At 67.9% G+C, this 57,671-nt stretch carries 37 protein-coding genes (2 of these 37 cut by a window edge); 15 read left to right on the plus strand and 22 right to left on the minus strand.

Annotated features, from left to right (window positions below):
- Window positions 1-1,822, plus strand: partial view of a hypothetical protein gene (locus EWM63_RS32505; RefSeq protein ID WP_229487456.1) — the 3' portion only. Its footprint begins 284 nt before the window's first position; 1,822 of the gene's 2,106 nt are visible here — the last part of the coding sequence; its start codon lies off the left edge, out of view; its stop codon occupies window positions 1,820-1,822.
- A gap of 178 nt (window positions 1,823-2,000) precedes the next feature.
- Here EWM63_RS32505 and EWM63_RS23005 read toward each other — a convergent pair whose 3' ends face one another.
- The 4 genes from EWM63_RS23005 to EWM63_RS23020 all read right to left on the minus strand — a co-directional run bounded on the left by EWM63_RS23005 (window position 2,001) and on the right by EWM63_RS23020 (window position 6,775).
- On the minus strand, window positions 2,001-3,452 hold the full coding sequence (locus EWM63_RS23005) for a pyridoxal phosphate-dependent decarboxylase family protein (RefSeq protein WP_229487457.1): 1,452 nt from the start codon (window positions 3,450-3,452) through the stop codon (window positions 2,001-2,003).
- 87 nt (window positions 3,453-3,539) lie between these two features.
- The gene (locus EWM63_RS23010) at window positions 3,540-4,166 is read right to left on the minus strand and encodes a LysE family translocator (protein WP_130188615.1); all 627 of its coding nucleotides are present in this window, start codon (window positions 4,164-4,166) and stop codon (window positions 3,540-3,542) included.
- 278 nt (window positions 4,167-4,444) lie between these two features.
- Window positions 4,445-5,245, minus strand: a complete 801-nt coding sequence (locus EWM63_RS23015; RefSeq protein WP_130188616.1) for an HDOD domain-containing protein — start codon at window positions 5,243-5,245, stop codon at window positions 4,445-4,447.
- Between the two features lie 180 nt (window positions 5,246-5,425).
- The gene (locus EWM63_RS23020) at window positions 5,426-6,775 is read right to left on the minus strand and encodes a GGDEF domain-containing protein (RefSeq protein ID WP_130188617.1); all 1,350 of its coding nucleotides are present in this window, start codon (window positions 6,773-6,775) and stop codon (window positions 5,426-5,428) included.
- Window positions 6,776-6,990: 215 nt separating this feature from the next.
- Here EWM63_RS23020 and EWM63_RS23025 point away from each other — a divergent pair, with 215 nt between their 5' ends.
- Window positions 6,991-8,439 (plus strand): M28 family peptidase, encoded by a 1,449-nt coding sequence (locus EWM63_RS23025; protein ID WP_130188618.1) that lies wholly within the window; start codon window positions 6,991-6,993, stop codon window positions 8,437-8,439.
- 180 nt (window positions 8,440-8,619) lie between these two features.
- Here EWM63_RS23025 and EWM63_RS23030 read toward each other — a convergent pair whose 3' ends face one another.
- The 4 genes from EWM63_RS23030 to EWM63_RS23045 are packed head-to-tail and all read right to left on the minus strand — an operon-like array spanning window position 8,620 to window position 17,765.
- Complete coding sequence (locus EWM63_RS23030) at window positions 8,620-10,980, minus strand: DNA polymerase II (protein ID WP_207221136.1); 2,361 nt, start codon at window positions 10,978-10,980, stop codon at window positions 8,620-8,622.
- A 5-nt stretch (window positions 10,981-10,985) separates the two neighbouring features.
- Entirely contained in the window at window positions 10,986-11,888 is a 903-nt protein-coding gene (locus tag EWM63_RS23035; RefSeq protein WP_130188619.1) for a diguanylate cyclase domain-containing protein, read from the minus strand.
- Window positions 11,885-15,508 (minus strand): hybrid sensor histidine kinase/response regulator family protein, encoded by a 3,624-nt coding sequence (locus EWM63_RS23040; protein WP_165390896.1) that lies wholly within the window; start codon window positions 15,506-15,508, stop codon window positions 11,885-11,887. Before EWM63_RS23040 ends, EWM63_RS23035 begins: the two co-directional genes overlap by 4 nt.
- A 19-nt stretch (window positions 15,509-15,527) precedes the next feature.
- On the minus strand, window positions 15,528-17,765 hold the full coding sequence (locus tag EWM63_RS23045; RefSeq protein ID WP_130188621.1) for a TonB-dependent receptor: 2,238 nt from the start codon (window positions 17,763-17,765) through the stop codon (window positions 15,528-15,530).
- A 279-nt stretch (window positions 17,766-18,044) separates the two neighbouring features.
- Here EWM63_RS23045 and EWM63_RS23050 point away from each other — a divergent pair, with 279 nt between their 5' ends.
- Window positions 18,045-20,288: a TonB-dependent receptor gene (locus tag EWM63_RS23050; protein ID WP_130188622.1), complete on the plus strand. Its 2,244-nt coding sequence runs from the start codon at window positions 18,045-18,047 to the stop codon at window positions 20,286-20,288.
- A gap of 36 nt (window positions 20,289-20,324) precedes the next feature.
- Here the strand turns inward: EWM63_RS23050 and EWM63_RS23055 are convergent, their stop codons facing one another.
- Entirely contained in the window at window positions 20,325-20,663 is a 339-nt protein-coding gene (locus EWM63_RS23055; protein ID WP_130188623.1) for a hypothetical protein, read from the minus strand.
- Window positions 20,624-20,803, minus strand: a complete 180-nt coding sequence (locus EWM63_RS23060; protein WP_130188624.1) for a hypothetical protein — start codon at window positions 20,801-20,803, stop codon at window positions 20,624-20,626. Before EWM63_RS23060 ends, EWM63_RS23055 begins: the two co-directional genes overlap by 40 nt.
- Before the next feature lie 197 nt (window positions 20,804-21,000).
- On the opposite strand from EWM63_RS23060, the gene EWM63_RS23065 reads away from it, so the two are divergent.
- From EWM63_RS23065 to EWM63_RS23075, 3 genes are all read left to right on the plus strand, one after another.
- The gene (locus tag EWM63_RS23065; protein ID WP_130188625.1) at window positions 21,001-22,440 is read left to right on the plus strand and encodes a DUF6861 domain-containing protein; all 1,440 of its coding nucleotides are present in this window, start codon (window positions 21,001-21,003) and stop codon (window positions 22,438-22,440) included.
- On the plus strand, window positions 22,437-22,889 hold the full coding sequence (locus tag EWM63_RS23070) for a hypothetical protein (RefSeq protein WP_130188626.1): 453 nt from the start codon (window positions 22,437-22,439) through the stop codon (window positions 22,887-22,889). Before EWM63_RS23065 ends, EWM63_RS23070 begins: the two co-directional genes overlap by 4 nt.
- 877 nt (window positions 22,890-23,766) lie before the next feature.
- Window positions 23,767-24,606: an alpha/beta hydrolase family protein gene (locus tag EWM63_RS23075; RefSeq protein ID WP_165390897.1), complete on the plus strand. Its 840-nt coding sequence runs from the start codon at window positions 23,767-23,769 to the stop codon at window positions 24,604-24,606.
- 13 nt (window positions 24,607-24,619) lie between these two features.
- Here the strand turns inward: EWM63_RS23075 and EWM63_RS23080 are convergent, their stop codons facing one another.
- The 6 genes from EWM63_RS23080 to EWM63_RS23105 form a co-directional block, all read right to left on the minus strand.
- The gene (locus EWM63_RS23080) at window positions 24,620-26,731 is read right to left on the minus strand and encodes a YehQ C-terminal OB-fold domain-containing protein (protein ID WP_130188628.1); all 2,112 of its coding nucleotides are present in this window, start codon (window positions 26,729-26,731) and stop codon (window positions 24,620-24,622) included.
- The gene (locus EWM63_RS23085) at window positions 26,728-27,858 is read right to left on the minus strand and encodes a VWA domain-containing protein (RefSeq protein ID WP_130188629.1); all 1,131 of its coding nucleotides are present in this window, start codon (window positions 27,856-27,858) and stop codon (window positions 26,728-26,730) included. Before EWM63_RS23085 ends, EWM63_RS23080 begins: the two co-directional genes overlap by 4 nt.
- 10 nt (window positions 27,859-27,868) lie before the next feature.
- A complete protein-coding gene (locus EWM63_RS23090) occupies window positions 27,869-30,331 on the minus strand; it encodes a DUF5682 family protein (protein ID WP_130188630.1) in 2,463 nt (820 codons plus the stop codon).
- The gene (locus EWM63_RS23095; RefSeq protein WP_130190559.1) at window positions 30,328-31,443 is read right to left on the minus strand and encodes an ATP-binding protein; all 1,116 of its coding nucleotides are present in this window, start codon (window positions 31,441-31,443) and stop codon (window positions 30,328-30,330) included. The genes EWM63_RS23090 and EWM63_RS23095 overlap by 4 nt, the downstream gene beginning before the upstream one ends.
- Before the next feature lie 2 nt (window positions 31,444-31,445).
- A complete protein-coding gene (locus EWM63_RS23100; RefSeq protein WP_130188631.1) occupies window positions 31,446-35,159 on the minus strand; it encodes a DUF4132 domain-containing protein in 3,714 nt (1,237 codons plus the stop codon).
- Window positions 35,160-35,255: 96 nt separating this feature from the next.
- Window positions 35,256-38,942, minus strand: a complete 3,687-nt coding sequence (locus EWM63_RS23105) for a DUF4132 domain-containing protein (RefSeq protein WP_130188632.1) — start codon at window positions 38,940-38,942, stop codon at window positions 35,256-35,258.
- Window positions 38,943-39,144: 202 nt separating this feature from the next.
- On the opposite strand from EWM63_RS23105, the gene udk reads away from it, so the two are divergent.
- Entirely contained in the window at window positions 39,145-39,786 is a 642-nt protein-coding gene (gene udk / locus EWM63_RS23110; RefSeq protein ID WP_130188633.1) for a uridine kinase, read from the plus strand.
- Between the two features lie 34 nt (window positions 39,787-39,820).
- Here the strand turns inward: udk and EWM63_RS23115 are convergent, their stop codons facing one another.
- Together EWM63_RS23115 and EWM63_RS23120 are read right to left on the minus strand one after the other, a co-directional pair.
- A complete protein-coding gene (locus tag EWM63_RS23115; protein ID WP_130188634.1) occupies window positions 39,821-40,642 on the minus strand; it encodes a hypothetical protein in 822 nt (273 codons plus the stop codon).
- A gap of 79 nt (window positions 40,643-40,721) precedes the next feature.
- Window positions 40,722-41,150: a group III truncated hemoglobin gene (locus tag EWM63_RS23120; protein WP_229487459.1), complete on the minus strand. Its 429-nt coding sequence runs from the start codon at window positions 41,148-41,150 to the stop codon at window positions 40,722-40,724.
- A gap of 50 nt (window positions 41,151-41,200) precedes the next feature.
- On the opposite strand from EWM63_RS23120, the gene EWM63_RS23125 reads away from it, so the two are divergent.
- Window positions 41,201-42,595, plus strand: coding sequence for an MATE family efflux transporter (locus EWM63_RS23125; RefSeq protein WP_130188635.1), 1,395 nt, complete (start codon window positions 41,201-41,203; stop codon window positions 42,593-42,595).
- Here EWM63_RS23125 and EWM63_RS23130 read toward each other — a convergent pair.
- Entirely contained in the window at window positions 42,585-45,680 is a 3,096-nt protein-coding gene (locus EWM63_RS23130) for a TonB-dependent receptor (RefSeq protein WP_229487460.1), read from the minus strand. The two genes, EWM63_RS23125 and EWM63_RS23130, sit on opposite strands and share 11 nt — an antisense overlap.
- A gap of 244 nt (window positions 45,681-45,924) precedes the next feature.
- Between EWM63_RS23130 and EWM63_RS23135 the strand changes: the two genes are divergently transcribed.
- Together EWM63_RS23135 and EWM63_RS23140 are read left to right on the plus strand one after the other, a co-directional pair.
- A complete protein-coding gene (locus EWM63_RS23135) occupies window positions 45,925-46,893 on the plus strand; it encodes a ribose-phosphate diphosphokinase (protein WP_130188636.1) in 969 nt (322 codons plus the stop codon).
- Window positions 46,894-47,059: 166 nt separating this feature from the next.
- Window positions 47,060-48,607, plus strand: coding sequence for an AMP nucleosidase (locus EWM63_RS23140; protein WP_130188637.1), 1,548 nt, complete (start codon window positions 47,060-47,062; stop codon window positions 48,605-48,607).
- A 178-nt stretch (window positions 48,608-48,785) separates the two neighbouring features.
- Here EWM63_RS23140 and EWM63_RS23145 read toward each other — a convergent pair whose 3' ends face one another.
- The 3 genes from EWM63_RS23145 to EWM63_RS23155 form a co-directional block, all read right to left on the minus strand.
- On the minus strand, window positions 48,786-49,124 hold the full coding sequence (locus EWM63_RS23145) for a hypothetical protein (protein WP_130188638.1): 339 nt from the start codon (window positions 49,122-49,124) through the stop codon (window positions 48,786-48,788).
- A gap of 14 nt (window positions 49,125-49,138) precedes the next feature.
- Window positions 49,139-52,132 (minus strand): CHASE domain-containing protein, encoded by a 2,994-nt coding sequence (locus tag EWM63_RS23150; RefSeq protein ID WP_130188639.1) that lies wholly within the window; start codon window positions 52,130-52,132, stop codon window positions 49,139-49,141.
- Between the two features lie 133 nt (window positions 52,133-52,265).
- A complete protein-coding gene (locus tag EWM63_RS23155) occupies window positions 52,266-52,847 on the minus strand; it encodes a response regulator (protein ID WP_307720795.1) in 582 nt (193 codons plus the stop codon).
- A 236-nt stretch (window positions 52,848-53,083) separates the two neighbouring features.
- Between EWM63_RS23155 and EWM63_RS23160 the strand changes: the two genes are divergently transcribed.
- The 5 genes from EWM63_RS23160 to EWM63_RS23175 form a co-directional block, all read left to right on the plus strand.
- Window positions 53,084-54,448, plus strand: a complete 1,365-nt coding sequence (locus tag EWM63_RS23160) for an ATP-binding protein (protein WP_165390898.1) — start codon at window positions 53,084-53,086, stop codon at window positions 54,446-54,448.
- A 264-nt stretch (window positions 54,449-54,712) separates the two neighbouring features.
- A complete protein-coding gene (locus EWM63_RS32860) occupies window positions 54,713-54,838 on the plus strand; it encodes a hypothetical protein (protein ID WP_259772489.1) in 126 nt (41 codons plus the stop codon).
- A 13-nt stretch (window positions 54,839-54,851) separates the two neighbouring features.
- Window positions 54,852-56,204, plus strand: a complete 1,353-nt coding sequence (locus EWM63_RS23165; RefSeq protein WP_130188641.1) for an MFS transporter — start codon at window positions 54,852-54,854, stop codon at window positions 56,202-56,204.
- Window positions 56,205-56,225: 21 nt separating this feature from the next.
- Window positions 56,226-57,197 (plus strand): glycoside hydrolase family 43 protein, encoded by a 972-nt coding sequence (locus tag EWM63_RS23170; RefSeq protein WP_130188642.1) that lies wholly within the window; start codon window positions 56,226-56,228, stop codon window positions 57,195-57,197.
- Window positions 57,198-57,323: 126 nt separating this feature from the next.
- A protein-coding gene (locus EWM63_RS23175) for a glycoside hydrolase family 43 protein (RefSeq protein WP_259772490.1) crosses the window boundary here: on the plus strand, window positions 57,324-57,671 show its beginning. The gene runs 600 nt beyond the window's last position; 348 of the gene's 948 nt are visible here — the first part of the coding sequence; it begins with the start codon at window positions 57,324-57,326; the stop codon falls past the right edge of the window.

Genomic DNA, 57,671 nt, shown 5'->3' on the forward strand with positions numbered 1-57,671 from the left:
GTTCCTTGGCATCGCCACGCTGCTCGATGCGGGCGAGCTGGCGAACGTCACCGCGAACGGCTGGGCCAGCACGCGCGCCAGCGCGGCGTTTCCCGCCTCGCCTTCGCTGATCGAAGTGCGGGTGGAGGACGAGGCGGCCGACACGCGCGCCAATGCGCTGCGCCTGCTGTTGCTGCACGAGGCTGGCAAGGCGCTGGCTGCCGGACGCCGCTTCATTCCCGACTGGTGGGCCGGGGCCGTGCACGGAGAATACACGTTCCTGCCGTTGTCATGGCGGGTGGACGACTCAGGCGCGGTTTTGCCAATCGCGCCCCTCGTACCGGTTGACGATGCGACGCGTGCCAGCCCCGATGCGGCTGCGGCCTACCGCGCGCTGGAAGATACGGCCTGGCTCACGCCGTTCGGCGCGCAGGGGCCGCTCGATGACTTTGCCGAAGCATTCGCGCTGTATGCGCACATCATGCTGTCGGACCGCCCCTATGCGGTGCGCGTCTTCGAGGGCGCCACGCCATACGACTACGCGCCGCGCTGGGACGCACCCCGACTGGCCGGCAAGCTGGCATTGTTGAAGCGCTTCGTGCCGGACGTGGCGCATGAAGCCGACCCGCAGGTGGCCGCGGCCGCGCTGCCGTTTGCGCCGCTGGTGGGCACGGCGCCGCTGATGCGCCGGGCCTTCAACAAGCAGGACATGGCGCCGGTGGCGCAGGCGCTGCTGGCCCGTGCGGAGGCCGACCAGATGGACGCGAACGCCTATCTCGACTTCGCCATCACGCTGCAGCTGACGGGCGATCGCGACGTGGCGATGGACGTGCAGGCCGAGGCGGTGCGCATCCGCCCGCACTACACGCTGCCGGCGCGGCAGGGCGAGATGCTGCGCCTGCTGGTCATCATGGGCCTGGGCGACCTGATGGCGAACACGCCGATCGAGTTCCTGCTGGAAGACTCGGACGTGACCCTCGAATTCCTCTACGTGACCGCCGACGCGCCATGGCCGGACGTGGTGCCCGAGCACGACGTGATGATGGTCTGCATGGGCGAGAACGACGTCAACCAGCCGCTGCTGGCGCGCCTGTCCGAATGGATCGCCGGGTGGCCGCGGCCGGTGATCAACGGGCCGGACCGGATCGCCGTGCTGTCGCGCGATGGCGTGTGCAATGCGCTGTGCGGCATCGATGGCGTGGAAATGCCGCAAACGGTGCGGCTGTCGCGCGAGCAGCTGGCCGCGCTGGCGGCCGCGCCCGACTTGCTGCGCGACCTGCTGCCCGATGGCGCGTTCCCGCTGATCGTGCGGCCACTGGGATCGCACGCCGGCCACGACCTGGACAAGATCGACACGCCGGCCGTCCTGGCGGCCTACCTGGAGCGGGTGCCGGCCGAACGCTTCTACCTGTCGCGCTTCGTCGATTACCGGGGTGCGAACGGCCTGTTCGGCAAGTACCGCGTGGTGCTGGTCGAAGGCGTGCCTTACCTGGCGCACTTCGCCAGTTCCGAACACTGGATGGTGCATTACCTGAACGCCGGCATGGGCGAGAGCGAGGCCAAGCGCGCGCTGGAAGCGGAAGCGATGGCGCAGTTCGATGCCACGTTCGCGGCCCGCCACCGCGCCGCGCTGGCCGAGATCGACCGGCGCATCGGCCTGTCCTACGTGGGCATGGATTGCGCCGAAACCCCGGACGGCAAGCTGCTCGTTTTCGAGGTCGACAACGCGATGATCGTGCACGCGATGGACGACGAAGCCATGTACCCGTACAAGAAGCCGGCCATGCGCAAGATTTTCACGGCGTTCCGGCAATTGCTGGAGAATGCCCGTACTCGCCGCTGACGCATCTGCCACTGGTGTCTGACACTATTTCCGGATGAATCTCCCGGAAACAGTGTCAGACACCGGTTTTTGCGTGCGCTGGCACATGGCTGGCGAACACCGGTGTCCGACACATTTTCCGGATGAAGCGCCCGGAAAAAATGTCCGACACCAGGCAACCGATCCTGGCACGTCCCGTCTACCGCGCCACCGCCAGCCGCCGCGCCGCCAGCTCCTCGAGCCCCTTCAGCATCGCATCGATATCGCGCCGCTCGCTGCGATGGTTGACGATCGCCACCCGGATGGCCACCTTGCCCCGCAACGTGGTCAGTGACGGCGCCGCGATGCCTGCCTCCTGCAGGTCCGCCACCAGCGCGGCATTGAAGTCGTCGGCATCCTCGCCGGCGACCTTGTAGCGGAAGCACACGATGTTCAGCGCGACCGGCGCCAGCAGCTCGAAGGCGGGGCGCCTGCGCACCTCGTCGGCCAGGTAGCGCGCGAGCGCGCAGGTGCCGGCGATCGCCGCGCCCATGCGGTCGGCACCATAGGCTTGCAGCGTGAACCACGTCTTCAGCGCGCGGAACGAGCGGGACAGGTCGGGCCCGAAATCGCAGGGCCACGGCGAGCCGCCGGCCATGCCGCGCGGTTCGCGCTTCAGGTAGCGCGGCGCGGCGGCGAAGGTGTCGCGGTGCAGTTCGCCGTCGCGCACCAGCACGAAGCCGGCGTCGTATGGCACCTGCGCCCACTTGTGGAAATCGAAGGCGATCGAGTCGGCCGCATCGATCCCGTCCAGCAGCGGCGCCAGTTCCGGCGACAGCATCGCCATCGCGCCGAAGGCGCCATCGACGTGGAACCACAGGCCGTTGGCATGGGCGATGGCCGCCACGCGCCGCAACGGGTCGATGGCGGCCGTGTCCACGGTGCCCGCGGTGGCGGCCACGAAGAAGGGCTTCAGGCCGGCCTGCACGTCGGCGGCGATGGCCGCTTCCAGCGCCGCGGTATCCATGCGGAAGTCGTCGTCGAGCGGTACCAGGCGCAGCGCGGCACGGCCGATGCCGGTCAGATCCATCGCCTGGGCAATGCAGTCGTGCGCCGCGGCGGACGTGTAGGCAACGAGGCCCTGACCCATGCTGGCCAGGCCGGCATCGCGCACCTCGAGCCCGAGCGCGCGCCGGCGCGCCACCAGCACGGCGATCATGTTGGCCATCGACGTGCCGGTGACGAAGATGCCGCTGGCACCCTGCGGGAAGCGGAACAGTTCGGCCATCCAGCGCGCCACCTGGCGCTCCACTTCGACGGGCACCTGGTCGCGGCCGCCCACGTTGGCGTTCAGGCCCGCCGCCAGCATCTCCGCCAGCATGCCGACGGGCGTGCCGCCGCCATGCACCCAACCGAAAAAGCCGGGGTGCGCATTGCCGACCGCATAGGGCAGCACGTCGTCCATGAAGGTGCGGTGCAGGGTGGCGAGGTCGGCGCCCTCGCGCGGCAGCGGCGAGCGCAGTCGTGCGCGCACTTGCGCCGGCGCCGGTTGCCACACGGGGCGCTCGCGCAGGTGTTCGAGGTAGTCGAACATATCATCGAGCATGCGGTGGCCCTGCTCGCGCAGCGCCGCCCAGTCGTCGGGATCGAGGGAAGTCTTGTGCTCGGCCATGGCAGCTCCTTGTTGGCATGGCGGCACTATACTGCACGGATGCGCCCGGCAGGCGCCGGGTTCAGCGGGAGGCTTCAGCGCGAGGCTTCAGCGTGAAACAATCAGCTTGAGACCGAGTGCGATGAACACGGTGCCGGCCACGCGGTCAAGCACCACGCCGGCACGGGGCTTGCGGCCCAGCCACTGGCCGATGGCGCCCGCGAAATAACCGAGAAGGCCGAACATCACGGCCGCCTGCAGCGTGAACGTGACACCCAGCGCGGCCAGCTGCCACGGCGCGTCGCCGCGCGAGGCCACCACGAACTGCGGCAGGAACGACAGGAAGAACAGTGTGACTTTCGGATTGATTGCGCTGGCCAGGCAGCCTTTCCAGAACAGCCGCGCAGGGGAATCGGCCAGGGTGTCCACGGCGGCGACATTGACAGCCCCCGCATGGCGCCACGCCCCCCAGCCCAGCTTGATGAGGTACAGGCCGCCGGCCACCTTCAGTACCGTGAACGCCGCGGGCGACGCCGCGATCAGCGCGCTCACACCCACCGCCGCCAGCAACGTGTGCCCCAGGCACCCGGACGCAGCGCCGAGGCCGAACGCGATGCCCTGCTTCCTTCCCTTCGCCATACCCATGCCCAGCACCATCAGGTTGTCGGGGCCGGGCGTTGCTGTCAGGACGATGGCGGCCAGCAGGAAGGGGAAGAATTGGTCGGGGGTCAGCATCGGGGACTCGCGGGGGAAAAGGGCGAGTATAAGGGATGCTGGATGGTGCCGATGGCGGTTGCCTCACAGGGGTCTGTCCCCGCCAGTCGTTGGCGCCGCCCTAAGTCGACAGCGCAAATCAAGGGGACTGACCCCGGTTTTTGCATGCGGTACTTTGGCGCCTGCAAAAAACCGGGGTCAGTCCCCTTGGTCAATGCCTGAGTCCAGGCTCGAAGTCAACGACTGGCGGGGACAGACCCCAGTACGCCAGCGCTATTCGAGACTTCTGGCTTCAGTGCTTAAGGCGCGGCGGAGAACGACTCGTGGGACGGGAACTTCGCCATCATCCACTCGCGGCGCAGCTGCAGCGCGTCGACCACGTCGGCCGGCAGCGTGCCGATGATTTCCGGGTCGTCGCTCGGCGTGTCGGCCAGCAGGCTGGCCAGGTGGATCACGCCGGCCAGCTGGCAGAACGGCTTCGCGGCCATCGGCTCGGACGAGCATTCCAGCGCGCGCACGATCTTGGCGGGGAAGTTCCAGCGGCGGCCCAGTTCCGCGGTGATCTGGCCTTCGGAAAAGCCCAGCAGGCGCTGTTCGCGTTCCCAGCGGCCGCCCGGCAGGTGGGGCTGCTGCTCGATTTCCGCGAACTGGGCAGGGGAGACCTGGTAGATCAGCAGTTCGCCGAGGCGGAGCATCATGCCGGCCAGCCACGCTTCGCCGCCGTCGATACCCAGGCCCGTGGCCAGCCATTTCCCATAGCCGGCGCAGGCCATGCTGCTTTTCCAGAATTCGCCGGAGTCGAGGCCCGGCAGTTCCGGGAACGATTCGGCGAAGCAGGTGGCCAGCGCCAGCGTGCGGATGTGCGACATGCCGGCCAGCGCCACCGCATCGTCCAGCGAGCTGACGCCGCGCGAAAAGCCGAAGCGCGCGCTGTTTGCCAGGCGCATCAGCTTGGCGGTGAGGGCGGGATCGCGGGCGATGATGGCGGCCACGCTTTTCGTCGACGCGTCCTCGTCGTCGAGGGTGGCGATGAGGGCGTGGGCCACTTCGGGGATGGTGGGCAGTTTAACGTCGGCAAAGAACTGGGTCAGCGTGGGCATGGGTGTCTCTCGGGATTGTTCGGTGCGGTTGACTGATTCAGTGACCGCTGGCGAGCCAAGTGTAAGCCGGCTTTTGGCCCAAAACGCCGAAAAATTGCTTAAGATCAATAGATACTGTTGCGGAAACGCAAGTCGAGGTCAGTCTTACTGCGTCGGTCATACTGCGCTGGTCGCACTGCGTCAGTCGTACTGTGGGCCGGTCGACAGCATCGGCCACCCGGCGCCCGGCGGCACCGGCGCGTCCGCCACCACGACGCGGTCGCGGCCGGCCGCCTTGGCCGCATACAGCGCGCCGTCGGCACGCTTGATCAGGGCGCCGATATCCTCGTCCTGCGCGCGGGCGGCGATCCCGAACGAGGCCGTCACGCACAAACCTGCCGGCCAGGTCCCCGTGTGCAATGCGGCGCGCAGCTTCTCGGCCAGCTGGCGCGCCTGCTCCGCGCCCGTCGCCGGGCAGACGATCAGGAATTCCTCGCCGCCCCAGCGCACCAGCTTGTCGTTGGCCCGGATTTCGCCATGGATCAGCGCCGCGAAGTCGCGCAGCACCGCATCGCCCACGTCGTGGCCATGCCCGTCGTTGATGCGCTTGAAATGGTCGATGTCGGCGAACAGCACGGCCATCGGCGGCGCCAGCAGCGATGAGGTGCTCATCAGCGCGGCGCGCAGGCCCTGCCGGTTCAGTGCCCCCGTCAGCGGGTCCGTGTTGGCCTGTTCCACCAGTTCGCGCGCTTCCAGCTGCAGCGCGGCGTTGATCTCTGCGAGCAGCGCCAGGCGCCGGCCGGTGTCGCCGAGCTCGCGGCGCAGCTGCACCGCCGTGAGGATCGGCCAGCTCACCGCGCACAGGATCCATGCCGCCATCAGGCCCATGTACAGCTCGCGGCTGGTGATCCATTTGCCATGCAGGCGCAGCGAGCGCAGCTCGATCACATGTTCGCCCGCCGTGCTGGAGGCGCCGGTCAGCAGTTCCACGCGCGTCACGTTATCGAGCCGCATGTCGGTGTGTTCGAGCGGCACCTTCATGTAGTCGATCCACCATGTGGCCGTATGCAGCACGTTCAGCGGCACGCGGATCGTGCCGCTGGCGGGCACCGGGAACTCGAGTTCGTTGACCTTCTGCGACATCGGGTTCTCGACCTTCGAGATGCCGGGTTCGTAGTTCAGCACCATCATGCGCAGCGCGTGGCGCCCGGGTCCGCGGTAGGACACGTCGAACGTTACCGCATCGAACTCGGACAGGTCGATGCCGGTCTCCGTGTCGGAGATGACGAACTGGTACTTGCAGGCGGGCCAGTCGATCGTGCGCGCCAGCTGGCAACGCATCGTCAACGTTCCGCCACGCCGCTCCAGCGCCACGCGGCTCGAGCCGCCCATCCAGCGGTCATCCATCACGTCGCGCCGCACGTCGGGCCGCGTGGTCAGGTCGATCACACGCTCCATGCCGAAACGGTGCCACACCAGGAGACCGATGGTCGCCAGCGCCAGGACGGCGATCACGCGGTGCATCAGGCGGTGGGTGGGAGAAGGGGACACGTTGAAAGGTCGGGTTGAAAACGGTTTCAGGGGAGGTCGGACAACGATACGTGTGAAATTTCCATAAGGCAACAATAATTTATAGAAGTGTTACTCGGAACAGCCCGGTAACGGCACATTTTGCCGCACGGAGGCGGCACGCCGCGCAGCATTGACTGCCCGACAACTCCCATGCGATATTTCAATTTTTCTTGTACACATAAGAAAGCGATAGCATGCGCCACCACATTTCCGCACTGACCCTGGCCGTGAGCCTGGCCTTTGCCGCCACCGGCGCCAGTGCTCAGGCACCCGCAGACACCCTGGCGGACCGCATCTCGGCCGACTCGCTGCGCGGCCACCTGTCGTTCCTCGCTTCCGACCTGCTCGAAGGGCGTGGCACGCCATCGCGCGGGCTGGACCTGGCGGCCGAATATATTGCCGCGCAATTCCGCCGTGCCGGCCTGGAAGCGGTGGGCGACGACGGCTATTTCCAGACCGCGAACTGGCAGCAGGCGCATCGCGACGCAAAGGACTTCACATTGACCGTGCAGGCGGGCGGCAAGCCGGTCGCCGTGCCGCTGTCCGCCGCCACCGCCAACTTCGTGCAACCGGTGACGCTGGGCGCGACGGGCGTCGTGCGCCTGGGTTGGAAGGAAGCGATGGAGGCGGGCGCCGAGATCGATGGCAAGGTGCTGGTGGTGCCCGCCGCCCCGGTGCCCGGCGCCGCCGACGTGCTGCGCAGCGGCCTGAAGGCGCGGCCGGCGCTGGTGGTGATGGTCGACACGAAGGGCCAGCACCGCAACCGTAGCGAGGGCTGGCTGATCGATCCCGAGCAGGTGGCGCCCGCGGGCGCGCCGCCGGTCGTCGTGCTGCACGATGCCGCCGCGGCCACCGCGCTGGAAACGGCAGGCGCCACGGTGGCGGCCACGGTCGGCGTGCCGGCGCTGCGTGCCGTGAAGCTGCGCAACGTCATCGGCGTGCTGCGCGGCAGCGACCCGCAGTTGAAGAACACCTACGTGATGCTGACGGCGCACTACGATCACCTGGGAATCCGCAACGGCGAGATCCACAATGGCGCCAACGACGACGCCAGCGGCACGGTGGCGGTGATCGACGTCGCCGCGGCGCTCGCCGCCGAAAAGACCCGCCCGCGCCGCAGCATCGCGTTCGTGGCGCTGTTCGGCGAGGAACTGGGCCTGCTCGGATCGCGCTACTACGGCCGCCACCCGGTGCTGCCGCTGCAGGACACGGTGGCGCACCTGAACCTGGAACAGATCGGCCGCACGGACGACAGCGAAGGCGCCCAGGTGGGCACCGCCACGCTGACGGGCTTCGATTATTCGACCGTCACGGATTACCTGAAAAAGGCGGGCGAGCGCACCGGCGTGCGTCTGTGGAAGCACGCCGTCAACAGCGACCGCTACTTCGCCCGCAGCGACAACCAGGCGCTCGCCGACGTGGGCGTGCCGGCCCACACGCTCGCCGTGGCCTTCGGCTTCCCCGACTACCATGGCAAGGACGACGACTGGGCCAGGCTCGATTACGACAACATGGCGCGCATCGGCCGGATGGTGGCGCTGGCCGTGCGGGACATGGCCAACGATCCGCAGCGGCCGCGGTGGACGGAGGTGCCGAAGGCGGCGCCGTATGCGGAGGCGGGAAGGAAGTTGTTGGGGAGGTAGGGCGGCTGGTGCATTGGAGGCGCTGGTGTCTGACACTATTTTGCTTGCAAAATAGTGTCAGACACCGGTTTTCGGATGCTGTTCCAGTTGGCTGCTGAACACCGGTGTCAGACACCTTTTCCGGATAATGCGCCCGGAAAAGGTGTCTGACACCAGGCCCGACGGTGCCGCGTCAGCAATTCAGAACAACACCCGCTGCCGGCTCGTCAGCCCGGCAAAACTGTCGCCGACGAACGGCAAGATGGCATCGGCGATCGGCCGCAGTTGCCGGTCGAGGTAGTGCTCGTAGTCGATCGCCGCCCGCCGCGTTTCCAGCGGCTCGGGCCCGGCGGTCGTCATCAGGTAGCGGATCCAGCCGCGGTTCTGGTATTGCAGCGGGCGGCCCTGGGCGGCGTTGAAGTCGTCGGCGATGCGGGCGGCGCGCACGTGCGGGGGCACGTTGCGCTCGTAGTCGCCCAGCGCGCGGCGCAGCCGTTTGCGGTACACGAGCAGCTCATCGAGTTCGCCGCGCAGCATGCGCTCCGTGTAGTCGCGCACGTAGTCGCGGTAGGGCTCGCCGCGGAACACGAGGCCGTACAGCGTCTGCTGGAACTGCTGGGCCAGCGGGGTATAGTCGGTGCGCACCGTTTCCAGGCCCTTGAACACCATGTCCTCGCTGCCGTCGGCACGCCGCACCAGGCCGGCGTAGCGCTTCTTGCTGCCCTCGTCGGAATCGCGCACGGTCGGCATCAGGAAGCGGCAGTAGTGCGTTTCGTATTGCAGTTCCAGCGCGCTCTCCAGGTCGAATTCCGCGCGCAGGTGGGTGCGCCACCAGTCGTTGACGCGCGCGACGAGCGCGCGGCCGATGGCGTCCGCTTCTTCCGCTTCGTGCGCGCGGCCCAGCCACACGAACGTGGAATCCGTGTCGCCATAGATCACCTGGTAGCCCTGTTCCTCGATCAGGGCGCGCGTGCGGTGCATGATCTCGTGCCCGCGCATCGTGATCGACGACGCGAGGCGCGGATCGAAGAAGCGGCAGCCATAAGCGCCGAGCACGCCGTAGAACGCATTCATGATGATCTTGAGCGCGAACGACAGCGGCGCGTTGCCATCGCGCTTGGCCGCCTCGCGGCCTTGCCATACGCGCGTGACGATCGACGGCAGGCAGTGCGACTTGCGGGAAAAACGCGCGCCCTTGAAGCCCGGCACGGTATCGGCCTCCGGTTCGCGCAGCCCCTCGATCAGCCCGACCGGGTCGATCAGGAACGTGCGGATGATCGAGGGATACAGGCTTTTATAGTCCAGCACCAGAACGGAGTCATACAGCCCGGAGCGCGAATCCATCACGAAGCCGCCGGGGCTGTCGGCGTTCGCCACGTCGCCCAGGTTCGGCGCCACGAAGCCGGCGCGGTGCATCAACGGCATGTACGAATGTTCGAACGCGGCCACGGAACCGCCGCTGCGGTCGGCGGGAAGGCCGGTGACGCTGGCGCGCTCGAGCAGGAACGCCAGGATGCCCGTGTGGGCGAAGATGCGGGTGACGAGTTCGCAGTCCTTCAGGTTGTAGCGGGCCAGCGCCGGCTTGTCCTCGGCGAACAGGCGGTTGATCTCGTCCATGCGGTCGTAGGGATTGTCGATCGCCTTGCCTTCGCCCAGCAGGGTTCGCGACACGTTCTCCAGGCTGAACGACGGGAAGCTCCACGTGGCCGAGCGCAGGGCCTCGATGCCGTCGATGAGCAGGCGACCCGCCGCCGACGCGAAGAAGTGCTGGCCGTTGCCGTGCTCGCGCCATTCCATCGGCGTGCCGCCGCGTCCCAGCAGCAGCGGCACGCCAAAGCGGTCCGCGTGCTTCTGCAGCACGCGCAGGTCGAACTGGATCACGCTCCAGCCGATGATCGCGTCCGGATCGTGGCGCGCCATCCAGTCGTTCAACCGGGTCAGCAGCGCCGGGCGGTCGGCGCAATACGTGAGCGCGAAGTCGATACCGCCCGGATCGCCGTTCGGCGGCCCCAGCATGTAGACGTCGCGCGCGCCGCAGCCTTCGATCGCGATCGAGTACAGCTCGCCGTGCGCGGTGGTTTCGATGTCGAGCGACGCCAGGCGCAACGTGGGCCGGTAGCCTTCATGCGGTTTCAGGCGCGCGTTGCGGAGGACGCCATCGCCGCCTTCGCCCGGTTCATCGCCCTCGAACGTGACCGACGCCGTGATGAAGCGTTCCATCAGGTAGCGCTCGTGCGGCCGCACGTCGGCCTCGTAGACGTCGATACCGTGTTCGCGCAGCCTTTTTTCCAGTTTCAGCAACTGCCGGTAGTGGCGGCAGTACAGGCCCACGACGGGGCGGTGGCGGAAGTCGCGCAGCGAAAGAGGGCGCAGTTCGCAACCTGTCTCGGCGCGCAGCACGGTCCTTGCCGCCTCCTGCCATTCGGCCGGGATGAAGGCGACGGATGGCTGCGGCGGCAGCCGCACGCGGCGCGCGCCGGCATCGGTGGCGATCCAGAACTCGACCTCGGTACCGGTGTCGGTATCGCGCCAGTGGCGGGTCAGCAGGAAACCCGGCTGCATGGACACTATGGCGTGGCGCGCCACACCACCCGGTTGCGGCCGGCCTGCTTGGCGCGGTACAGGTGCGCATCGGCGGCGGCGAACAGCGCCGCCGTATCCTCGCCCGGCAGCAGCGTGGCGCCGCCGACGCTGACGGTCAGCACGGGCGCCACCGGCGAGGCCACATGGGCGATCGCCAGCCGGTTCAGCGCATCGCGCAGCCGGTCGGCCAGGCCGCGGGCATGGGCCGCATCCGTTTCCGGCATCAGCAGCACGAGCTCCTCGCCGCCGTAGCGCGCCGCCAGGTCGCCGGGGCGGCGCACGAAGGCATCGGCCGTGCGCGCCACCGCGCGCAACGCGCGGTCGCCGGCCGGGTGGCCATAGTGGTCGTTGTACTGCTTGAAGGAATCGATGTCGAGCAGCGCCAGCGACAGCGGCGTGTCGCGCCGCCGTGCGCGCTGGTATTCGGCCTCGAACACCTCGTCGAAACGGCGGCGGTTGGCCAGTTCGGTGAGGCCATCCACGTGCGCCAGGTGCTCCAGCATGCGGCGCTGGCGCACCATCTGCAGGTGCAGCGCCACGCGCGCCATCACCACGGTGGCGTTGAACGGCTTGGCGATGTAGTCGGAAGCGCCCAGCTTCAGGCCCTGCGCCTCGTCCTCGGGGCGGCCGAGGCCGGAAACGAAGATCACGGCGATATCGGCCGTGCGCGGGTCCGCGCGCAGCCGGCGCAGCACCTCGAAGCCATCCATGTCGGGCATCATCACGTCGAGCAGTACCAGGTCGGGCACGTGGCGCGTGGCGCGGTCGAGCGCCTGCGTGCCATCCTTGGCGAGCAGTACGGTGTATTCCGGTTTCAGCAGCTCGGCGAGGACTTCGCGATTGATCGCGTCGTCGTCGGCCACCAGGACTTTTTGCAGGGCGTTCATGCAGGGTCTTCGAGAGTCAGGTCCAGCGCAAGCGCCAGGCGGCTCAGCGGTTGCAGTGCAGCATGATACTCGATATCGGCCACGGCCCGTCCGATCGCGGCCAGCGGCTCGCGATGGGCCGCCACGGCGGGCAGGGTGCGCAGTTCGCGCAGCAGGTCTTCGGCACGGGCATCGTCGGCGCGCAGGCAGGCGGCCAGGTCGCGCAGCAGCGCCCGCACGTTGGTGACCACGGGCGCCATGGCCGGCGGTGCCGCCAGTGGCGCCAGTCCCGCCAGCAAGGTATCGAGCATGCCGACCAGTGCCGGCACCAGGGCAGCGAGATCGCCATGCCCGCCATGCCCATCGACTTCGCCACGCCCGCCAGCACCGGCATCCGGGCCGGCACGCAGTGTCTGTTCGACCCTGCCGGCCAGCTGCGACAGGGCCGTGGCGCCAATGTACACGGCGCTCGACTTCAGGTTGTGCGCCAGGGTCGCCATCGTGCCCGTGTCGCCGGCCGCGAGCGCATCGCGCAATGCGCCCGGCGCAGGCGTATATTCGCGCACGAAGCCTTCCACCCGCTTGTGCAGCCTGGCGCGCCGGCCTTCCACGCCGGCCAGCGCGGCCTGCCAGTCAACGCCCGGCAGCGGTGGCAGCGGTGCTTCCAGCGCGGGCCCGACCGGCTGGGGTGGCGGGTCGTCGCGCTGCGGCAGCGGCGCACGGCCCGCCAGGCGCTTCGGGTCGATCCACCGCAGCAGCGCAGCAAACAGCTGGTCCGGGTCGATCGGCTTGGTGAGGTGGCCGTTCATGCCGGCCGCCAGGCTCTTCTCGCGATCGCCGGCCAGCGCGTGCGCGGTCATCGCCACGATGGGCAAGCCGGCCCGGTAGGGCAGGGCGCGGATGCGGCGGGTCGCCGTGAGGCCATCCATTCCGTGCATCTGGATATCCATCAGCACCAGGTCGTAGTCATGCGCCGTCACCATGCGCACTGCGTCCAGGCCGTTGACGGCCACGTCCACGTGCATCCGCGCGGCCGCCATGAAGTCGATCGCCACCTCGCGGTTGTTGGCATTGTCGTCGACGAGCAGCACGCGGGCGCCGTCCAGGCGGGAAAGGTCGGGGTCGGGTTCGTGGTCGCGCACCGGGCGGCCGGCCGCTGCTTCCTGCCCTTCCGGCGCATCCGCCATCATCGGCTGCAGCACCTGCAGCAGGCTGTGATACAGCAGCGCGGGGCCGATCGGCTTGGTCAGGAAGCCCGACAGCGGCAACTGGCCGGCCTGCTGCAGCACCGCATCGCGCGTGCACACGGTCAGCATCAGGATCGCCGGCGGCACCGTGAGGCGGTCGTCGTCGCGGATGCGGTGGATCGTCTGCACGCCGTCCAGGTCCGGCATCAGGTAGTCCAGCAGCACCACCTGGTAGGGCAGGCCGTCGCGCTGGGCCGCGTGCAGCTTCAGCAGACACTGCTCGCCCGAGTCGGCGGTGTCAGCGACGATGCCGAAGCCGCCCAGCATTTCCACGATGGCTTCGCGCGAGGTAGCGCTGTCATCGACGACCAGCACGCGCGCCTGCTGCAGCTGCGTGGCCGACACGGGCAAGGCAGCTGCACCAGGCACGGCGCTGTCGCCAACGCCGTCGCCAACGCCGTCGCCAACGCCCACCTCGACGGTGAACGAGAACGTGCTGCCCGCGCCGGGGCGGCTTTGCACGGTGATGTTCCCGCCCATCAGCTGCACCAGCTGCTGCGAGATCGTCAGGCCCAGTCCCGTGCCGCCGTAGCGGCGCGTGACCGATGCGTCGCCCTGGCTGAAGGCCCGGAACAGCCTGGCCTGCTCTTCCTCGCTCATGCCGATGCCGGTATCGCTGACGGAGAAGCGCAGCCTGGTACTGTCCTGGTTGCGCCCGGCGGCTTCGTCGACGTCGACCGCCACCACCACTTCGCCCCGCTCGGTGAACTTGACGGCGTTGCCGGCAAGGTTCAGCAGCACCTGGCCAAGCCGCAGCGGATCGCCCACGAGTGCCGCCGGCACGGCCCGGCCGACACGGAACACCAGTTCCACGTTGCGCCCGTCGGACTTCAGCGTCGTCAGGCTGGACAGGTGATCGAGCAGCGCATTGACGTCGAACGGCACCTTCTCGAGCGTCATCTTGCCCGCCTCGATCTTGGAAAAATCGAGGATGTCGTTGATGATGCCCAGCAGGTGCTCGCCGGCGCCGAGGATCTTCGTGAGGTAGTTGCGCAGCCGCGCGTCCGGCCCGGCCATCAGTGCCAGCCGGCTCATGCCGAGGATGGCATTCATCGGCGTGCGGATCTCGTGGCTCATGTTGGCCATGAACTCGGACTTCATGCGCGCCGCGGCCTCGGCGCGCACCATCGCCGTCTGCAGGCCCTTCGTGCGAAGGCCGAGAATGCGCATGTACACCAGCATGTCGATCGCGCTGGCCAGCTGCAGCGCATGCATCGTCCAGAACGTGGCTTCCAGCTTGCCGGCGAAGACTTGCGCGAACACCATGGCGCCGGCGAACGAGATCACCCAGCTGGTCGTGAAATACCAGCCCACCGGGTCGCCGCGGCGCATCAGCCGCCATGCTCCCGGCAAACCGAACAGCTTGGCGGTGGCGCCCAGCGTGGAGACGACCAGCAGCAGGCCGTTCATCGGCAGGATGTCGAGTGCATAGGTGAGGGCGGTGAGCGCCATCAGCGCCGCGCAGCCTTTCATCAGCAGGCTGAAACGGCGGTCCATGCCGCGCCGCGCCAGCACCTGCTCGACGAACAGGTAGGAACCGCACGAGGCCAGCATCGCCGTGATGCCGCCGGCATGCTCGATCATCCACGGACTGCCCGGCCACAGGTATTGCTGGCCGACGCCGAAGAAGTCGATCCCGTACACGGCGAGGCCGAAGGTGGCCAGCGCGAACTTGCCGAACGTGATGTCGCGCAGCGACACCCAGTGCGACACGCTGTACACGAGCAGGCAGAACGCCAGGCCGGCCAGCAGGCCCTGCACCATCTGCTCGAGCAGTTCGGTGCGGTGGAAGTGCGCGGCCTTTTCCAGCCGCACAGGCAGGATGATCGGGCCGCGCGCCTCGACCCGCAGCAGCAGCGTGTGTTCCCCCTGCGGCAGCGTCAGCACGAACGCCGGCACCCGGGCGCCCATGCGGGGTTCGGGCGGCGGCAGCCGGTTGCCGGCCACCTGGTGGCCGGCGATGCGGCCGTTCGTGACGAGCCACTTGTCCACGCGGCCCAGCAGCGCATAGTCCAGCGCCAGCACCCATTGCCCGTTGGCGCCCTCGGGCACGCGCACCGGGATGCGCAGCCACAGCACGCGCTCGTACTTGCCGGTGGTGCCCCGCGCCAGCGTGGGCGGCCTGAAACGGTCGTGCGCCGCCAGCGCGGCGGGCATGTCGAGCTGGCGGTCGGGGTCGGACAGCATCGTCATCGCCGACCAGGCGTCGGCTTCGTGCAGCGCGTCGTCCAGCACGACCGGCGCGGCCCAGGCGAGGGCGCTCCAGCCGAAGGCAATGGCGGCGAGCACGAGGCGCAGTGCAGGGAGCACGAGGCGCTGCATGGAAATCACAGCGCGCCGTGTGCCAGGAAATCCGGTCGGCAACGCGCCGCTGTGGTGGCGATGGGGCTGCATGCGGATTCCTGTCGTGTGCTTACTGGTAGCGGTAGTCGAAGCGCACGCCATAGGTGCGCGGCGCGCCAGGCACCGTCATGCCGAAGCTGTCGATCGTGGCGGGGGCGATCCGGTTGCCGAGGTTGCGGGCATGGGCGGACAGCGTCCACGGCGCGTCGTCCGGGTGCCAGGCCAGCGTTGCATCCACGGTGGTCATCGCCGGCACCCGGTACTGCACCAGCTTCGACGGCACACCGATCAGGTAAGCCGCGCTGCGGCGCGCATCGACGCCTGCGCGCACTTCGTGGCCGGCGAGCCGCACGCGGCGCTCGTAGCCGGCCGAGAGCACGTGCGATGGCGCGCGGTCGAGCTTGCGGCCATTCCAGGACTGGATGCCATCCGGCGTGTACGACACGTAATGCGCGTCGAGCAGCGCCACGCCATAGGTGAAGCGGTCGTCCGCGCTGGCCTGCACCTTGCCGTCCAGCTCCAGGCCGCGCACGCTGGCGATGCCGGCATTGGTGGTGATGAAGCGGGGCGCGCCGGCGATGATCGCGTTGCCGGACAGTTGCAGGTTCGTGTAATCGTAGTGGAACGCGGCCACGTCCAGGCTGGCCCGGTTGTTCCAGAAGCGTGTCTTCGCGCCCAGTTCAAGCGACTTCACCGCTTCCGGCTGGTAGTACAGGTAGCCGGGGGCAACGGCGGCCGCGGCGGGGCAGGTGACGCCCGGGGTGGCGGCTGCCACGCAGCCGTCGTTGAAGCCGCCCGCCTTGTAGCCGGTGGACAGCGTGCCGTAGACGAATGTGGAGGGCGCCAGGTCGTAGTCCAGGCCCAGGCGCCACGTGCGCTTGTCCGTTTCGATCCGCGCGATATTCGGCAGCTGGAAATCGGTGGCCGGGTTGAACACGGGGCCCTGCTGGAAGCTGGTGGCGCCCACGCGCGACTTGTCGTCTTCCGTATGGCGCAGGCCCGCGGTGGCACGAAGGCGCTCGGTGACGCGGTACGTAACCTGGCCGAAGGCGGCGCGGCTCTTCGCCAGCGTGGGGTCCGTGGGGAAGGCGTAATAGGGTGTCAGGCCGATCGGCGCCAGGTCGCGGAACACGTAGTTCGAATGCGCGCGCTCGTCGAACCAGTACAGGCCCGCCTGCGCGGACAGCGGGCCCTGGCCGTTCGTGGCCACGCGCAGCTCGTGCGAATCCTGGCGCTGCCCGCCACTGAAATTCTGGCGCACGCCCAGCGTGACAGGAGGCGCGACGCGGTAGATGTAGTTCGTCAGGTAATCGAGGTCGAACTTGCGGTGCGCGCCCAGGTAGTACAGCGTGGCCGGGCCCAGGTTCCACGTCAGTTCGGCGCTGATGCCGGATGTGCGGTTGCGGCCATGGCCCTGTTCCGGCACCACGTTGCGCGGCACGAAGCGGTTCGTCAGCCGGTCGCCGGCGGAAGCGCCATACCACACGGGATTGCCGCTGTCGGCGTTGCGGAAGAAGTTGTTGTCCGAGACGAAGCCGTCCGGGTTGTAGTGGTTCGTGGCATGGTCGGCGCGCAGCAGCAGCGAAGCCGTGGGGCCAAGTGCCACGCTGGCAGACAGGCGGGCGGCGCGCAGGTCGGCATCCTGGCCCAACGTGCGCCCCGTGCCCTGGCCATTGCGAAGGTAGGAATCGTGGCGGCTGGTGGCGACGGCGGCGCGCAGCGCCAGCCAGTGCGCCACGGGCACGTTCAGCATGCCGTTCGCCTTGCGGCTGCCGTAATTGCCGGCTTCCACGCCGATGGCCGCTTCCAGCTGACGCGTGGGGGCGTTCGAAATCACGTTCACGACGCCGGCGGTGGTGTTGCGGCCATACAGGGTGCCCTGCGGCCCGCGCAGCACTTCGATGCGGTCCACGTCCAGCAGCAGTCCATTCTGGTTATGCGGGCGGGCGATGTAGATCCCGTCCAGCATGAAGGCGGCGGAGGGGTCGCCCTTGTCGGTGGCATCGGAGTTCGACACGCCGCGGATCGTGATCTTCAGGCCGTCGGCCGCGCCGTCCAGGTGCACGCCGGGCAGCCGCTTGGCCAGGTCCGCCGGGGTGCCGAAGCCGGCCGCCCGCAGGTCGTCGCCGGACAGCACGGTCATGGCGACGGGCGTCTTCGACTCCAGCGACGCGGTGCGCTGCGCGGTGACGACGACTTCCTGCAGTTGCCCGTGGGCTTGCGCGCGGGCGTGGGTGGCAACGAGGGTGGCGCAGGCGGCGGCCACGAGGCCGGCCAGCAGGGCAAGGGGGCCCCGGCGATCTTGCATTGCTATTCTTTCAGGTAAGGAGGCACCGCGCGGAACGATCGATCCGCGTCCTGCAGGCGCGATGTCGAGGCGCGATGCGTGAATTTCAGCCCGCAAGTCTAACAGTTCAGCTTGCTCAATGACAGAAAATTACTGTGAGGCAAATCGTTTTGCGGGCCCCTTTGTCGCGGTGCCGCCACTGTCGACATGGCCACGCGCAGGCTGTCATGGCAGCGTCACATCGGCTCATTACCATTCGGCACAGTTTGTATTTCGCTAACTTTGTCCCGAAAGACTCCGATGCGCCAGCCTTCGTTCCGCCTCCGCCTGACCCCACTTTGCCTGTCGCTGCTGGCCGCGCTGCCTGCGCTCGGCCTTGCCGCCGAGCCGGCCGATCCCGTTGCTGCCGATCCGGCCGGCGCGCCGCCGATGGCGATCGTGGAAGTGACGGGCACGGGCCAGTCACGCCAGGTGCAGAACATCACCCGCGCCGATCTGCAGCAGGCCACTCCAGGCACGAGCGCGCTGAAGACGCTGGAAAAACTGCCCGGCGTGAGCTTCCAGTCGGCCGACCCGTTCGGCAGCTACGAATGGTCGACGCGTTTCTCGATCCGCGGCTTCAACCAGAACCAGCTCGGCTTCACGCTGGACGACATCCCGCTCGGCGACATGAGCTACGGGAACAACAACGGCCTGCACATCTCGCGCGCGATCTCGTCGGAGAACATCGGCCGTGTCGCCGTGTCGCAAGGGGCCGGCGCGATCGGTACCGCGTCGACCACCAATTTGGGCGGCACCGTGCAGTTCGTCACGCTGGGGCCGGCGAGCGAGCAGGGCGTGACCGCCGCGCAGACGCTCGGCAGCGACGACACCGCGCGCACCTTCGTGCGGTTCGACAGCGGCGAATTCGCCGGCGGCACGAAGTTCTACATCAGCGGCACGCGCATGCGCAGCGAAAAATGGAAAGGCGCCGGCCCGCAGGACCAGGACCAGTTCAACAGCCGCGTCGAGCGCCGCATCGGCGAGCACACGCTGTCGGCGTTCTTCAACTATTCGGACCGCCGCGAAGTCGATTACCAGGACCTGTCGCATGAAATGGCGCGGCGCTTGGGCATGGACTGGGACAACTACTATCCGGACTGGCAGCGCGCCGTCGATGCGGCAAAGGGCGTCTACAGCGGCGCCGTCAACAGCCTGGACGACGCCTACTACCTGGGCCAGGGCCTGCGCAAGGACAAGCTGGGCGGCGCCTCGGCCGAGCTGCAGCTGACGCCCGTGCTGGCCGCCAAGCTGACGGCCTACCACCATGGCAACGAAGGGCAGGGGCACTGGTATACGCCGTACACCCCCACGTCGGCCGAGGTGCCGATCTCGATCCGCACCACCGAATACACGATCAGCCGCAACGGCGTGCTGGGCGACGTGACGTGGGAACTGGGCATGCACACGCTGAACGCGGGTTTCTGGGCGGAGCGCAACAAGCACATGCTGACACGTAATTTCTACGCGGTGACCGATGGCCGCTACATCGACGACTTCCTGCGCGGCCCGATGAGCACGGGCTTCCTGCAGTCGTTCGTCACCGACACCCGCCAGTTCTACGTGCAGGATACGATCGCGCTGCTCGATGGCAGGCTGAAGGTCAACGTGGGCTTCAAGAGCCCGAAAGTGGAGATCGATGCGCACACCTTCGTCGGCGACCGCGCCGATGGCGCGATCACGGCGAAGAAGACATTCCTGCCGCAGGCCGGCATCACGTACCAGCTGTCGCGCAACGACGAGCTGTTCGCCTCGGGCGCGAAGAACATGCGCTCGTACCAGCCGGGCGTGAACGGCCCGTTCTCGCAGACGCGCGCCGGCTATGCGCTGTCCATCGCCAGCCTGAAGCCGGAAACGTCGACCACGTTCGACCTGGGCATGCGCTTCAAACGTGACGCCGTGCAGGGCTCGGTGGCCGTCTACTACGCGAAGTTCGACGACCGCCAGCTCGGCATCGCCACCTGCGCCGGCATCGTCGGCTGCGCGGGCACCGTCGTCAACGTGGGCAAGGTGGAAACGCGCGGGCTGGAGGCACTGGCCGTGTGGAAGATCGCTCCCGCCATCTCGTGGTTTAACACGTTCACCTACAACGACTCCACCTACGAATCGAACTACACGGACAATGGCCAGCTGGTGGCCGTGAAGGGCAAGCAGGTCGTGGACGCGCCGAGGAAAATGTTCAACACGGAGCTGGCCTACGACGCGAACGGCTTCTTCGCGCGCCTGGGCGCCAAGTACACGGACAAGCGCTACTACACGTACACGAACGACAATTCGGTACCGTCGTACGTGGTAGCCAACCTGTCCGGCGGCTACCGCCTGGGTTCGGCCGGCATGGTGAAGGACCTGACCTTGCAGGTCAACGTGACGAACCTGTTCGACCGGAACTATTTCGGCACGATCGGCTCGAACGGCTTTGCCGCGGCCGATCCGCGCGGTACGTCGATGACGCTGATGTCGGGCGCGCCGCGCCAGGTGTTCTTCACGCTGGCGGGCAAGCTGTAAGCCGGGGAGGCGGACCCGGTCCTGCGGGCCGGCTCCTTAGCCGCGCCGGCCGACCCGGATCAGGAAGCCGCTTTTCGGGATCGCCGGCAGCCGGCGCATGTCCAGCGCCAGGTCCTGCGGCGGCACCTCGTAATCCATCCCGCCCGCAAGCCAGCGGGCGGAGCGCTTCATCAGTTCCACCGTGATCCACTCGCCCGGGCAGCGGTGCCCGGTGCCCGGTGACCGCGTGGCCACCATCCTGCGGCACCAGCGTGTACGGGTTGTCGCGCCGGCGCGGATGCGTTCGATCAGGCCGGTCAGGTCGAACATCGCCGACAGTTGCTTCGTCCTCAGCGTCACCTCGTCGTCCCCCAGCGGCTTGCTGCTGCCCGCCATGCTTCCTTGAACAGCTCGCCCAGCCGCTCGATGCGCGCCGGTGCCATCAGGTCTATGAACATGGCCTTACGCACGGCATGGGCCTTGTCGTCCAGCCCGTGCATGCCGCCTCGACCGAACAGCGTGGCTTGCAGCCGCATCGGAGCCGCCCCTTGCGCATGAATCGTTCGTGGTCATAGAAAAGTTCCGCCGCCTGCGGGCCGGTCGAACACATCCAGGCTCTGCCTTTATTGCAACGATGGTGATATTATTTTTATGATAAGTATCTTGGCTCAGCGTTGATGGGCCACTATCGCACTCTCATGGTCAGCTGACGCGAATAATCGAGGAGCAGGGCTTGGCACTGAACAATAGAGAAGAAGTACATTTTTGGCGGGAACTGGAAAGGGTCGAACAATGGCTGAGTACAGGCGCGGGCGCGGCTGCCGGCCGCATATACGACACCATGGGCCGGCCCGGCGAACAAACCTTTGCCAACTATGGCAACGAACTGGTGGCCAGCGTCGCCCGGGTCGAGCGGGTACGGCAGGCCCTTGACCAATCCGGACCCATGGCGAAACGGCTGGCGATGCAACAGTTGTCCGGTATCGGTCTTGACGATGTCTGGGACATCCTGCTTGCCGCTTGCAAGGAAATCGCGCTGTATTATGGCGGCGCTGTCGTTACCGGCGCGGTTGTCGGCGGTGCGATCGGTAGCCTGGCTTTTGGCGCCGGCGCCATACCGGGTGCCGTGGTTGGTGGCGCAGCCGGTTCGCAGGTCGGTATCTGGGTGCTGACACTGCTGGGACTGAAAGAATTGGTCGTAGGCCTCGGTACCATGTTTCCAGTCGCGATGGAGCATTACGTGCGTGGCTTTCGCGAAGCGTGGGGCGCCGTGCCGGACAACCGACGTGACTTCGGAAATAGTGCCGCTCTGTCTTCCGGCAGCATCTCCGCCGGTGCGTGGCACATGGGACAGGGTCACTTCATTCTTGTCACGGCAATCCTGACTGCGGTGGTGGCTTATCTCACGCGGGGCGGGGGAACTACCGCGTCGCTGGCGCAGATGGCCAGGCAGAGCAGGAGGCTGGGGGCGAAGTTTGCCAATTGGGCGGTGAAGAATGAGAGAAAACTGCTGGCTCATCCGCAATTGCAGAGCCGGCCGAATAATTCGGTTGCCATGGCGATGGGGGAGTCGCTGCCAACGAGTGGTCGTGGTGCGTCTGGCCCGAGTGGTAGCCGTAGCGCGTCTGGTACGAGTGGTAACACAAAGGTCGATGCTGTAGGGGCAAATACGGCGCTAGTAGACTCTGAGGTGTCTGCGCTCCAACGGATGGCGGCGAACAATCGAGCAGGCTCGCCTGCGGCTGATCTACGAAGTGCGTACCAGCAAGCGAAAGGCCAAGTGGATTTCGCTCATATTGAAGCCGATGTTCGCCTGAATTCTGCTGGCGTGTTGCAAAAGGCACAGGGCGGACATTTCTCAACATCACCATTAGTAGATATCATCCCCGGCACCGAATCGGTTGGTGCGAATGGTTCGATGTGGGCCAAAATAAACTTGAAGGGACCAGATGGCAATTGGTATCAAAAAACTAATAACAATGGTTTCTCCAGCCTTACCCCTGATACTTGGTCGCTCGCGCAAGCTAAAGGCGAAATGAGTCAAGCATTCTTAGGACGGACACAACTCCCCAATGGGAACTGGATGGGCAGTTCCAGCGGGGTAGACTTCCGTTTCTATCCGCCAACCAAAAATGTGCCGTTATGGCGCGGCTTTCCAGAGTACACACCATGATGAGAATTATTACTGAAGTTTTTAAAATGCCTGGCGGCTCTATGATTCCATTACTCTACGCGGTAATGGAAGATGGCCAAGTTGATCGCGCGGCAACCGATACTCTTTGCGAATTCGTGAGTCATCTGTTTCCTCCAGCGGACAAGGAATTTGAGAATTTGCTTGCCCAAGTGAGTGCGGGCAAATACTTTCCTGCTAACCCATTATTGGCAGATTTTGGCGTAAATGACGTCAATGCATGGTTGGTTGCTCCGCATGCGAAAGGCGGCGGCCTTTCCATCTCAAATGAAAATATTTCGGACTATTCGATTGATGACGGACAGCCACAAGAATTTTCAATTTCGGAATTTCGTGCTGTAGCGGAGTGTTGGAAGAATTTTCAGAAAATTATTCGAGAAAAAGGCGCGGAAAATATTCTCGGGGAGAGATTTGAAACACTAATTCCATAGCCGCTCTCCCGTCTGGCAGCATTTCCGCCGGTGCGTGCCGCATGGGGCAGGGTCACGTCATTCTTGTTACGGGAATCTTGACGCGGTGATGGCTTATCTCGCGCGGCGGGACTACTGCGGTCGCTGGCGCAGATGGCCCGGCAGAGCCCGCAGTTGGAGCGAAGTGTGCGAATTGGGCGGTAGTACCAAACGTACACGAATGCAGCAGTAAGGCAAGAATCAACCTCGCCCTGGCACGCTTCACGAACGGATGAATGATGAAATCTCGAGTCGTAAATGTTTATCCTCATGACGTCGCGCGTTTGATTTCACCGATTGTCCTGGCGAGCGATATGGATCAGTACAAGGACATATTCGAATTGCTGGATGCAACGTCGATCGTTCATGTCGACCTTCTGGTAACTGAAGTGATTCAACCCGAGTATCTTCGATTGGCGGAGAACTCACGCGCTAGGACAAAGGAATCGTTGAGATATTTTTTGAACGTAGAGCCCGGCGGTGCGGTATCGCAAATATGCTCGATGCTTGGACTGTCCGATGACGAGATTCCGGTATTTCTAAAGCAAATATAGAAAAAAATGTTCCCATCGGAAAGCGAAATGTTATTGAGTAATTGTAAATACGTGAAGATTTCTGCTCCCCTGCAATTCAATGAGGTGCAATTTGGGGCCTCGGAAAATCGCACGCTGAACCAATCGTTTGAGGCCCTTCGGACCCGTTTAAATTCTTGATGAAGTGGGGGAACATGACATTGAAATTTATTCGAGCCGCTGCACGGAACAGCTTCCTGGCCTTCGCAACAGCCGTTGTCCTGACTTCGCCAGCCCATGCCGAACGTGTGCTTGAGGAGCATGCGATATCGATCGGCGGCGAACCCATGCGGTACTTCCGGCTTTACGACACCGGAGCGAAAGCCGGCAAGGCAAAAGGTGCCTCGCCTGTCATCGTGGTCGTCAGCGGATCGGGGTGCGCGGAATTCGGTTCCCGCCTGCCGTACTTCTTTGAAAAATTTCCGGCACCGCTCGATGTCTACCACCTCGAGAAGCCCCATGTCGGGAAGGCGGCGACTGGCCAGCCCGGCACTTGTTCGCGTGAATATGAACGCGCCGACAACCTGCAGCGCCGGGTGCGCGATACGCGGGAATTCCTCGAGGCGCACCCTGCGCTGGCCGGTCTCGCGCCGCGAACGCTGGCGCTGGTCGGCTTTTCCGAAGGCGGGCACGTGGCGCCGATCGTCGCTGCCGACAGTCCGAAGGTGGGATGGCTTGCGCTGGGAGGCATCGGCGGCATGCGCCAGGCCGACGGCTTCCTCGTGTTTGCGGACCGTGGCGTTGCGCCCTATGCGAATCCCTCTTCGCGGGCGTTGCTGGAAAAGCAGTTTGCCGAGATCGCCGCTGATCCCGGCTCGCTGGACAAGTCGTTCTTCGGCCACCCTTACGCCTACTGGAGTTCCCATCTGTTCCACGATCCGCTGCCATACTTCGCAAAGCTCGACGTCCCCGTAGTGGTGGCGATGGGTGAGAAAGATGAGAGCGAGCCGATCGAGTCCGGCAGGCTGTTGAAGGCATTCTTCGCCCGCCATCCGGACAAGCGGTTCAAATTCATCGAGTACGAAGGCGCCAGCCACGGCCTGCAGCGCGGCGACAAGCGGCACGTGCACGATTTCATTGCTGGGCTGGCGAAGTGGTTCAGGAACGATCCGGCCGCGTTCGACTGATCCGAACATCTGGCTAGCCGAAGCGGCTGTCCAGTTCCAGCGCGGTGCGGCACAGGTGCACGAGCATCAGCGCGTTGGCGGCGCCCGGTGCGGCAAGCCATGTGTCGGTCGCGCGCACGAGCACGTCGAGCCCTGTCGCCAGCCAGAAGCGGCGGGCCGCATCGACCTGCTGGCGCTCGCGCGCGGTGGGCGCATGCCGGCCGGTCATGCAATGGTGTTCGAGTACCGCGAGCACTGCGCCGATCCGCTGCGCGTGGGCCGATGCGCGGGCGGCAGGGATGGGGTCCGCGGTCGCCGCGGGTTCAAGGCTTGCGAGAGGCCGCAGCAGGCGCGCGAGCCTGGCGAGGAACCCGGGATTGGGCTGCGCTGCGCGGGGTGGCGTATCGAAGTCGAGCGCGATGGCGCGCAGGCGCCCGTTCCGGGAGAACACCAGCGACACCGGCTCCAGCCACCCGGCGCCGGCCTCCCGCTCCACGGCCGCGACGACGCCGACGACCGTGCCAGCGATATTGTCGGTACTGCCGGCCGCCGTCCATGCATCCAGGTTCTCGATGCGCACCCGGCGCGCCGTGTCGCACGGCACCTGCAGCACGAGCTGGTTGTCGTGCCGGTCGCGCAACGGCCACGCCAGCACCTGCCGCGCCTCGTGCAACTGCGGCGTTTCGTGACTGGCAGGGCGCAGCAGCACGTACGACGGGCCGCTTTCCAGGCCTGCACCGGTACGCAGCGCAGCGCCCAGTTCCGCCCAGTCGTCGAAGCCGGCCGCCTGCCAGCGCGGATCGTCCTCGGCCCACGGCGGCAGCGCTGCGGCACGGGTCGCGCCGCCGATGCCGATCCGGCCATCGGGCGACAGGCGCGCATCCCGCAGGGACCAGGCGCCGGCGGCCAATGCGCGCTCGCATGTCACGCCTTGCCACAGCTGCCCGATCGACCAGCTTGACGCCGCATTGAACGTGCGGTCGGCGCCGTCGCGGCGTGCCAGCACCGCCTGCACGACGGTGCGCCCTTCCGGATCCCAGAACGGCACCGCCAGCCCGCGCGCACCGCCGCGCCGCTCCCACCAGTGGGCGCCAAGGGCCAGCAATTCCAGCGTGGCGCCGTCGCTGAACGTGCGCCGCTCGCTGCCGCGCAGGCGCGCGGGTATTTCGCCTGTCGCACCGTCAAGGGCCGTGCACAGCGCGTGGATGCGGGCCGCCAGGCCGATCGCCTCGCGTTCGTCCGCATGCGGGTCGCGCCGCTGCAGCAGCGCTGCGGTGCCGGCCAGTTCGCGCAGCATGCCCGCCAGCCGGGGAAATGCCTCGATGCGGGCCGACGTGCCGAGTGCCCGCAATTGCGCCGGCAGGATGTCGGGCAGGTGCGACCAGCCGATGCCGCATGCTTCCAGGATCGATCCATCCGCATGTGCCAGGAATTCCCGCTCGGCCGCAGTCGGCCCCGTTGCCGGAGCGGCAGGCATGGCCTCCGCGGGCCACGGCGCAGCATGGCCATGCTGCTGCCAGACAGCAGCCAGCGCCAGCAGGTGCAGCGCCTTGCGTGACGATGCCACACCTTCGGACACCATGCCGGCCAGCCCGCCGGCGCCGATGTAGCGGCATTCGAAGTCCAGCTCGGGCAGGGTGATCCGCAACGTGCCGCCGCTGGCTTCGCAGGCGGGCGGGCCGGCGCGGGGAAACAGCGCCGCGGCCTTGCGCACGGCGGCGCGCCCCGCCGCCTTCAGCACGGCCGCGCGATCCAGCGCCAGCACCTCGGCCAGCACGTCCGGCGCCGCCATGCGCTGCCCGGCTTCCACCACGTCGCCCGGGCCGTCGTGCGCCGTATTATCTTCACCGTCACCGCCGCCGGGAACGACGTCCTGGTCGCGCAGCCACAGCACGGCGGCCACCACGTGCTTGCAGATCCCTGGAGCAGGGCAATCGCATGCCGCGCCGGCCGGGCCTTTCTCTCCGATGGCAACCAGTTGGCCATCCACGCGGAACGTGCCGCCGGCCGGGGAGGGCGGCGCATCCCACGCCACCTTGCCCGCTTCCACGTCCTTGGCGGCGCGACGCAGCAGGCCGGTGCTGGCGAGGGTGGCCAGCGCGTCGTCGTCGAAGTTGCGGCACAGCGCCGCCCAGGGCGGGCTCACCCGATCACCTCGGCCAGCCAGCCGGCGAAGCGCGATGGCGTGAGCGCGGCGATCTCCATGCCGCGCGCCGCCAGCCGCTGGCCCATGTCGCGGTCGTAGACGGGCTGCGCGCGTTCGTCCAGCGCCGCCAGGCCGAGCAGGCGCACGCGCGACTGGGCCAGCCGCTGCACGCAGGCCAGCAGCGGGCCGGGCGGGGCGCCTTCCTCGAAATCGCTGACCAGCGCGATGATGGTGCGCTGCGGCGTCGTCACCAGCTGCTCGCAATAGCGCATGGCGCGGCCCACGTCCGTGCCGCCGCCCAGCTGCACCGTCAGCAGCACCTGCACCGGATCGGCGGCCATGCGTGTCAGGTCCACCACGTTCGTGTCGAACACCACCAGCCGGATGTTCACGGAAGGCAGCGACACGAGGATGCTGGCCACGATGGCGCTGTACAGTACCGAATCGACCATCGAGCCGCTCTGGTCCACGCACAGGATCACGTCCCACGGCAGCTGGCGCTTCACGCGGCTGTTGAAATATGGCCGCTCGATCACGAGGCGGCGGCTGGCCGTGTCGTAGTGGCGCAGGTTGGCCGCGATCGTGGCGCGCCAGTCGAAGTTCTGCGCGCTCGGCACCATCGACCGGCGGAAGCGGTTGCGGCGGCCCGACAGCGCGTTGACGAATTCGTGGCGCAGGCGCCGTGTGATGTCCTCGACCACCTTGCCGATCACATCGCGCACGGCGTCCTGCATGTCCGCCCCCAGGCGGCCGCGCATGCCCAGCAGCGCCCGCGCCAGGTTCTCGTCGGGCTCCAGCGCGCGCAGCGTGGCCGGATCGTGCAGGATCTCGTTCAGGCCAAACTTGTCCAGCGCATGGCGCTGCAGCCGCTCGCACACGTCCTGCGGGAACAGCTCGCGCGTGCGTCGCAGCCAGTCGAGCGCCGTGAGCTGGCTGCCATCGAGGCTGCCGCCGGAGGCGCCACCCTTGCCGCGCAGGATGCCTTGCCGGTCGTAGGCGCGGCCGTACAGGTAATCGAGCGCCTCGTCGACCTGCCGGTCGGCGCCGGCCAGCTCCTGCCCGCCATCGGGCCGGGCATAGCGGCCGAGCGCCAGGCGCCAGCGGCGCAGCGTATCGGCGCCGTTCATCGGACTTCCTTCATCGCGCTTCCTTCCTTGCGTCGTTCGGCATGTCGCCCGTCCAGGCATGCAGGCCATCGCGGGCAAGGGCCGCCACCAGGCCGGCGTGCAGCACCGTGCCAGCCAGCATGTCCGCTTCCGTTGCATCGTGTTCCCACCCCAGGCCCGCGTCGTCCGCCAGGGCCAGCGCCGCCGCCAGCTGCGCCGTTTCCGCCGGTTTCAGGCGCGTGAAGGCGTGGCGCAGGTCCGGCAAGTGGCGCAGGAACGCTTCCTCGTCCCAGCTGGCCATGATCGCATCGACGGCCTGTCGCAGCGCGGGTTGCGTCAGCAGCAGTTCCGGTCCCGCCGCCAGCAGGCCGAGCAGGGCGCGCGCCGCATCGTCGCGTTCTGCGCCCGGTCCCAGGCTCGCCACCAGGCTGGCGCACAGCCGTTCCTCGCTCCATGCGCCATCGAGGAACAGCAGCACGCCGGCGGCGCTGGCAATGCCCGGTGCCGCGCGCGGCGCCTCCACCAGCGCTTCGAGCGCACGGCGCCAGCGATCCGGCGTGTCGTCCGCCGCGACCAATCCCTGCGCCAGCGCGTGGCGGAACGCGCGCAGCGACAGCAGGCTGCCGATCGTGGCATCCTCGCCGTCGGCCGCCGTGTCGGCCAGCCGCGGCACCAGGTACAGCGCCGCATCCCATGCGTGCAGCAGCAGCGCGTGCAGCGCCGGATCGTCGCGCACGCCCAGCGGCTCGCGCGCCCGCCACAGCGTGAGGAGCTGGTGGCAGCCGGCGATCACGGAAGCCGGGTCGCCATCGTCGTCCACCCGCGCCGCGACCATCGCGAGTAACTCGGGCAGGCGCTCGTGCAGGCCGACCAGGCAGCCGCGCGTCAGCAGGGCGGCGGCCGCGCGGGCCGAGCGGGCCATGCCGCAGGCGGCCAGCGCCGCCTCGTCGCGCCGCAGCCGCGCCATCGCCACGTCGTGCAGCGTGGCGCCCTCGGCGGACAGGGCGATCAGGCGCGCCTCGACGAGCGGCGTCCACGCCACCTGCCATTCCTCGATCAGCAGCTCCAGCCGGGTGCCGGCCAGGAAGTCCGGCCCGCCGCGCCATTGCCCCAGCTCGAGCCCCAGCCAGTCGGCCAGGTGCAGGAAGCGGCTGCGCTCGCGGTGCGCCTCGTTGCGGTACAGGTCGAGCCGCACGGCGCGGGCCGCGCTGTCGTCCAGCCGCACGCCCATGCGCCCTGCCAGGCGCCGCGCGTCTTCCACCAGCGGCGGCGCGCCGATGGCGGCCGGCACATCGCCCAGCGCATGGCCGCACAGCAGGCGGCGCACGTCGTCGCCCATGCCGGCGGTGCCATCGCCCAATGCGCCCTTGACGAAGCAGGAGCGGATCGCATCGAGCACGTCTTCCCGGCCCGGTCCGGCATGGCCGCGCAGCGCGGCCAGCCGGCTGGCCTGCAGCACGGCAGCGCCCACGTCCGCCGTGGACAGCTGCTCGGCCAGCCCCAGCGTGCGCGTCTCGCGGGCCAGCTCCGCCAGGCAAGCGGCGGCCACGTCGTGCAGGGCGGGGCCGGCCGGATCGGTGACGGCGCTGTCCCACACGCGCTGGTACCACCCCGGCGCGGGCATGCCGGCGGCATAGCCGTTCAGCGCATCGAGATTGTCGAAGCTGTAGCGGATCAGCCAGTTGCCGCCGCCGGCAGGCCGTGGCCGCGGCTTCGCGCCGGCTTCCTGAGGCGCGTCCAGCATCGCCTGCAGGCCGGGCGTATGAAAGCCGCCCGTGACCACCACCACCGCGCCGCCCGTCTCGTCCAGGTGACGGCGGATGTGCGCGGCCATGTGCCGTTCGCGCGGCAGGCTGCCTTCCGCTTCCAGCACCTGCGGTTCGTAGTCGTGCCGCGCCATCGCGCAATACGCATACACGTCGGCGAACAGCGAACGCCAGTCGCGCAGGGCGGCGGGGCCGCGCAGCTCGAACAGGTGGTCCCACAGGTCGTCCTGGTCGCGGCAGCCGCTGCGCGCGGCCAGCGCCTTCAGATAGGCGCTGTGGGCCAGGTGGCGTTCGGCCATCAGCGTGTGCGCGCCGGTGTCGGTGTCGTCCGCCGCACGCGCGGTCCAGGGCTGGTCGATGAAGGCCAGGCGCGCGCCCGCCGCGTGCCCGGCGCGCAGCGCCACCCATTCGGGACTGTAGTCGCAGAACGGGAAAAAGGCCGAGCGGCTGCCGCCATCGGTGCGCGGGGCCTGGCTCAGCACCGCCACGGGCGGGCGCGTGGCGCTGTCGAGCAGCGCCGGGATGAGCGTATTGAAGTCGTCCGGCCCCTCGACCAGCACGGCGGCCGGGCGCACTTCGCGCACCAGTTCGCGCAGCGCCAGCGCGCAGGCGGGGCTGTGGTGGCGCACGGGGGCGAAGAACAGGCGTCCACCGTGGCCGCCGTGCAGTTGCGCCACGCCGGCCTGCACATCCGGCGGCAGCGTAACCGGCAGGTCGCCGGGGCTCACGGCCACAATGCGCGTCCGGCGTCGCGGAAGATCTTCCAGTGCCGGTCGCGGCGGGCCCGTTCGTGCACCACCGTGTCGAAATAGTGCTGCACGCGGCGCAGGTCGTCCGCGTTATCCTTCAGCACCACGCCCTGCAACTGGTTGGCCAGTTCCCGCGGCGTCACGCGCCCGTCGCCGAAATGGCGCGCTTCCAGTGCCGCCGCGTAGGCCACGTTGACCGCTTCGGCCGTCGACATCACGGCGTCCGGCGTCTTCAGCGCCGTGCCTTCGCGCGTGCGGCCGGCGCGCAGTTCCTGGAACGTGGTGACCAGCAGCGCGACCACGTCGCGCTCCACCTCGACCTGCACGCCGGCGCCTTCCAGGTCGCGCCGCACCTGGCCCATCACGAGTTCCACTTCGAACGCATGGTCGGCGATCGGGCGCACGGTCTCGAAGTTGAAGCGCCGTTTCAGGGCGGACGACATGTCGTGCACGCCGCGGTCGCGCAGGTTGGCGGTGGCGATCACGTTGAAGCCGCGCCGCGCATGCATGCGCGCGTCGTCGCCCAGTTCGGGCACCATGACCTGCTTTTCCGACATCAGCGAGATCATCACGTCCTGGACTTCAGGCGGGCAGCGGGTGATTTCCTCGAACCGCACCAGCTTGCCGGCTTCCATGGCCCGGTACAGCGGCGACGGCACGAGCGCGCGCCGGCTTGGCCCTTCGGCCAGCAGCAGTGCATAGTTCCACGAATACTTGATGTGATCTTCCGTGGTGCCGGCCGTGCCCTGGATCGTCAGCGCGGAATCGCCGCTGATGGCCGCGCTCAGCAGCTCGGACAGCAGCGACTTCGCCGTGCCCGGTTCGCCCACCAGCATCAGGCCCTGGTGGCCCATCAGCGTGACGATCGCGCGTTCGACGAGCGGGTCGTCGCCGTAGAACTTGCGCGTGATGCCGAGCGCCTCGTCGCCGAGGATGAAGCGGCGCACGGCGCGCGGCGACAGGTGCCAGCCTTCCGGCCGCGCACCGGTGTCCGTCTCGCGCAGCCGCGCCAGTTCGTGCGCATGGCGGTGTTCCGCGCTGCTGCGCAGGATGTCGGCGGACAGTTCGTCGCGGGTCTGTTTTTCCTGCATGGTCACCACCGTGTCTTCTTTTCCCATTGTTCGTCGAAAGCGCCCATGCCGGCAATCGCGTGGTAATCGCCATAGGCTTCGGCCAGCAGCACGTGCGGTATGTCGCCCAGCGGCAGCTTCAGGTGCGCGCGGCGCGCGGCCAGCGGATACAGGCACAGGGCCCTGATGGCGGCCGGGATGTTTTCCTCCGGCAGCATGCTGCCCGTGAACTCGATCGCCGCGCGGACGCCGATCGCGGGGAAATCCTTGTGATACGCGTAGAACACGCCGCCATCCTCGGCAGTTGCGCGCTGATAGCCCAGCTTCGTGGCCGCGCCGCGCAGCGTAAACGTGTCGGTTATCCAGCCCTGGCGGTCGGCGATCTCCTCCTGCGCCGGGTCGAGTACGGGCAGGGTGCGCGTCATCTGCGCGAACAGCGGCGCCAGCTTGTAGTCCTTGAAGTGCGCCTGCCAGGCCGTGGCCTGCGCGGGGTCGACCAGCGAGGCATGGGCCAGCCGCACCGTGGCGTCATCGGCCAGCGTGACGTCGTCGTCGCCGGTGTCGACCAGGCTGCCGTCCTCGGTGGGCCGGAAAGCGATGCCATCGCCGGTCAGCCACACCAGCCGCTGCACGAGGCGGCCGGCCACCGGGTGTGCCTGCAGGTACTCGCGCCATTCGGCGGCCGGCCACGCGCGGCCGGCGCACATGGCTTCGTACAGGCGCGCCGTCTGCAGCGCGATCACCTGCTTGATTTCCTTCTTGCACAGCGTGAGTTGCTGCTTGGCTTCGCGCGCGGCTTCGGCATCCTCGTCCTGACGCGGTGCGGGGAGGGCGGCGATGGTCTTGCCCTCTGCATTGCGCAGCACCACCTTCATGGCCGCATCGAGCGTCACCGTGAAGTCGCGGCTGCCCGGGGTATGGCCGAAGCGGAGCAGCAGCGTGCCCGTTTCATCGAGCCCGCCGGTCGGAATGGTGCGGTCGGCCAGTTCGTCCTGCGTCCAGCCGTTGCGGGCGGCGACGCGCTCCACCAGCAGCCGCGCCTTCTCCTGCACGGATGCGGTGCGGTAGCGGCGCGCGATGGCCAGCACGAACTGGATCGCGGCCGCGTCGTCGGAGGCGGCGGCCGCTTCCATCAATGCCTCGACCTGCGCACGGCGCGGGTAGTGATCGCGCATGTACTGCGTGATTGCCGCCACCATCGCATGGCCCGGCATGCCGGAGGCCAGCGCGAGGATGCCTTTTTCGCCGATCGCCGTACCGCTGTACTCGGCCATCTTCAGGCGCGTGAGCCGTTCGGCCACCTGCTCCAGTGTCAGGCTCGCTTCCTCGGCATAGTATTGCGGATGGCGCTGCGCCCAGGCCTGGTACTGCGCCCATTGCTGCGGCGCCTGCGCGTTCGCCAGCACGGCCGCTTCCTCGTGCGAAGGGCGGCGCGTGTCCTGGGCGATGAACTGCAGCAGCAGGTGGCTGCCGAGCTGCGCGCGGCTCGGCGCGTCCAGCAAGCCCAGGTAGCGGTCGAACAGCGGATTGCCACCCGGCTCCTTCAGCTTGCAGGCCACGATGACCCACCACTTGAGGATTTCAGGCGGCACCGTGCTGCCATCGCGCCAGCGGCACGCGGGCAGCAGCGACAGGTCGAGCCAGGCCAGGCCGGCCGGCGCCTTGCCGTTCAATGCCTTGACGGCCTGCGCCTGCAAGCGCTCCGGCGCCAGAAGCGGCGCGATATCCTCGCCCAGCGTTTCCAGCGCGGACAGCATGGCGGCACTGGCCGATTCGCGGCTTTCCTTCGCCAGTGCGGCGCGAAGCGCGGGAATCGCTTCGCGCCAGCCCAGGCGAGCCAGCCATTGCGCGGCCTCGATGCGCACTTCCTGCTTGCTCGAACCCAATGCCTCGCCGACCTGGCGGCCGATGTCGGGTACGGCCGCCAGCGCTTCCTGCGCGGCTAGCCGGTGCGTTTTGCCTTCGCCCAGCGCCAGTTCCATCAGGCGCGGCAGCCAGCGCGGCGGAATCGCCGGGAACGTGCGCAGCACTTCCAGCGTGCGGCCCAGGTCGGGCTGGAAGCGCGTGCCGGCAGGCGCCGCCGCCATGCCCAGGCCGGCGTCGATATATTCGGGGTGTTCGGCGAACCAGGGCCACACGCGGTGTGGCGGCAGCACCGCCTGCGGCGGCTCGCAGCGGCTCCAGCCGGCTTCCAGGCCAGCCATGGCCACGTCGTCGTCGCGCAGGCCTTCCTCGCGGGCCAACCGGGCCAGCTGGCGCAGGTCGAACTGCTCCGGATCGCCGATCAGTTGCTGCACGCGGCCATCGTTCCAAGATGGCGCGCGGTGCCAGCCGGACGCCGCGAACCAGCGCACCGCCTGGCGGATACCGAAATCGGAACGCGCCGCCAGGCGGCCGCCGTGCTCCAGTGTCGAGCGCACGGTGCCGTTGGCAAGGCTTTTCTTCGCCCGGTCGCTCGTGTCGCCGTTCAGGGCCGACAGCGCGAGGCGGAAGTCTTCCGGCTTCAGCGCCCGCTGCGCGTTGTAGTTCTTGCGCGCATAGTCCCAGCGATACTGGGACGTGGCGTTGCGCTGCGCTTCCTCTTCCGCGTCGCGTTGCAGTGTCCGCAGCAGCTCTTCGTGGTTCGCCAGCAGCAGGTCGAGCGCATCCGCGCCCACCGTGCGTTCTTCCAGTTCGGACAGCGGTGGCGGTGGCGGCAGGCCGGTGCCGGCCGCATCGCCGGCTGCGCCTACGCGGCCAATGGCGTCGCGCAGCGCCTGCTGCACGGCCTTGCCCCGTTCGGCGGCCAGCGCCGTTTGCAGCGCGGGCAACGCATCGGCGCCGCGGATGCGGGCGAGCAGTTCGGCGGCATTCGTGCGCTGGGCGGCCGTGCCTTCGGCCAGCAAGCGTTCCAGCTCGCGCATGAAGGGTTCGTCCGCGGTGACGAAGCGGGCGGCGGCCGCACGTACGGTCTTGCTGTCGCCGACCGCCATTTCGACCAGCAGCGGCGCGAATGCCTTCGCCAATGCGGGATTGGTGCCGAGGCGCTGGCACAGGAATGTCTTGCCGACGACGGAGAGCATGGCGGCGCAGGCCGCCACGTCGTCCGGATGCGCGGCCAGGTAGCCGTCGAGCGTAACCGGCTCGAGCAGCGGGCGGTACACGTCTTTCCGGAAGTATTCGTAGACTTCCCCCCGCTCGAACACGATGGCGAGGGCGAGCGACGCGGGCAGCTCCTCGCTCGCCACGATCGCCGCCAGCAGCTGCACGGACCAGGCGGGGCGGGGCTCGCCCTGCGCGCTGCGGTCCTTGCGCTCGCATGTCGCCCACAGCGCATCGTTCAGCAGGTAATGCAGCCAGTCGGGCATGGCCGCGCCCGTGCGCTGCAGGGACGCGCCATTGTCGGCGGCGGCCAGCACCTTGCCCATGCGGACCAACACCGGGATGTCGGGTTCGTTCGCATCGACCTTCTGGTACAGCGTCCCGCGCGCCTTCAGGGCGGCACTGCCTTTTTCGGAATCGCCATAGGCGGCGTGCAGCCGGCCCGGCGAACCGAGGTAAGTGCCGGCGCGCGGCGCCGCCGCCTGCAGGTCGGCCAGCACGTCCACGCCGGTGCCATGGGCGATGAACGCGGCCGCGCGGGCGCCAAGGGGAGTGTCGAGCGCGTCGAGACTGGCGACTCCGCTCCTGATCAGCGATTCATCGGAGCGCAAGGTGCGCACGGTGGCGCCGATGGCACCCAGTAATGCTTTCAGCATAGGCAATCAATAAAGGATGGGTGCCAGCATGCTGCCACGGAGGAGACTTGTTGGCAAGATTGCAAGGGGCTTTCATCAGCAAGAAAAGCAATGCTTCTACCACGGCACCTTCTTCTGCCACTGCGCGTCGAACGTGGACGATGCCGCCACCGCGTGATAGTCGCCATAGGCCTCGGCCAGCAGTACGGGCGGCACGTCGGACAGGGGCAACTGGCTGGCGCGGCGCCCGCGCGGCGCGATCTCGTGGAACGCCAGCGTCTTCACGGCCGCCGGCACGTTTTCCTCGGGCAGCGCGTTGCCGGAAAACTCGATTGCCACGCGGATGCCCGCGGCCGGGAATTCCTTGTGGTACGTGGTGAAGAAGTGGCCTTCGTAGTCGTCGCTGCGCTGGTAGCCCAGTTTCGCGAATGCGCCGCGCAGCGTGAACGCGTCGCTCAACCAGCCCTGGCGGTCGGCGATGTCCAGCTGCGCGGGATTGCGTTCCAGGTCCAGCGCCGGCCGAACGCGCGTCATCTGTCCAAACAGTGGTACCAGCTTGTAGTCCTTGAAGTGCTTCAGCCAGGCCGTGGCCTGCGCCGCCGGCAGCAGCGCGGCGTGGGCCAGGCGCACGGTGGCGCCATCCCGCCCATCCTGGAGCGCCACCTCGTCGTCGTTCGTGTCGACCAGCGTGCCGTCGCCGGCGGGCCGGAACGACAGGCCATCCTCCGTCATCCACACGAGCCGCTGCGCCAGCCGCCCCACCAGCGGATGCCGCTCGACGTATTCGCGCCAGTCCGCCAGCGGCCAGGCGCGCCCGGTGCACATCGCCTCGTACAGCCGCGCGGTCTGCAGTTCGATGACCTGCCTGACTTCCTTCTTGCACTGCGCGAGCTGCTGCTTTGCCTCGGCGATGGCTTCGGCATCGCCGTCCTGGCGCGGCTCGGGCAGAGCGGCAACGACCTTGCCGTCCGCATTGCGCAGCACGGTCTTCATGGCCGCGTCCAGCGTGACGGTGAAGTCGCGGTGGCCGTAGTGCAGTGTCAGCGTGCCCGTTTCATCGAGCCCGCCGGTGGGCACGGTGCGGTCGGCCAGTTCGTCCGCCGACCAGCCGTTGCGCGCGCCGATGCGGTCGACCAGCAGGCGCGCCTTTTCCTTCACGGAGCGGGTGCGGTAGCGCCGCGCGGTGGCCAGCACGAACTGGATCGCCGCCGGCTCGTCGGACGCGGCGGCCGCCTCCAGCAGTGCCTCGACCTGCGCGCGCCGCGGGTAATGGTCGCGCATGTACTGGCGGATCGCCGTCACCATGTCGTGGCCTGCCATGCCCGAGGCCAGCGCGAGGATGCCCTTTTCGTTGATCGCCGTGCCCAGGTAGACGGCCTGCTTCTCGCGCTTGCACTGCTCGAACACCTCCTCGTAGGTGAGCTTGCCCTGTTCCCCGTACCACTCGGGCAGGCGCCTTGCCGCGTCCTGGTATTCGGCATACAGCTGCGGGGCCTTGCCTTCGGCATACGCCACGGCTTCGTCATGCGAAGCGTTGCGCGTGTCCTGCGCCACGAACTGGTGCAGCACGTGGCTGCCGAGCCTGGCGCGGCTGGCGCGGTCCAGCAGGCCCAGGTAGCGGCTGAACAGCGCATTGCCGCCCGGCTCCTTCAGCTTGCAGGCCAGGCCGACCCACCACGCGATGATGTCCGTGGGGACCGGGCCGCCATCCTGCCACCGGCAGGCGGGCAGCAGCGCCATGTCGAACCATGCCAGGCCCGCCGGCGCCTTGCCCTTCAGCGCCTTCTTCGCCTGCGCCAGCAGCCGGTCCGGCGCCAGCAGCGGCGCGATGTCCTCGCCCAGGGTTTCCAGCGCGGTCAGCAGGGAAGCGCTGGCCGCCTCGCGGGTTTCCTTTGCCAGCACGGCGCGCAGGGCAGGAATCGCCTCGCGCGCGCCCAGGCGCGCCAGCCAGTCCGCCGCTTCGATGCGCACTTCCTGCCGGTTCGATGCCAGCGCGGCCGCGACGCGGGCGGGCAGGTTCGGCAGCCTGGCCAGCGCCGCCTGCGCGGCGGTCCGGTGACTGGCGATATCGCCGACCGCCAGCTCCAGCATGCGCGGCACCCACCGCGCCGGCGGCAGGGGAAACTTGCCAAGGATGGCCAGTGCACTTTCCACGCCGAACGCCGCGCCGCTGCCCGAGGCCATGCCCAATGCCTGGTCGAACAGGCCGGTACTGTCGGCGAAATACGGCCAGACGCGATGCGGCGGCAGCAGCGGTCCCAGCGCCAGGCTGGTGATACCGACCGGCTGGGTGCCGGTCACCTTGCACGCCGCCGCGAACTGGCGCAGGTCGAGGCTTTCGGGGGCCTGCCGATCGAGCCATTGCTGGAAGCACTTGTAGTGCGTGAAATCGGCAATGAAGCGATAGGGATGCCACGTGACCCAGCGCAAGATGTGCAGCATGCCGAAGCCGGGCAGTGCGACGAGCCGGTCCTGCCAGCCCAGGATATCGTCGATGGCGCTGTCGGCCAGCTTGCCCGTGGCGCGTGCGGCTTCGTCGCCGTCCAGCGTGGCCAGCGCCAGGCGCAGGTCGTCGGCCGTGACTTGCTGGTGGCTTTCGTAGCGTTCGCGTGCCCGCACGGACGTTCGGTCGCCACCCGCCTGGCGCTGTGCTTCCTCGTCGGCCTTGCTGCGCAGCCGTTCCAGCATCTCCGCATGGTTGGCCAGCACGATCTCGAGCGCTTCGGCCGGCAGCGGCGCGGTGGACAGCGGCGGCAGCGGCGGCGCTTCCGGCAGCGCGGCGTCCTCGCCATCCGGGGCCGCCCGCACGCGCCCGATCGCATCGTTCAGCACCTGCTGCAATGTCTTGTTCGGCTGCGCGGCCAGTGCCCGTTCCAGGGCCGGCAGCGCCGCGGCGCCCTGCATGCGCACCAGCAGGTCGGCCGCGTTGCCGCACCGGGCGGCCGGGCCGCTCGCCAGCAGGTTTTCCAGCGCCGCGGCGAATGCGGGGCTGTCGGTGACGAAGCGCGCCGCGGTCGTGCGCACGCTCTTGGTGTCGCTGGCTGCCAGCTCCGCCAGCAGCGGCGCGAGCGCCTCGGCCAGGGTACCATCGGTGCCGAGCCGCGTTGCCAGCAGCACCTTGCCGCCATTGGACAAGTTGCGCGCGCAGGCCGCCACGCCCTCCGGGTCGGCCAGCAGGAAGGCATCCAGCGCGCCCGGCGCGAGCAGCGGGCGGTAGGTTTCCGCGTGATAGTACTCGCGCAGTTCGCCGCGCTCGAACACGATGGGCAGCGCCATCGTCCCGGGCAGCTCCTCGTGGCGCAGGATGGCGGCCACCAGGTCCACGGTCCATGCCGTGCGCGGCGGCGGCGCGTCGTAATGGCCGAACCGCCCGTAGGAGGCCCACAGCGCATCGTTCAGCAGGTAATGCAGCCAGTCCGGCATGGCGGCGCCCGTTCTTTCCAGCGTCCTGCCGCCATCGGCCGCCGCCAGTACCTTGCCGAGGCGGACCAGCACGGGAATGTCCGGCGCCGCCGGGTCGATGGCCCGGTACAGCGCGTCGCGCGCGGCCAGCTCGTCGAGGCCCGGTGCGCCCGACCCGGGCTGTGCACGCAGGCGGCCCGGTTCGCCGAGCACTTCGCCGCCACGTGCGCCCGCCATCGCCAGCTCTTCCAGCACCCCGGCGCCGGCGCCGTCGACAACGAAGGCGGCGGCACGGGTGCCCAGTGACGGGGCGATGGCATCAAGGCCGGCCAGGCTGGCGTGGATCAGTGTTTTCGTGTCGGCGGCAGGGGTGGCGGTGGTGCCAGGCTGGGTGGTCGGCATGATCGGGAGTGGATGAGGGGGGATAAAAGTGCTGCGTATGCTGCCACGAATGACAAGAGCTTAGCAATAAGGCAATGTCGCTTTCGGGTTGCAAGTCGGGAAGCCGCGCGACGGGCTCCGATGGCTGCCGGGATGGCAATCCCGGGGGGGGCACGGCAACAGGGCGCTGTCGGTCCGGCCGCCGCTCCGGTATCATGCCGGGATGAACGAAATTACTTACTCACCGTTCGTCATTGGTGTTGCCGGCGGCAGCGGCAGCGGCAAGTCGACGGTATCCCAGCAGGTGCTGGCCTCGTTCGGCGCCGAGACGGTGTCGGTCGTGATGCAGGACGATTACTACCGCGACCAGTCCGACGTCGCCCCCGACGTGCGCCGCAGGCAGAACTACGACCATCCGGACGCCTTCGACTGGCCGCTGCTCGTGCAGCATGTCCAGGCCTTGCGCAATGGCGAAGCGATCCAGATGCCGGTCTACGACTTCACGATCGACAACCGCTCCAGCGAGACCATCCTGGTCAAGCCGGCCCCCGTGATCGTGATCGAAGGCCTGTTCGCCCTGTATGACGAAGCGTTGCGCGACATGATGTCGCTGAAGATCTTCGTCGACACCGCTTCCGACGTGCGCTTCATCCGCCGCATGCAGCGCGACATCGCCGAACGGGGGCGCTCGGTCGACAGCATCGTCAACCAGTACCTGGAAACGGTGCGCCCCATGCACAAGCAGTTCATCGAGCCGACCAAGCGCAACGCCGACGTCATCCTGCCGCACGGCGCCAATGTGCCGGCGGTCGACGTCATCACCACCAAGGTGGCGAGCGTGATCGGGCAACTGAAGCAGACCTGATCTTTTCTGGCGGCCCCGAGCCGGCAGCGACTGGTCAGCGGGCGATCCCGTAACGCCGCAGCGCCGGCAGCCACGCCGCCTCGAACAGCCGGGCAAAGCCCCGGTTGGTCGGATGCATCTCGTTGGCCCAGTCGTCCGTGTAGCCACCGCCGTGCCGCAGGATGCCCCGGCTGTCGATGTGGATCACGTGTGCGTCCGGGTCGTGCAGCGGGGCGAACACGTCGTCGTTCAGGCGGTCGATCAGTGCCCGCGCGATGTCGCGCCGCAGCGCCATGTCGGCGGGCACGCGGCAGGCGTCCATCGCCGGCGCCAGCCATGGGCCGGAGCGGATCAGGCCGAAGCCGAAGCCGCGGCCGTCCGGCACCGGGTAGTCGTAGCCGTGGATGAAGATGGGGCGGGGCAGCACGGTGCCTTGCGTGCCGGTGCGGATGGCCGCCACCAGCAGGCCCATCGCGGCGGCCAGGTCGCCCAGCAGCGCGTCCATCGCCACGTCGTCGACGCAGTCGGCGGCGGTGCGGGCGCCGCTGCAATCGGCATGCAGCGCGAGGCGCACGTCCACGGCATCGTTGCCGGCGCCGCTGATGTAGAACTCACTGAACGTTTCCGCGTAGGGTGGCTGCAGGAAGTGCGCGACCGTGTCGGCGAAGCGGCCGTCGCCCACGTAGTTGCGCAGCCGGGCACCGTTGTAGCCGACCAGCTGCACGTTGCTGTGGTCGGCGGAAAGGTCGGGGTGGCGCACGAGCGTGCCCAGCATGCTGTTGTTCAGGTACCAGAACCAGGAGTCGCCGATGGCGAGGGCGGCCGGGAAGCCGATTTCAGGGTCCCAGTGTTCTTCCGGCTTGTAGATATGCTGCATGGCGATCTCCCCGTGACGGCAGGACGCGCAGAGGTCCCATCCTTGGGGAATCGTACACCGGGCGCCTGATGCGAGCCGTTCAGGCTGCCGGGCCCGTCACCTCGACCTTGCCAAAGAAGCCATATTGCAGGCTGGCCGCAATGCGCTTTGCGACGACCGGCAGTTCGTCCGCCACGGGCGCTTCGAACAGGCGCCGCGCGGTCGCGTCGAACAGGTCCAGCCAGCGCTGGAAGTGCGCGGGCGTCACGCCTTCCAGTGTCATGTGCTTGCCGTAGACATTGCCCTGAAATCCCTTGATACCCAGCATCACGTCGCTCCAGAACGCCACCATGCGGTCGAGGTGGGCATCCCAGTCGTCGCCGATGCGGGGGCCGAACACGGCGGCCAGCAGCGGGTCGCGCCGCACGTCGGCATAGAATTCGTGGACCAGGCGGGTGAGGGATGCGGGATCGGCGGCGGCGTACATGGCGGTCGTGGAATCGGTGGCGAAATCGGTGGAAACCCGCATTGTAGTCCCGCCGCAAGCACGTACAATGGCGGATTGCCCAGCCTGCCGCCATGTCCCTTTCCGCCTCTACCCCCCGCCCCCACATCTTCACGCTCGCGTGGCCCCTGCTCGTCGAACTCGTGCTTGCCGTGGCCATCGGCATCGCCGGCACATGGCTGGCGTCGCATTTGTCCGACACGGCCGGCGCCGCGTTCGCGATCGCGCATAACATTTCCGTGACCCTGTTCCTGCTGTTCCGCATCGTCGGTTCCGGGGTCGGCGTCGTCATCACGCAGGGCCTGGGAGCAGGGCAGCGCGAGCGTGCCGACCGGGTGGCGCTGGCCTCCGTCGGCGCCAGCACGTGGATCGGCGCGGTCACGGCACTGGTGGCGCTGTTCGGCGCCGGCCTGTTGCTGAAGCTGCTGCAGACGCCGGCCGACGTGTTCCCGCTGGCCGTGCCGTTCCTGATGGCGCTGGCGCCGGCGCTGCTGTTCGATGCGTGGAACGCGTCGATGGCGGCGGTGATGCGCGCCCACCTGCGCACGCGCGACACCCTGCTGGTGCTGGTGGCGATGCACGCCTCGCACCTGCTGCTGGCGGTGCCGCTGATGCACGGCTGGGGGCCGGTGCCGGCCCTCGGCCTGCCCGGCTTCGCGCTGGCGCTCACCCTCAGCCGCGCGCTCGGCCTCGTGCTGCACCTGGTGCTGTGGCGCCGCCACCTGGGCATCGTCACGCACGGGCCGGACTGGTGGCGGCTGCCGCGCGCGGAACTGGCCGAGGTGCTGCACATCGGTATTCCCGCTGCGGCCGAGAACATCGCCTGGCGGCTGTCGTTCATGGTCGCGATGGCGGCAGCCGGCACGCTGGGCGCCGCGGCGCTGGCCACGCACGCCTACGTGCAGCAGATCGGCAGCATGGTGATCGTGTTCAGCCTGGCCACGGCGTTCGCCGTGGAAATCATGGTCGGCCACATGGTGGGCGCCGGTGAACTCGGCGAGGCGCACCGGCTCGTGCGCAGCGCGCTGGGGCGGGGGCTCGTGATCAGCGGCGTGGTGTCGGCCGCCGTCGCGCTGGCCGGCCCCTGGCTGCTGGGCGCGTTCACGAACGACCCGGCCATCATCGCCGAAGGCAGCAAGCTGCTGTGGATCGGCGTGCTGGTGGAACTGGGCCGCACGTTCAACCTGGTGGTCATCAACGCGCTGCGCGCCACCGGCGACGTGCGCTTTCCGGTGGTCGCCGGCGCCGCGTCGATGGCGCTGGTGCTGGCCGGCGGCAGCTGGGCGCTGGGCATCCACTTCGGCTTCGGCCTGGCCGGCCTGTACATCGCCTTCGCCGCGGACGAGTGGATCCGCGGCCTGATCATGTGGCGGCGCTGGGCCGTGCAGGCCTGGGTGCCGCACGCCCGGGCGGCCCGTCGCAAACTGCGGCCGATCGAAGCGGCCCGGGGCGGCCGGGTCAGAAGTTGACCCGCAGCTTGGCCGCGTAGCGCGGCCCCGACGAGAACCACGCCCGGCCCTTCATGCCGATGTGCTGCTGCATCACCTGCCGGAAGATCGAATCGGTCAGGTTCGTGCCTTCCACCCCGAAGGTCACGTGCTCGTTGATTTTATAGAACAGCGAGGCGTCGACCTGGCCATACTGGTCGGTCCACACGGGCAGGCTCCAGTTCAGATTGCGCTGGCCATAGGTGGGGCTGGCCGGGTTGGTGTCGAGCGCTTCGCCGCCGCGCGTGCCGCTGGTCGTCAGCAGGCTTTTCGAGCGCCACGACCATGCCACCCGTGCCGACCACGGCCCCTTGTCGTACATGAACGCCAGGTTGGCGGCGCGTTTCGACAGGCCTTCCAGCGGCAGGTTGCCGAACGTGCGGCCATCCGTGTCGCAGCCGTTCAGGGCCATGTTCAGGTTCGCCTGCGTGCCGCCGCCCGAGCAGTATTGCTGGAACACGGGGTTGTACAGGTCCTTCTCGCTGTCGACATACGTGAAGTTGGCCTGCACGCCGAAGCCGGACAGCCAGCCGGGCAACATATCAAAATATTGTTGATACGCCAGCTCGACGCCGCGCGCCCGGCCCTTGGCGCCATTGACCGGCGAGTCCACGATGAATTCCTGCGGCTGGCCCGCGCTGTCAGCCACCGTGAACGTCGACAGCTGCTTGATGATGATGTCTTTCAGATCCTTGTTGAACAGGGCCACCGTGAACGAGCCCACCTGCGACCAGTAGTACTCGGCCGTCAGGTCCAGCTGCTTCGACGAGACGGGCTTCAGGTAGGGATTGCCGGATGCCGTGCCGGTCAGGTTGTTGCTCGACACGATGAGCCGCTGGTTGGCCGCGTCGGGCGTGGCCGTGATGGACTGCGACAGGCTCGTGTAGCCCTGCAACTGTGAAAAGTCCGGCCGCGATATGCCTTTCGAGAATGCCAGGCGCAGTTGCAGCTGGTCGCTGACCTTCATGCGCAGGTTCAGGCTGGGCAGCACGTTGCCGTAGCTGCGCTCGTAGTTGCGCGCTTCGGCATACGCGGGAATGCGCGGCACGGCCGGGCCCACGACCGTGTAGCCTTCCGGCACCAGGTTGGCCGGCGGCGTGAACGTCACGTAGCCGGCCGCGTTCATGTTGGTGCGCACGTAGCGCACGCCGATATTGCCGTCGACCGGGTAGCGCAGGTCGTCCCACCCGAAGCGCAGCTGCGTGTAGAGGGCCTTGGTCTTTTCTTCCTGGCGGTTGACGCCGGCCGGGTCGGTGCCCCAGGCGGCCGGCTTCCACGGCGTGCAGGTGGAACCGAATTCCTTGCACAGCAGGTCGTGGTAGCTGTGCAGTTTCGCGTAGCTGCCGGGGTAGCCGGTGGTCAGCGCCACGTCCGGGAACAGCATCGACGGCGGCGCGGGCGCATCGCCGTTGAAATAGTTCGGGAAGGTGCGCACCGAGGCGCCGCCGGCGAAGCGCGGGTCGCCCAGCGAAGCCAGCTGGCCGATCTGCGAGCCGAGCATCCACGGTTCGGACACGGCCGCCCAGTTGTAGCTGGGGTTCGAATTCGTGTTGAGCGAATCGCGGTCGCTCAGGCGCACGCCGAAGCGCACGTCGCGCAAGACGGGATGGTCGAACGCGTACTTCGCATCCGTGCGCCAGGCCGTCTGGTTGGCCACGCTGGCATCGCGGTGCTCCATCGTGAAGTCCCAGAAATAATTGTTCGGGTCCAGCAGGAAGGCGCGGTCGGCATCGTCGAACGTGATGCGCGGCACCTTGCCGGTGAGGTCGAGCCGCTCCTTCGGCACGAGGATGCCGGTGGCGATGAGCGAATCGAAGGCGGCCGTGCGGGCGCGGATGCGCTGCAGGTCCGTCGACACCGTCCATGCCGGGCTGGGGCGCCATTCGACATTCCATGCCAGGTCGGTGGTGGACGACTCGCGGTCGGCCGAGCGCGTGTCGTTGCCGAAGTTGATGCCGGTGGAGTGGGGCGTTTCCAGCGTGCCGGTCAGCATCACGCCATTGGCGTCGTACACGGTATCGGCGCTGGGGAAGACCCGGTACGGTTCGGCCGATGCGAACACGGCGTTCTCGTCCCAGTGGATCTTGTACTTCGACTTGAAGTAGGTGAGCGAACTTTTCAGCGTGTTGTCCAGCTTCCATTGCAGCGCGCCGTACAGGCCATCGCGTTCGCGGTCGTAGGTCATCGTGCGCCACTGGGCCGCCTTCGGCACCCACACCCGGCCGCCGGGGCGCACGTCGTCGCGCGGGAAATAGGCGTCGACCTGGAACGCATCCGTGCGCACCTTGCTGTTGGACGAGGCCACGTCGATCAGCGCGCCGACCTCGCCGAAGCCCGTCTTCCACCGTTGGGATACGAGGATCGAGCCGCTGGGGCGGTCGCGCTCCTTGCGCAGCTCGGAATACGTGGTATCGAGCGAGGCGCCGAACTTGAAGCCCTTGAAGTCGAACGGCATCGCCGTGCGCAGATTGACGAGCCCGCCCACCGCGCCTTCGATCTGCTCGGCCGACGGGCTTTTGTAGACATCGACGCCGGCCATCAGTTCGGGCGGCACATCCTCGAAGTTCAGAGCCCGCCCGCCGTTGGCGGAAAACGAGTCGCGCCCGTTCAGCTCGGAGCGCACGTAGTTCAGGCCGCGGATCGACACGCCCGATCCTTCCACGGAAAAGTGTTCGTCGTCGCCCTTGGCCAGCATGCGGTCGATGGTCACGCCCACCACCCGTTGCAGCACCTCCGTGACCGACTTGTCCGGCAGCTTGCCGATATCCTCGGCCACGATCGAATCGACGATCTCGTCGGCATCCTGCTTGATCTTTTGTGCCGAATTCAGTGCGGCGCGCTGGCCAGTCACCGTCACCACGGCCGGGATGGCGGCATCCTGGCCCGGCGCCATTTCCTGTGCCCAGGCGGCGCCGGACAGCATGGCGATGTGCGCCACGCCCATGGCGATCGCGGTCATCCTCAGCCGGCGCCCGGCCTGCCGTGTCGGTGGCAGACCCGGTTGCCGCCCCGATTTCTGCCCGGTTTCCAGCCCTGTGTGCTTCCCTGCTTGCTTCCCTTCGTGCATGGCGCGTCTCCGTGTGATTGTTGTTTTGTCGCGCGGCGCCTGGTGATTTGTACTCGATATATAAAGTTCCGCCGCAAGGTCATCATCATTTTGTTTGCAAACGTTTTCAATTAAGAGAACAACCAAGCAACATTATGAAATTCACGCGCGTGGTGCCGGGCGTGCCGCGGCCTGGCACGCGCACGCATGCCGCCCCCGGGCTGCTTGCGCCTACAATGTCACTATCACCACTTACGCATAGACGATGAACGCACCCTTGCACCTGTTCGCGCTGGCTGGCAGCGCACCGTTCGGCCAGCGCGTGGCTCGGCATCTGGGCATGCCGCTGACCGCCCACGAGGAGAAGGATTTCGAGGACGGCGAGTATGTCGTGCGCGCCCCGGCCGCGGTGCGCGGCGGGCATGCTTGCGTGATCCATTCGCTGGCCGGCGCGCCAGGGCAGGGCAGCGGCGAGCGGCTGTGCCGGCTGCTGTTCTTCATCGGCACCCTCCGCGACGCCGGCGCCGCCCGCATCACGGCCGTGCTGCCCTATGTGGCGTTCGCGCGGCAGGATACCCGGCAGCAGGCCGGCGATCCGCTCACGCTGCGCTACGTGGCCACGCTGCTCGAGGCGGCCGGGGTCGACACGGTGCTGGCGCTGGACGTGCACAACCTGTCGGCCTTCCAGAACGCGTTCCGCTGCCGCACCGAGCACCTGGACGGCAGCGCGCTGTTCGCGGCACACTTCGCCACGGTGGCGGGAACGGCCGAGGTGTGCGTGGTGGCGCCGGATGGCGGCGGCATCCGCCGCGCCGAAGGCTTGCGCAAGGCCCTCTCGCGTGAACTGGACCGCCCGGTGGGCCTGGCCTTCGTGGAAAAACACCGCAACGGCAACGAACTGACGGGCGACCACATGGCCGGCGACGTGGCCGGCACGCTGGCCATCGTGTTCGACGACATCATTGGCACCGGCAGCACGATGGCGCGCGCCGTGAAGGCCTGCCGCGACCGTGGTGCGGCGCGCGTGATGGCGGCGGCCACGCATGCCGTGTTCGCCGGCGACGCGGCCGGCATGCTGGCCCGCGCCGGCCTGGACGCGGGCGCCGTGGCCGACACGGTGGCCGATGGCGGCCGCGCCGGCGGCCTGTTCACCGTGCTGGACAGCGGCGTGCTGTTCGCCCGCGCGATCCGCGCATTGCACGACGACGTGCCGCTGGCCCGGCTGCTGGAATAGGCTCCGCGTGTACGGCCGAGCCCGTGTCCACCATGGGGTCAACCCCAAAATCGGACACGAGCCCTGCCGTATTTCAGTCGAGCTTGTGTCCGAAAACAGGGTTGACCCCAAGGTGGACACGGGCTGGGCGCTTGGCACGACTGCCGCCGACAGGAGGAGACGGGGCATGATAGGATCACAGCAAGAACAACAACCTGAACAACAACAGGAGTTCATCGTGTCCACCCGCCCCTTCGTAACCCCCGAACGATTCGACGATCCCGCCGCCGCGCTGGCGCGCGTGCAGGAAATCTACGATGGCAGCATCCGCCACCTGCGCGAGAACCTGCAGCGCTTCGTGGAAGGCGAAACGCCGAGCCACGTGCGCGCCTGCTACCCGTTCGTGCGCGTGCAGACGGAAACGTTCGCGCGCGCCGACACGCGGCTGTCCTTCGGCTTCGTCGAAGGCCCCGGCACCTATGAAACGACGCTGACGCGCCCCGACCTGTTCGCCCGCTACTACCACGAGCAGTTCCGCCTGCTGCTGAAGAACCACGGCCAGCAGCACGTGCAGCTGGAAGTGGGCCTGTCGTCGCAGCCGATCCCCATCCACTTCTCGTTTGCGGAACACGACCACATCGAAGGCAACATGAGCCCCGAACGCCGCGCGATGATGCGCGACGTGTTCGACCTGCCGAACCTGGCGGCGATGGACGACGGCATCGCCAACGGCACCTGCGACCCGGCGCCGGGCGAGGCGCTGCCGCTGTCGCTGTTCACGGGCCCGCGCGTCGACTATTCGCTGCAGCGGCTGCGCCACTACACGGGCACGTCGCCCGAGCATTTCCAGAAGTTCGTGCTGTTCACGAACTATCAGTTCTACATCGACGAATTCGTGCGCCTGGGCCACGCGATCATGAGCCGCGAACCGTCCAGCCCCGAGGACCAGTACGTGGCCTTCGTGGAGCCGGGCAACCTCGTCACGCGGCGCGCCGGCCAGGACGCGCAGCCGGGCGACACGTTCGGCGCGCCGCCGCTGCGCCTGCCGCAGATGCCGGGCTACCACCTGGTGCGGGCCGATGGCAGCGGCATCAGCATGGTCAATATCGGCGTGGGCCCCGCCAACGCCAAGACGATCACCGACCACGTGGCCGTGCTGCGCCCCCATGCCTGGCTGATGCTGGGCCATTGCGCCGGCCTGCGCAACACGCAGCAGCTGGGCGACTACGTGCTTGCCCACGGCTACGTGCGCGAAGACCACGTGCTGGACGAGGACCTGCCGCTGTGGGTGCCGATCCCCGCGCTGGCCGAGGTGCAGGTGGCGATCGAGGGCGCGGTGGCCGAGGTCACGCAGCTGACGGGTCACGACCTGAAACGCGTGCTGCGCACCGGTACCGTGGCCAGCACCGACAACCGCAACTGGGAACTGCTGCCGCAGCGCACGCCGGAACGGCGTTTCTCGCAAAGCCGCGCGGTGGCGCTGGACATGGAGAGCGCCACGATCGCCGCCAACGGCTTCCGCTTCCGCGTGCCGTATGGCACGCTGCTGTGCGTGTCCGACAAGCCGCTGCACGGCGAGATCAAGCTGCCGGGCATGGCCAACCAGTTCTACCGCGACCGGGTCGACCAGCACCTGCGCATCGGCATCCGCGCGCTCGAACTGCTGCGCGCGCTGGGCGTGGACCGGCTGCACAGCCGCAAGCTACGGAGCTTTGCCGAGGTGGCGTTCCAGTAGACGGGCAAATTAAACCCGGAGGCAGAAGCTGGGGTCAGGAAGGAGCGCTGGCCTGCAGGCCAGCACCGCTTTGCCGGCAAGGAGCGGTGCTCCTTGAAATCCCGGCAAAGCCCCGCCGGTCTGACCCCGGCCCTTTGCTTTGGGGTTCATGCATGCGTGTCTGAGTTACCGGGATTGGTCAAACACCGCCCGCCGGCAGGGCGGCGAACCAGTCCGCATACGGCGTGTTCTTCGCCATGTGCCGGTTGTAATCCGGCGCGCCATCGGTCCACCACACGGGGCCGCGCTCGCCGAGTCCGCGCTTGGCGTCGTCCACGTCGGCGCGGGCGCTGCGCTCGGCGTCCGCATCGCCCGCCTTCTTGGCCACGCCGACCTGCCGGCGCGCCCGCATCAGCCGCTCGACCAGTGCCTGCCGCACCTCGGGCGCCAGGTGCGGATTGCTCGTGCGCCAAAGGCGGCCGTCGACGACGAAGTAGCGGCCATCGGGCGTGACGGGATATTTTCCGGACGGGGGCATGCTGGCTGCCACGTTCAATCGTCGTCCGGGTCGCCGGTTTCCTGCCGCGCCAGCCGCAGCTGGGCCAGGATTTCTTCCACGGCATCGATCCGGTAGGGCTTGTAGAGGAAGCGCACGCCGGGCGGCACGTCGTCGCCCAGCGCCCGTCCGCTGACGATCACGACCGGCAGCGCGGGGTTGTCGGCCAGGCGCCGCGCCAGTTCCAGGCCGCTCATGCCGGGCAGTTCCACGTCGGTGAACACGGCGCCGATGCCGCCCGCCGCCAGCGATTCGAGTGCCGCCTCGGCGCTGCCGACCCCTGTCGCCTGCCAGCCCAGCGCCATGATCATTTCGCACGTCAGGTCGCGCAGGTCGTCGTTGTCCTCGACCACGAGCACGCGCTGCGGGGCCGTCGGCACCGTGTCGGCCGGTGCGGAAGGATCCGCCGCTCGTTCGTCCAGAACGCTGCGGACCTTGCGCGCCAGTTCGTCGCGGCGGTAGGGTTTCGACAGCAGGTGCGTGCCCGGCTCGAGCTGGCCGCCATGCTGCGCCGCATCCTGCGTGTAGCCGGATGTGAACAGCACGGCGATGCCCGGGCGCAGGTGCCGCGCCACGCGGGCCAGTTCCGCCACCGGCAAGGTACCGGGCATGACGACGTCGGTAAACAACAGGTCCACGGGCGCACCACCATGCAGCATGCGGATCGCTTCATCGGCATCGCCCGCTTCGAGCACCGTGTAGCGCAGGCTGCGCAGCATCGCCGCCACCGTGTCGCGCACGGCGGCGTCGTCGTCCACGAGCAGCACCGTTTCCGTGCCGCCGGTGGCGGGCGACGCCTGCTCCGGCGCCTGCGTGGTTTCCGGCGCGCCGGAGCGGGGGAAATACAGCCGCATCGTGGTGCCCACGCCCACTTCGCTGTACACACGGATGTGGCCGCCGGTCTGGCGCACGAAGCCATAGGCCATCGACAGGCCAAGGCCCGTGCCCACGCCTTCGGGCTTCGTCGTGAAGAAGGGCTCGAACACGCGCTCCTGCACCTCGGGCGGCATGCCGCTGCCATTGTCGGAGACGGCCAGCAGCACGTAGTCGCCCGCCACCGCGTCCGGTACGACGGCGGCGTCGTGCTCGTCGAGCACCGTGTTCGACAGCTCGATCGTCAGCCGCCCCTGGCCGGCCATCGCGTCGCGCGCATTGATGGCCAGGTTCAGTACCACGTTCTCCAGCTGGTTCGGGTCGGCCAGCGTGTTCCACAGCCCCGCCTCGACGCGCGTGGCCAGTTCGACGCCTTCGCCGAGCGCACGGCGCAGCAGGTCGTCTATATTGCGCAGCAGGCGCGCCAGGTTGATCACCACCGGTTCGAGCGGCTGGCGCCGCGCGAACGCCAGCAACTGGCGCGACAGGTTGGCGCCCCGCTCGACGGCCGCCAGCGCGCCCTCGAGCCGGCGTGGCGCATCCGGCGCGCGCGGCGCCATCGCCACCGCCTGCACATTGCCGTAGATGACCTGCAACACGTTGTTGAAGTCGTGGGCCACGCCGCCCGTCAGCTTGCCGACGGCTTCCAGCTTCTGCGCCCGGTTCAGCGCCTTCTGCGCCTGCTGCAAGTCGTGCTGGCGTTCGGCATCGCGCGCCGCCGCCGCCTTCTTCGCCGACAGGTCGCGCAGGAAGCCATGCAACGCCGGCTCGCCCTCGCTCTCGGCGCGCGAACAGGAAAGCTCGACGGGCACCGCCAGGCCCTCGCGGGTGGCCGCCACCAGTTCGAGCCGCAGGCCGCGGCCGTTATCGAACACGGCGGTGTCGAAAGCCAGCAGGCGGTCCAGCTCCGGCTGTTCGCCCGGGAACAGGTCGCGCAGCGGCCGGCCCAGCGCTTCCTGCACGCTCCAGCCGAAGATGCGCTCGGCCTGGGCGTTCCAGTACGTGATGCGACCGGTCGCGTCCACGGCCACGAACGCATCGTTGGCATGTTCGAGGATGCTGATCAGCCGCGCGCGCTCCTGCCGCAGCGTGCCATACGAGCGCTGCAGGTCATCCGTCATGCTGCGGGCCAGCTGGCGTGCGCGCCTGCGCCCCTGGGCCAGCAGCCACACGAGCGAAGCCGACAGCATGCTGACGATGATGCCGGACACGCCCGCCCACGCCGCCTGCCGCGACGCCATGCGTTGCTCGAAGGCCGGGTTGCTGCGCACGCGCAGGATCCACGGCCGGCCGGCGATGTCCAGCTGGCGCCGCATGTCCAGGCGCGCATCGCCATCGGCATACGCGCAGCCGTACATGCAGTTGTCGGGCGTGGGTGCAGCGTCGTACACGGCCACGTGCAGGTCGGCTTCGCGCTCGCCGTTCAGGCCTTTCATGAAGTCGTGCATGCGGAATGCGCCGTAGACCCAGCCATGCAAGGCGTTCCGGCGCGCCGCCACGTCGGCGGAAGCACCGTCCCCGGCAGGCGGCAAAGCGGACGCATACAGCGGCAGGTACATCAGGAAGCCTGGCTGGCCGGCCCCGCTGCCTTCCTGCACCAGCCGCACCTGGCCCGTCAGCGCGGGATTGCCGGTGTCGCGCGCGCGAACCATGGCGGCACGGCGCACCGGCTCGGCGAGCATGTCGTAGCCGAGGGCGCGGCGGTTCATCACGTCCAGCGGCTCGATCATGACGACCTTGCTGCCCGGGCCTTGCTGCCGGTCCAGCAGGGCGATGCCGACGCCCTGGATGCCCGGGTAATGCAGGCGCAGCTGCAATGTGGCGGCATAGGTGCGGAACGCGGCCGCATCGGGCAGCGGCGGCGTGGCCAGCGCATAGGCCTGGGCACCGCGCAGCACCTGTTCGTAGGTGGCCATGCGGCGGCTCACACGCTGTTGCAGTTCACGGACCCGGTAGTCGAATTCGGCGCGCAGTTGCGCATCGTGGCCGGCACGCAGGCCATTCCACACCCATCCGCTGGCGACGAGCCCCGCGCACAGCGTGCCCAACGCCAGCGCGAGCGGCAGGATGCGTCCGGTCTGGTCGGGCTGGAGAGATGAAGATGCGGCATTCTGCATCGCGTCATCGTACTCCCGCGGGCGGCTCGTCAGCGCGCGTTAATGTAAGAAAATGCTTCCGTAAAATATTGTGTATGAGAACCGGGTTTTTGGGACCGCCAACGGGGCGTCGCCATCGGCTGGCCGCACCGCATCAAGGCTCGAGGATGCCGCGGCGGATCGCGATCGTCACGGCGTGGGTGCGGTCGCGCGCGCCCAGCTTGCCCAGCACGGTGCTCATGTGGGCTTTCACGGTTTCCTCGGCAATGCCGAGCGCCTGCGCCACGCGCTTGTTGGAATTGCCGTCGGCCACCAGGCCCAGCACTTCGGTTTCACGGGCCGACAGGGCGTCGGCATCGATATGGGTCGCCAGTTCGATGGCGATTTCGGGCGGGATGTGGCGCTGGCCGGCGTGGACGCGGCCGATCGCGTCGGCCAGTTCGGTGCGCAACATGCTTTTCAGCAGATAGCCCATGGCCCCGGCCTTCAGCGCGCGCAGCACCTGCACGTCGCCCTTGTAGGTGGTCAGCACGATGATGCGCGCCTGCGGCGCGATCTCGCGGATGGCCACGATCGCATCGAGTCCGTTCATGACCGGCATCTGCAAGTCCATCAGCACCACGTCGGGCCGGTGGCGCACGAACAGTTCCAGCGCCTCGCGGCCGTCGCCCGCTTCGGCCACCAGTTCGAAGCGCCCCGTGATCGACAGCACGGCAGCGATCCCTTCGCGCAGCAAGGGTGATCGTCCACCACCATCACGCGCACCGGCGCGTCCTTTGTATCCCGCATGCTGTCGCTTCCGATCACGCTGCCGTCCCGATTTTGTTTGTTACTGAAAGATAGCCATCTTACACGCTGGGCACCCGCTGGCAGCCTCCCCGATCGGGGGATCGCCGCGCCCGCATATCGGGGCAGCGAATGCCAGCCCGTTATGGGATAGGCCGAAACAGGCCGGCCACGTACCCTTGGCCCATGGAAAGCCCTCAAGCAAATGGCGCCGGCGCCCTGGCCTTCGGCCGCCACCTTTTCGATCCCGAACGCGGCGAATTGCGCACTGCCGGCGGCCCGCCCGTGCCGCTCGGGCAGCGCGCCGCGCGCCTGCTGCACGCGCTGATCGAAGCGGGCGGGCGGGTGCTGAGCCGCGACGACCTGCTGCGGCGCGCGTGGCCGGGCCAGGAGATCGACGACGGCAACCTGCGCGTGCAGATCGCCGCGCTGCGTCGCGCGCTGGCGGAAGACCGCGCGCTGATCGGCACGGTGGCCGGCCGTGGCTACCTGTTCGCGGGCAGGGCGGAACGGCGCGCCGCCCCCCGCTCGCGGCTGCCCCGGCCGCCCTCGGTGTGCCAGGGCCGCGCCGCGCTCGTGGAAGCGGTGCTGGCGCGCGTGACGGCGCACCGTTTCGTCACGCTGGCCGGCGCGGCCGGCATCGGCAAGACGACGGTGGCGCTGGCGGCCGCGCACCGGCATGGCGGCAACGTGGCCTGGGCGGAACTCGATGGTGCCGCCTCGGAAGAAGGCATGCTGGCCGCCGTGGCCGCGGCGCTCGGCGTGGAGCTCGGGCGAGGGCAGGGCGGCAACACGCCTGGCGCATTGGCGGCACGCATGCCGTGCGCGCCGGTGCTGCTCGTGCTGGACAATTGCGAGCACCTGGCGGACGCCTGCAGCCGGCTTGTGGAAGCACTGCTGGCAGCGTGCCCCCACCTGGGCGTGCTGGCCACGAGCCGCCAGCCGCTGCTGGCGCAGGGCGAAATGGTGGTGCGCGTGCCGGCGCTGGACTTGCCCGCGCCGGCAGAGACGGACCCGGCCCGGCTGGCGGCCAGCAGCGCCGTGGCGCTGTTCGTGGCGCGCGTGACGGCGTCCGACGCGGCGTTCGCGCCCGATGCCGCCGGCCTGGCGCTGGCCGCGGCCATCTGCCGCCGGCTCGATGGCTTGCCGCTTGCGATCGGACTGGCCGCCGCGCAGGTGCCGGCGCTGGGGTTGCAACGGGTGGCGGCGGGACTGGACGACATGCTGCGCCTGCTCCAGGGACCGTCCACCGCCGTCACGCCGCGGCACCGCACGTTGCGCGCGGCGCTGGACTGGAGCTGCGTGCTGCTGCCGCCCTGCGCCCGGCGCGCGCTGTGCCGTCTGGCCGTGCTGCCGGGCTGGTTTACGCTCGACGAAGCGGCCGCGTTGCTGGAAGAGGGCGGCAGGCCGAATCCACCCAGCTACGAAGCCATCGACACCCTGGCCATCCTGGCGGCGCATTCGCTGCTGGTGATCGAACACGGCCAGCAGGCGCGCTTTCGTCTCCTCGCTACAACACGGGCTTATGCATTGTCACTCGACAACAAGTGAGCCGTCCCTGTCGAAACCTGTCATTCGGCACTCAAATGATCAGTTTTGTGATTGAATTGCTCATATCCTGAGCATCCGATACCAAAAATGATATTGAAAATTGGTAAAATTTGATTGGATCGTTTCCGGCACCCCGCCTAAGATCGGTCCACGGCCCGCAATGTATCCGCGCCGCCGGTAGTGCCGCGGCAGTACACCCGAAATACGCCCGGTAGTACATCTGGTGTTACAAATTTATAACAAGCAAAGAAACGTCGGAGACCCATGAAGCACATCTCCCCAGGCATGGCCGTGCCCGGTTTCACTTCTTCCAACCCGAACGTTTCCCCCTGCATCGTCGACGGTTTCCGGACCAGGCACACCCCGTGGCCCGCGCAGCCACGCTATTGAAGAAGAGGAAGACATGGAGACTCAAAAACTCACCACACTGGAAAAGGTAGGCTTCGGCGCCGGAGACATGGCGCTGAACGTCGTGATCTCGTCGATGATGCTGATCATTACCTTCTTCTACACCGATATCTATGGCCTGCGCGTCGAAGACCTGGCGATGCTGCTGCTGGTCGTGAAGGTGATCGGCGCGATCTCCGACCTGGCGATGGGGCAGATCACGGACCGCTACACCAACAAGTGGGGCCGCTACCGCCCGTGGTTCCTGTTCCTCGCGGCGCCGTACGGGATCTCGGTGTTCTTTGTCTTCATGACGCCCGATTTCCAGTACGACGCCAAGCTGCTGTGGGCCTATTCCACTTATATCCTGATGACGCTGATGACGTCCGGCGTGGGTGTGTCGTACATCTCGCTGCCCAGCGCATTGACGGCCGATCCGCAGGAGCGCCTGTCCGCCAACGGCTACCGCCTGTTCTTCGCCAAGATCGGCGCATTCATGGTGACGATCATCGTGCCGATCCTGGCCGAGCGCTGGGGCCACGGCAACCCGGCCGCCGGCTACCAGGCCGCGATGGCCGTGATGGCGGCGATGGGCGTGGCGCTGTTCCTGTTCTGCTTCTTCACCACGACCGAGCGCGTGCGCCACGTGGTGGAGCGCCAGTCGCTGTGGGCGCAACTGAAGGTGCTGCTGAAGAATGACCAGTGGCTGCTGCTGTGCGGCGCCTGCGTGACCGGCACGATCGGCTACGTGATCCGCGGCTCCGTGGCCATCTACTATGCCAAGTACTACCTGGGCGGCGACGCGGCCGTGGTGTCGGCCTTCCTGTCCACCGGCGTGGCGGCGGCGATCATCTCGATGGTGGCGTCCACCTGGATCACCAAGTCCTACTGCAAGGTCAAGCTGTTCCGCAATTCGCAGGTACTGGTAGCGCTGATCAGCGTGGCGATCTATGTGTTCGTCAAGCCGGGCGACCTGGTGCTGGCCTTCGTGCTGTATTTCCTGCTGTCGTTCATCGTCGACCTGCATGCGCCGGTGTTCTGGTCGGCCATCGCCGAAACGATCGACTATGGCCACGTCAAGACGGGCAAGCGCGTGTCGGGCTTTGCGTTCGGCGGCATCTCCGTGTGCCAGAAGGCGGGCATGGGTATCGCCGGCGCCATCGTGGGCGGCCTGTTCACGTACTTCCACTATGTGCCGAACGCCACGCAGTCGGCCCACGCGCTGAACGGCATCGCGCTGATGCTGACCGTGATTCCCGGCTTCTTCCACCTGCTGATGGGCATCTTCATGTTCAAGTACCGCATCAGCGATTCCTACTATGTCGAGCTGAAGGCCGACATGAACAAGCTTGGCTACGCGGCCAGCTGACCAACGATTCAAGGTAACGATATGACTACGAACCAAGAGCAAGGCGCCGTCGAAAAACTCGCCCCCCTGATCCTGCAGCGTGCCGACCCGCACATCTACCGCCACAGCGACGGCTATTACTACTTCACCGCCTCGGTGCCGCAGTACGACCGCATCGAGATCCGCCGGGCCACCACGATCGCCGGCCTGGCCGGCGCCACGCCGAAGGATGTGTGGGTGAAGCCCGACAGCGGCGCGTACAGCGAGCTGCTTTGGGCCCCGGAGCTGCACTTCAACGAAGGCGCGTGGTACGTGTACTTCGCCGCCGCGCCGAGCCGCGAGATCAAGGACGACCTGTTCCAGCACCGCATGTACTGCGTGCGCAACCAGAACGCCAACCCGCTCGAGGGCGAGTGGGAATTCATGGGCCAGATCGACACCGGCATCGACTCGTTCTGCCTGGACGCCACCACGTTCACGCACAAGGGCCAGCTGTACTACCTGTGGGCGCAGAAGGACAAGGAAATCCGCGGCAACTCGAACCTGTACATCGCGCCGATGAGCAACCCGTGGACGATCGCGGGCAAGCCGGTCATGCTGAGCAAGCCGGAATACGACTGGGAAATCGAGCGCTTCTGGGTCAACGAAGGCCCGTCGGTGGTCAAGCGCAATGGCCGCATCTTCATCACGTATTCGGCCAGCGGCACGGGCATCGAATACGCGATGGGCCTCTTGTGGGCCGATGAGGACGCCGACCTGCTCGACCCGGCATCGTGGACGAAGTCGAAGGACCCCGTGCTGCAGAGCTGCCTGGAACATGGCATCTATGGCCCCGGCCACAATTCGTTCACCGTCTCCGAGGATGGCGAGGGCGTGATGCTGGTGTACCACGCGCGCACCTACACGGAAATCATCGGCGACCCGCTGTGGAATCCGGACCGCCATACCTTCGTGAAGCCGCTGCGCTGGGACGACGAGGGCATGCCGGTATTCGGCCGCCCGTCGATCGCCTGATCTTCCCATCCGCCGGCGGATGCCCCGCACGGGCATGCGCCAGCGAACCGATCGCGAACCCGGCGTATATCGACAGGCGGAGGCACCACCATGTGGCAGGCTCAATTTCTGGAAAGAGAGAATGAAGTGGGAGACATCCTGCAGCCGCTGATCGAGCAGCGCGCCGATCCGCATATCTACCGGCACACGGACGGCTATTACTACTTCACCGCCTCGGTGCCGCAGTATGACCGCATCGAACTGCGCCGCGCGAAAACGATCGAAGGGCTGGCCTCGGCGCAGACGCGCACCGTGTGGCGCAAGAGTCCCGGCGGCCCCTGCGCGGACCTGGTCTGGGCGCCGGAAATCCATCGCAACGGCGGTGACTGGTATGTGTACTTTGCGGCGGCCCCGTCGCGCGATTGCCGGAACAGGCTGTTCCAGCACCGCATGTACGCGATCCGCAATACCAACGCCAATCCGCTGGTGGGCGAC

Origin of the sequence: Pseudoduganella lutea (assembly GCF_004209755.1) — a bacterium.
In the GTDB taxonomy this organism is placed as follows: domain Bacteria; phylum Pseudomonadota; class Gammaproteobacteria; order Burkholderiales; family Burkholderiaceae_D; genus Rugamonas; species Rugamonas lutea.

What these genes read in the sequence shown, in the direction of transcription:
- EWM63_RS23005 (WP_229487457.1), bottom strand. Translation starts at nt 3,452, where the DNA reads ATGGCCGAGCACAAGACTTCCCTCGATCCCGACGACTGGGCGGCGCTG.
- EWM63_RS23010 (WP_130188615.1), bottom strand. Translation starts at nt 4,166, where the DNA reads ATGCTGACCCCCGACCAATTCTTCCCCTTCCTGCTGGCCGCCATCGTC.
- EWM63_RS23015 (WP_130188616.1), bottom strand. Translation starts at nt 5,245, where the DNA reads ATGCCCACGCTGACCCAGTTCTTTGCCGACGTTAAACTGCCCACCATC.
- EWM63_RS23025 (WP_130188618.1), top strand. Translation starts at nt 6,991, where the DNA reads ATGCGCCACCACATTTCCGCACTGACCCTGGCCGTGAGCCTGGCCTTT.
- EWM63_RS23030 (WP_207221136.1), bottom strand. Translation starts at nt 10,980, where the DNA reads ATGCAGCCGGGTTTCCTGCTGACCCGCCACTGGCGCGATACCGACACC.
- EWM63_RS23035 (WP_130188619.1), bottom strand. Translation starts at nt 11,888, where the DNA reads ATGAACGCCCTGCAAAAAGTCCTGGTGGCCGACGACGACGCGATCAAT.
- EWM63_RS23040 (WP_165390896.1), bottom strand. Translation starts at nt 15,508, where the DNA reads ATGCAGCCCCATCGCCACCACAGCGGCGCGTTGCCGACCGGATTTCCT.
- EWM63_RS23045 (WP_130188621.1), bottom strand. Translation starts at nt 17,765, where the DNA reads ATGCAAGATCGCCGGGGCCCCCTTGCCCTGCTGGCCGGCCTCGTGGCC.
- EWM63_RS23050 (WP_130188622.1), top strand. Translation starts at nt 18,045, where the DNA reads ATGCGCCAGCCTTCGTTCCGCCTCCGCCTGACCCCACTTTGCCTGTCG.
- EWM63_RS23055 (WP_130188623.1), bottom strand. Translation starts at nt 20,663, where the DNA reads ATGGCGGGCAGCAGCAAGCCGCTGGGGGACGACGAGGTGACGCTGAGG.
- EWM63_RS23060 (WP_130188624.1), bottom strand. Translation starts at nt 20,803, where the DNA reads ATGCGGCTGCAAGCCACGCTGTTCGGTCGAGGCGGCATGCACGGGCTG.
- EWM63_RS23070 (WP_130188626.1), top strand. Translation starts at nt 22,437, where the DNA reads ATGATGAGAATTATTACTGAAGTTTTTAAAATGCCTGGCGGCTCTATG.
- EWM63_RS23075 (WP_165390897.1), top strand. Translation starts at nt 23,767, where the DNA reads ATGCGGTACTTCCGGCTTTACGACACCGGAGCGAAAGCCGGCAAGGCA.
- EWM63_RS23085 (WP_130188629.1), bottom strand. Translation starts at nt 27,858, where the DNA reads ATGAACGGCGCCGATACGCTGCGCCGCTGGCGCCTGGCGCTCGGCCGC.
- EWM63_RS23095 (WP_130190559.1), bottom strand. Translation starts at nt 31,443, where the DNA reads ATGCAGGAAAAACAGACCCGCGACGAACTGTCCGCCGACATCCTGCGC.
- EWM63_RS23100 (WP_130188631.1), bottom strand. Translation starts at nt 35,159, where the DNA reads ATGCTGAAAGCATTACTGGGTGCCATCGGCGCCACCGTGCGCACCTTG.
- EWM63_RS23105 (WP_130188632.1), bottom strand. Translation starts at nt 38,942, where the DNA reads ATGCCGACCACCCAGCCTGGCACCACCGCCACCCCTGCCGCCGACACG.
- udk (WP_130188633.1), top strand. Translation starts at nt 39,145, where the DNA reads ATGAACGAAATTACTTACTCACCGTTCGTCATTGGTGTTGCCGGCGGC.
- EWM63_RS23115 (WP_130188634.1), bottom strand. Translation starts at nt 40,642, where the DNA reads ATGCAGCATATCTACAAGCCGGAAGAACACTGGGACCCTGAAATCGGC.
- EWM63_RS23120 (WP_229487459.1), bottom strand. Translation starts at nt 41,150, where the DNA reads ATGCGGGTTTCCACCGATTTCGCCACCGATTCCACGACCGCCATGTAC.
- EWM63_RS23125 (WP_130188635.1), top strand. Translation starts at nt 41,201, where the DNA reads ATGTCCCTTTCCGCCTCTACCCCCCGCCCCCACATCTTCACGCTCGCG.
- EWM63_RS23130 (WP_229487460.1), bottom strand. Translation starts at nt 45,680, where the DNA reads ATGCACGAAGGGAAGCAAGCAGGGAAGCACACAGGGCTGGAAACCGGG.
- EWM63_RS23135 (WP_130188636.1), top strand. Translation starts at nt 45,925, where the DNA reads ATGAACGCACCCTTGCACCTGTTCGCGCTGGCTGGCAGCGCACCGTTC.
- EWM63_RS23140 (WP_130188637.1), top strand. Translation starts at nt 47,060, where the DNA reads ATGATAGGATCACAGCAAGAACAACAACCTGAACAACAACAGGAGTTC.
- EWM63_RS23145 (WP_130188638.1), bottom strand. Translation starts at nt 49,124, where the DNA reads ATGCCCCCGTCCGGAAAATATCCCGTCACGCCCGATGGCCGCTACTTC.
- EWM63_RS23150 (WP_130188639.1), bottom strand. Translation starts at nt 52,132, where the DNA reads ATGCAGAATGCCGCATCTTCATCTCTCCAGCCCGACCAGACCGGACGC.
- EWM63_RS23160 (WP_165390898.1), top strand. Translation starts at nt 53,084, where the DNA reads ATGGAAAGCCCTCAAGCAAATGGCGCCGGCGCCCTGGCCTTCGGCCGC.
- EWM63_RS32860 (WP_259772489.1), top strand. Translation starts at nt 54,713, where the DNA reads ATGAAGCACATCTCCCCAGGCATGGCCGTGCCCGGTTTCACTTCTTCC.
- EWM63_RS23165 (WP_130188641.1), top strand. Translation starts at nt 54,852, where the DNA reads ATGGAGACTCAAAAACTCACCACACTGGAAAAGGTAGGCTTCGGCGCC.
- EWM63_RS23170 (WP_130188642.1), top strand. Translation starts at nt 56,226, where the DNA reads ATGACTACGAACCAAGAGCAAGGCGCCGTCGAAAAACTCGCCCCCCTG.